The sequence below is a fragment of the Bradyrhizobium sp. MI1.10 genome, assembly GCF_055811035.1.
Genome location: NZ_JBVVPN010000007.1, coordinates 68,070 through 125,538 on the forward strand (window position 1 = coordinate 68,070; position 57,469 = coordinate 125,538).

Sequence of the window (57,469 nt, forward strand, 5' to 3'; positions counted from 1 at the left end):
GGGGGGGGGGGGCGGGGGGGGCATGGGGGGGGTGGCGCGCCACACTCCGGGCCCCACCCCCGCCCCTGGGGGGCACCTTCGGGTTCCGGGCCGGCCCACGGGCGGCCCCCACGGCGGGGGCGCCCACGACATGGGGGATTCTGTTCCAGCAGGGCGCGCTGTTCTCCTCGCTGACGGTCCGGCAGAACATCCAATTTCCGCTTCGTGAAAATCTCGTCCTGTCGCAGGAGCTGATGGACGAGATCGCGATCGCCAAGCTCGAAATGGTCGGGCTGCGGGCGCAGGATGCCGATAAATATCCGGCGGAGCTATCCGGCGGCATGACCAAGCGCGTCGCGCTGGCGCGCGCGCTCGCGCTCGATCCGCCTATCCTGTTCCTGGACGAGCCGACCTCGGGCCTCGATCCGATCGCGGCGGGTGATTTCGATGCGCTGATCGCGACCCTGCAAAAGACCCTCGGCTTCACCGTCTTCATGGTTACCCATGATCTGGCGAGCCTGACAACGGTCTGCGATCGGGTCGCTGCTCTTGCCGACGGCAAGATCGTGGCGATCGGTCCGATGCGCGACCTGCTGCAATCCGAGCATCCCTGGGTGCGCGCCTATTTCCATGGCAAGCGCTCGCAGATGCTGCAACACGAGATGAGATGAGACATGGAAACCCGCGCTCCCTACGTGCTGATCGGCAGTTTCGTCCTGGCGGCGATCCTCGCGGTGTTCGGCTTCGTCTATTGGCTGAACAACACCGGCGGCATCGGGCCGCGCACGAGCTATCACGTGCAATTCCAGGGCCCGGTGCCCGGTCTTCTGGTCGGAGCCGGCGTGCTGTTCAACGGCATCCGCGTCGGCGAGGTCACCCAGCTCGGGCTTGCGCCGGACAATCCACGCTTCGTCAATGCGACGATATCGGTTGCTTCAACCACGCCGGTGCGCGCCGACAGCAGGGTCGGGCTCGATTTCCAGGGGCTGACCGGCGTGCCGGTGGTGACGCTGGAGGGAGGCGTCATCGTCAACAAATCCGGCGAGGCCCCGACCTTGATTGCCGAGGCGGGTGCGGGCCAGAGCATGACGCAGGCCGCGCGCGATGCACTGCGGCGGGTCGACACCGTGCTGGAGGACAATTCGGGCCCGCTGAAGGACACCATCGCCAATCTCAAGACATTCTCCGACGGGCTTGCGCGCAACACCGGCAAGATCGACGGCATTTTGGCGGGCCTGGAGAAGATGACCGGCGGCGGAACGCCGGCGCAGAAAGTCACCTATGACCTGCGCACGCCGCAGAACCTCGGTCCGGCCGGCAAGACGCTCTCGGCGTCACTGGCTATTCCCGAGCCGACAGCGGTCGCCATGCTCCAGACCCAGCGCATGCTGTTCGCTCCCGGCGGCGACAATCCGGCCTTTGCAGACTTCCTCTGGGCAGACAGCATTCCCAAGCTGGTGCAGGCGCGGCTGATCGACAGTTTCGAGAACTACGACATCGCGCACGCGCCGTTGCGCACGGCCGATCTCGGGCAGGCGGACTATCAGCTGCTGATCGACATCAGGCGCTTCCGCATTGCCACGGAGGGGGAGACACGGGTCGAGATCGGACTGTCGGCGCGGATCGTCGACAAGAACGGTAAGGTGATCGCCTCGCGTCTCCTCGACACCAGCGAAAAGCTCGACAAGGTCGAACCGGCCGCGGCGGTCGCAGCATTCGATACGGCCTTCACGCGCATCGCGAAGGAGCTGATCGGCTGGACGGTGCAGGCGGTGTGACGCCGGCTATTCCAGGGTCTTGAGGTAGGACAGGAGATCGTGGATCTGGTCCGGACTGAGCTCGAAGGCCGGCATGTCGGCGTGGCCGGTGTTGATGCCCTCGGCCAGCGCCTCCCCAAGGCTCTCGATGGGATAGCGTTGGTGCAGGGCCCGCAGCGGCGGTGCGATTTTGAGCGGACTGTTCGACGCACGATCGATCGCGTGGCAGCGCGCGCAATTGGCTCGCGCAAAGGCCTTGCCGCGTTGTTCGGCCGTCGGGGCCGCCAGGGCAGGCGTCATCACAAACAACCCGATCAACCCGTGACGCAGCATTCCTTGCAGCATGTAAAGTGGCCCCGGTTAAGTCTGGGGGAAGAATAGGGCGGGGATTCCCTCCAAAATTGATCTGGGTCAACCGGCCTTGGCGCAGTGCAGTAAAATGCAGCCGCGCGACGGAATGGGCCTGATGGGCACCCGGCGCTTGGAGCGGTCGATGAAGCCCGTAGTCACGATTGAGCCGAACTGGCAGCTTTGCAGCGATTGCGCCGTCCGCGCATCAGCGGTTTGTTCGTCGCTGGATGCGGTCGAGCTTCGGGAATTCGAGCATCTCGGCCGGCGCGTGCATTTTGCCTCAGGCGAGACTGTGTTCTCCGAAGAGGACATCACGACCTCGTTCTACAATCTCCTCGAGGGCGTCATGCGGCTGTACAAGCTGCTGCCCGACGGCCGCCGGCAGATCGTGGGCTTTGCCTTGCCCGGCGATTTCCTGGGGATGAATATTTCGGGCAGGCACAATTTTTCGGCCGATGCCATCGGCGCGGTGACGGTATGCCAGTTCGCGAAGGCACCCTTCGGCCGTTTCATCGAGCACCGGCTGCACCTCCTCAGGCGGATCAACGAGCTGGCGATTCGCGAACTGAACCAGGCCCGGGACCACATGGTCCTGCTCGGCCGCCGTTCGGCGGACGAAAAGGTTGCGGCCTTTCTGCTCGGCTGGCGCGAGCGGCTGGTCTCGCTGAAGGGGGCATCGGACACGGTCCCGCTTCCGATGAGCCGCCAGGACATCGCCGACTACCTCGGCCTGACCATCGAGACCGTCAGCCGCACGTTCACCAAGCTGGAGCGCCACGGCGTGATCGAGATCATTCATGGCGGGATCAGCCTGCTCGATCCGGCGAAGGTCGAGGCGTTGGCCGCAGCCTGATTCCGACGCAGCGCGGCTCGATTTTGATCGGGATCAATGCATTCGGCCGCGTGCCCCGAATAATGCCTGAAACCACAGGGGAGGGCATCATGCCGGCTGACGCGTTGCTTATGAGCATCATTGTCGTGGCAATCTTTGTCACATTCGCCGGGGCTCTGGCCTGGGCAGACCGGCAAACCAGCGCGGGCCCGCTCAAGTCAGACGTCAAGCGTCGAAGCTCCTGAGATTAGGGTCGCATTTTGTGGCGCCCGCGGCGCGGGCTATGCCGTGCGAACTCGGGACGATTGGCAGCGCCTCAACGCAAGGCGGCGTGCGGCGCTTGCAACTCTGCATCGACCGGAACGCATTGGCTCATCCTTCGGCTGCCGGCTTGGGCCCTGACCGCGGCATTTTCGCCGCGTTTGCCTCAAATCGAGAGCATGCTTTCCGGTTGAAAAACTGGGCTACACTGACTACGCAGGGACCCCAGTGCCTCGCAGTCTTAGGAGCCCAGTGGCGTGCCTCAGGACAAGACCGGCGACGACCCCCGACAAGCGGCGGGGAATAAATTATCGGTCCTGCGCAAGCACCCGATCTTTGCGGATCTGGAGCCGGAGGCGCTGGATCAGCTCTGCCGTTACGCCAAGCACACCACGGTGAAGCGCGGCGCGACGATTGCTGCCAAGGGCGATCCCGGCAACAATCTGTTCGCGGTGATCACAGGGACGGTGAAGATTTCCTCCTCGTCGCCCGACGGCCGCAATGCCATTCTCAATCTGATTGGTCCCGGAGAGATCTTCGGCGAAATCGCGGTGCTCGACGGTGCCCCCAGGTCGGCCGATGCGACCGCCAACACCAATTGCGAGCTCTACATCATCGATCGCCGGGATTTCCTGCCGTTCGTGAAGAGCCAGCCGGCGCTCGCAATGAAGTTCATCGAGCTGCTCTGCGCGCGCCTGCGCTGGACCAGCCAGCAGGTCGAGCAGGTGATCCTGCAAAATCTGCCGGGCCGGCTTGCGAGCGCGCTGCTCGGCCTCACCGAAGAGCGCAAGTTCGACTCCGGCAGCGGCACGCTCGCCATCACGCAGCAGGAGATCAGCGAGATGGTGGGGATGACGCGCGAGAGCATCAACAAGCAATTGCGCGCCTGGGCGGGCCGCAACTGGGTTCGCCTCGAGCACGGGGCCATCGTTGTGCTAGATATGGATGCCTTGCGCGAACTCGCCGAGAGCAGGCTCGACAGCTAGCTGTCGATGATCGCGACCGCGCGGGTCCAGCCTGCGGTCCCGCTCGATCTTCACCGGAAAGCACGAGACGGTGAACCCGGTCGAAGGCAGCTGGTCGAGATTGTGCAGCTTCTCGAGATGGCAATAGCCGATGTGCCGCCCCGCCTTGTGGCCCTCCCAGATCAGGCCGGCGTCTTTCGTTTCGGCATATTTCTTCGCGGTGTGGACGAACGGCGCGTCCCAGCTCCAGCCGTCGGTGCCGGTCAGCCGCACGCCGCGTTCGAGCAGATACATGGTGGCCTCATAGCCCATGCCACAGCCTGAGCTGACATAGTCGGCTTGGCCGAACTTGGCGCCGGCGCCGGTGTTGACGACGACGATCTCCAGCGGCGACAGCGCATGCCGGATCCGCCTCAACTCCTTCTCGACGTCGTCGGCGCTCGCCACGTAGCCGTCGGGCAGATGTCGGAAGTCGAGCTTCACGCCGGGCTGAAAGCACCATTCCAGCGGCACCTCGTCGATCGTCCATGACCGCTCGCCGCGATTCATGGTTGGATGGAAGTGCCAGGGCGCATCGAGATGCGTGCCGTTATGGGTCGACAGCGAGACCTGCTCGACGGCCCAGCCCTGGCCGTCCGGCAGGTCCTGCGCCGTGAGGCCGTCGAAGAACTGCAGCATCCGCGGCAGGCCCTGCTGGTGATCGATGTACTGGATCGTCGGGTGATTGCCCGGCGGATCCGCCGTCACGTCGTTTCTGAGCGGCACGGAGATGTCGATCAGCTTCCGCGGCATGGGCATTCCTCGGGATGGTCCGTCTTGTTTCGCAGCATCTTGAGGGGGCCGCACCGGCGTCGTCAAGCAACGCCTATCAACGCTTCCCGCGCCCGACGGACAGATGATTTCGGAAAAACAGGACGGTGGGCCGGTTGTCCGCCCAAAGCCAGTCTGATCCATCGATGCAACTCTAGCATTGATCGATGCCGGATTTGGCTTGGACAGAGAATGCCGCGCGCCCTAGGGACGACAATGGCGCTTGACTTCACACCGGAAGTGGAGCGACCCAAGGCGGCCCGCAGCATCTGCCCAACGACATAATCAACTCAGGAGGAAGCCCAGATGAAGATACTTACCGGCGTCATCGCAGCCGCTCTGCTGGCGGTCTCAGCCCCCTTGGCGACCGCACGCGATTTCCGTTCCGCCGACATCCATCCCGCCGATTATCCGACCGTCGAGGCCGTCAAGTTCATGGGCAAGCAGCTCGCTGCGGCGAGCGGCGGTAAGCTCGGCGTGAAGGTGTTCCCCAACGGTGCGCTCGGCTCCGAGAAGGACACCATCGAGCAGCTCAAGATCGGCGCACTCGACATGATGCGGATCAACGCATCGCCCTTGAACAACTTCGTGCCGGAAACCATCGCGTTGTGCCTGCCCTTCATCTTCCGGGACACGCAGCACATGCGTACCGTCCTTGACGGGCCGATCGGCGACGAGATCCTGGCGGCCATGGCGCCCGCAGGCCTGATCGGCCTCGCCTATTACGACAGCGGCGCCCGGTCCATTTACACCGTCAAGGCACCGATCAAGTCGCTCGCGGATGTCAAGGGTCTGAAAATTCGCGTCCAGCAATCCGATCTGTGGGTCGGCATGATCCAGAGCCTTGGGGCCAATCCGACCCCGATGCCGTATGGCGAGGTCTATACCGCGCTCAAGACCGGTCTGGTGGACGCTGCCGAGAACAACTGGCCGTCTTACGAGTCCTCGCGCCATTTCGAGGCCGCCAAGTTCTATAACGTCACCGAGCACTCTCTGGCGCCCGAAGTTCTCGTGATGTCCAAGACGGTCTGGGACACGCTGAGCAAGGAAGACCAGGCGATGGTCCGCAAGGCGGCCAAGGAATCGGTGCCCGTCATGCGCAAGCTCTGGGACGAGCGCGAGCAGGCGTCCCGCAAGACCGTTGAGGCGGCTGGCGTTCAGGTCGTGACGATCGCCAACAAGGCGGAGTTCGTCGACGCGATGAAGCCCGTGTACGACAAGTTCGCGGGTGACGAGAAGCTGAAGAGCCTCGTCAAGCGTATCCAGGACACGAAGTAAGGCCATAGCGTCGGCCCGGCGTGGCCGATTGGCGACGCCGGACCGACGCAGTGGAGGCGCGCAAGGAGACTTGCAAGGAGACTTGGATGACAGACCCTCACGTCGCAGACCACGAACTGGACGTAGCCGGACGCCCGTCCACCGGCCTGCTGTCGCGGATCAATGCACCCGTCGCTCGGCTGGGCATGTATCTGTCGGTGACCGGGCTGCTCGTCATCGTCACCATCGTCTTCTACCAGGTGTTCGGACGCTACGTGCTCAATTCCAGCCCGACCTGGACGGAGAACCTTGCGTTGGTTCTGATCCTGTATGTCACGTTGATCGGCGCCGCCGTCGGCGTGCGCGATGCCGGGCATATCGGGATGGACAGTTTGCTGGTGATGCTGCCGGACAACGCGCGAGAGAAGATCGAGCTTGTCATCCACGTCCTGGTCGCCGGCTTCGGCGTCGCGATGGCCTATAACGGCTGGATCCTCGGAGCCTCGGTCGGAACGGTCAAGATCCCCAATCTCGGCCTGCCCGAGGTCATCCGCTACGTGCCGCTGATCGCCTCCGGCGTCCTGATCGTTTCCTTTTCAATCGAGCACATTATCGCTCTCCTGCGCGGCGAAGAGGTCGTCCCCTCATGGAACTGATCATCCTCGGCGCCACTTTTTTCGGTTTCCTGGTCCTCGGCGTCCCCGTCGCCTTCGCGATCGGCCTCTCGGCGATTTGCACGATCCTCTACGAAGGCCTGCCGGTCGCGGTCATCTTCCAGCAGATGATGTCGGGGATGAACATCTTCTCCTTCCTCGCCATCCCGTTCTTCGTCTTCAGCGGTGAGCTGATGCTGCATGGCGGCGTCGCCGACAAGATCGTGCAGCTCGCCAAGAATCTCGTCGGACACATCCGCGGCGGGCTCGGTATGTCGAACGTGGTCGCCTGCACATTGTTCGGCGGCGTGTCCGGCTCGCCTGTTGCCGACGTGTCGGCGATGGGGGCCGTGATGATCCCCATGATGAAGAAGGAAGGTTTCGACACCGACTACGCCGTCAACGTCACCACCCATGCGTCGCTGGTCGGAGCACTGATGCCGACCAGTCACAACATGATCATCTATGCGCTCGCCGCCGGCGGCAAGGTCTCGATCGGCGCGCTGATCGCCGCCGGTCTGCTACCGGCGCTGGTGCTGATGGTGTGCATGCTGGTCGCCGCTTACGCGGTCGCGGTGAAGCGCGGCTATCCGGCCGGCAAGTTCCCGGGCTGGCCCGCGGTTTTTCGCTCGTTCGCCGCCGCTCTGCCCGGCCTTCTGATCGTCGGCATCATCCTGGCGGGCATCCTGTCCGGCGTGTTCACGGCAACCGAATCCGCGGCCGTCGCGGTCACCTATACGATCCTGCTGACGTTCTTCATCTACCGCACCATGACCTTGCCGAACTTCCTGCGCGCTGCGGCCAAGGCGGTGAAGACCACGGGCGTGGTGCTGCTGCTGATCGGCGTCTCCACCATGTTCCAGTACCTGATGGGGCTTTACGAGGTCGCCGACTTCGCCGGCGAGATGATGGGCAAGGTCTCGACGCAGCCCTGGGTCATCTTCCTGCTCATCAACGTCATCCTGTTCGTGCTGGGCACGTTCATGGACATGGCCGCGACCATCCTGATCTGCACGCCCATCTTCCTGCCGATCGCGATGAAGGCGGGCATGGATCCGGTGCAGTTCGGCATGCTGATGCTGATCAACTGCGCGCTCGGGCTGAACACCCCGCCGGTCGGAACCACTCAGTTCGTGGGCTGCGCCATCGGCGGCATCTCGGTGGGCGCGGTGATGCGCACCATCCTGCCGTTCTACGCCGCGCTGATCGCAGCTCTGATGTTCGTGACCTACGTCCCCGCGTTCTCGCTGTGGCTGCCCCGCTTGCTGATGGGCTACAAGGGCTAGCCGCAAGACACAGGGAGAATCTATCCGTGACGGACTATCGCAAGCTCTTCGATCTCACCGGCAAGACGGCCGTGGTGCTGGGCGCTGCCTCGGGCATCGGCAAGTCGTCGGCCGAGGCGCTGGCCGGGCTTGGCGCCCGCGTGATCTGCGCCGATCGTGCGCTTGACGCCGCCGAAACAACCGCCGCCGGCATTCGTGAGAAGGGCGGCTGGGCCGAGGCGGCTGCGTGCGACGCCGCGAGCGCTGCTGATGTCAATGCGCTGGCCAAGACCGTGATGCAGAAATTTGCGCGGCTCGACATCGCGGTGACGACGCCCGGGCTCAACATCCGCAAGACCATCCTCGACTACACCGAGGAGGATCTCGACCGCGTCCTCAACCTCAACATCAAGGGCACGGTGTGGTTCTTCCAGGCTTTCGGCCGCATCATGGTCGAGCAGAAGGGCGGCAGCATCATTGCCTGCTCCTCGGTGCGGGCGGTGACCATCGAGCCGGGCCTCGGCGTCTACGGCTCGACCAAGGCGGCCATTGGCCTGCTGGTGAAGGGCTTTGCCTCCGAGGTCGGACGCTCCGGCGTGCGGGTCAACGCGATCGCGCCAAGCATCGCCGAGACCGCGCTGACCGGCCCGTTCAAGCAGCGTCCCGACATCTACAATCTCTACGCCGGCCACACCGTGTTCAACCGCTGGAGCAGCGCCGACGAGGTCGCGACAGCCGTCGCTTATCTCGCCTCGGACGCCGCGAGCTATGTCAGCGGCAGCACGCTGTTCGTCGATGGCGGCTGGACCGCCGTCGACGGTCCGCCGACCGGTCTCACCCAGTTGCACAAATAAAGCGGCTATCTAGCCGGTAAAGCCGGCGCGCTGGCGCAGATCCCTGCGGTCTGCGCCGGTCAGCAACGCGATCAGCGCGGCCGCCTCTTGCGGATGGGCGGCCCGCGTGGTCACGCCGGCCGTGTACATCGTCACGAGCTCGCAGCCCGGCGGCAGCGCTCCCGACAGCGCGATGCCGTCGGTTGCGATGATCTCGGTGGCCTGCGTGCAGCCGATCGGATGCGCAGCGGCGGACGCCGCAAGCTCCCGCATCGCGGTCGCGCCGTTGGGAAAGATCTTGAGGCGCGACGCGACCTCATAGGCGATGCCGAGCTGATCCAGCACCTTCGCGACGTGCTGTCCCGCCGTCGAGGCTTTCGTATCAGGGACGTAGATCGCGTCGGCGCTGCGCAGCACCTCGCGCAAATCAGCCTCAGTCTTCACGGTCACCTTGGGATCGCGGCTGCGGACCGCCAGCGCGGTCTCGACCCGCCCGACATCAGAGATCGAGGAGGGGATGACGAGCGTCTCTTCGGCAAGCCTTGCAAGCAGCGCCTGCGTCAGGATCACCAGATCGGCCGCCGTCCCCGCGCGCAGCTTGTCCGCCATGATGCCGACGGCGCCGAACTCACCGTCAATGCCGAAGCCGGTCTGCGTCTTGAAGGGATCGCTGAGGCCGCGCACCAGGCCTTGCGCCGCGCCTCCGCTCAAAATGCTCACTGTCGTCACGATGCCAGCTCCATGGCTGCAATGATCTTGTCGCGGGTGATCGGCAGGTCGCGCACGCGCACGCCGAGGCAATCGTAGACGGCGTTGGCGATCGCTGCCGTCACCGGGCCGTGGGCGGCCTCGCCGGCGCCGACCGGCTCGATCTCCGCCCGCTGGACGATCTCGACATCCACCATTGGCACCTCGCTGAAGGTGAGGATCGGATAGTCGGTCCAGGACGTCGATGTGATGCGCGTGCGGTCGAAGCGGACGCGTTCCTTCAACACCCAGCTCGTCGCCTGGATCGCGCCGCCCTCGATCTGGTTGATGACGCCGTCGGGATTGATGGCCTCGCCCACATCGACCGCCAGCGTTAGCCGCTTGACGCGGATGTCTTCAGTGCCTTCGATCTCCGCAATCGCGGCGCAATAGGCCCCCGTGTTCTTGTAGCGGGCGAAGCCGACGCCATGACCGATGCCGGACTGCTTCTGCGGTTTCCATTGCGCACGTCGTGCCGCCGCGCGAATCACCTCCTTAGCCCGTTCCTCGCGCAGATGACGCAGGCGGAACGCGATCGGGTCTTCGCCGCGAAGGGCTGCGATCTCGTCGAGCAGGGACTCGATCGCGAAGACATTGCCTTGTCCACCAAGGGTCCGCAGCGCCGAGGTGCGCACCGGCATGGTCAGCAGCCGGTGGCTCGTGACCGTCCAGGCCTTGAGGTCGTAGAGCGGAACGGAGTTGCGGTCGCCGCCGCCGCCATTGGCCGCGGGCGGATTGGTCGAGATCATGCGCGGGTAGGGGGACGCAATCTCGGTTGCGGCGAGCAGCGCGGGCTGTGCCGCGCGCCCCGGCCGCGCCGCGTGGCCGTTGCTCCAGATCGCATGGCGCCAACCGACGATCTCGTTGTCCGCATCGAGATCGGCCTCGATCTCGATCGCCATCGCCGCGCCGAACGGCGCGTGAGACATCTCGTCGTGGCGCGACCATTGCACCCGCACCGGACGGCCGCCGGCCCCTTTCGCCAGCAGCACGGCATCGAGCGCGACGTCGTCGGCCGCGTTGTGTCCGTAGCAGCCCGCGCCTTCCATGTGCTCGACGACGATGTTTTCTGCTGGCAGCTTGAGCACGATCGCGAGGTCGGCGCGCAGCAGATAGACGCCCTGGCTGTGGGTCCAGACATGGACACGATCGCCGTCCCATCGCGCCATGGCGCAGGATGGAGCGATCGAGGCATGCGCAATGTAGGGACGGATGTATTGCCGGCGGAGGGTGCGAGCAGCCTTCTTTATCGTTGTCGCCGTGGTCCTGACGTCGATCACGGTGGTCTCGACCGGCTGGCTCTTCAGGAATCCGGCGAGATCATCTTCATCCGGCAGCGGCTCGCCGGCCGACCATGTCGCGCCACTGCGCAAGGCTTTCAGCGCGGTTTCCGCCGTTGCCTCGCTGTCGGCAACCACGCCGGAAAAGCCGCCATCGCGGACGATCGCGACGAGGCCGGGAACGGCTCGCGTAGCGGTCTCGTCGAGCCCGATCAGCCTGGCGCTCGAGATGTCCGGCCGCAGCACGCGTCCGTGCAGCAAGTCCGGCAGCGGACAGTCATGAATAAAGCGAGGCCGTGCGAACACCTTGTCGTTAATGTCGACGCGCTGGACCGAATGTCCGGCCAGAGCCCGCTTGGCGGCAATTTTCGCTGTCGCACCCACTTTGGCGTCGTGGTCGAGCGAGACGTCACCGGCCAGCTCCCAATAGCTGGTCCTGACATTGCCGGGGCCCGAGATCGTGCCGTCATCGATCTCGAGCAGCGATGCATCGACACCGAGACGTTCGGATGCCGCGGTGAGGAAGCGCTGGCGCACCTCGGCACAGGCGTGGCGCAGCGCGCGGCCCGAGTGCTGGATCGAAAGGCTGCCCGAGGTGACGCCTTCGTTCGGGCTTGCCGCCGTGGAGGCGCGGATCATCTCGATGCGGCCAATATCGACGTCGAGCTCGTCGGCTGCGATCTGGGCCAGGGCCGTGACGATGCCCTGGCCGATCTCGACCTTGCCGGGCGAGATCGCCACGCGGCCTTCGCCGACGAGCTTCACCCAGGATGACAGCTTGGGATTGGCCGCGAGGCTGACCGGCAGTGTCAGGGCAGGGGACGGTGCACTCATGATCCTGCCATCTCCGCGGCCGCCCGCAACACGGCCCGGACCATGCGGTTGTGCGATCCGCAGCGGCACAGATTGCGATCAAGCGCGGTTCTCACCTCCGCCTCCGTCGGCGTCGGATTGCGCTTCAGCAGCGCCGCCGCGCTGATCAGGATTCCCGAGACGCAATAGCCGCATTGCATCGCCTGCTCGGAGATAAAGGCGCGTTGCAGTGGATGAGGTTGCTCCGCCGTGCCGAGGCCTTCCACCGTGACGACCTCCTTGTCCGCGACCGACCACATTGGCATGTCGCAGGAGGCCATCGCGCGATCACCGACCATGACATAGCAGGCGCCGCACTCGCCGGCGCCGCAGCCGAAATGCGGACTTGTGACGCCGAGCCGGCCGCGCAGCACATCGAGCAGCGTCTGATCCGGATCGGTATCCACGGCCGCCGCGGCGCCGTTGAGCTGGAATTGAATGGTCGGCATTGTCGCTCTACGGTCTCAGGACTTGTCGAACTTCTTGACGACGTCAGCCCATTTTTCGATGTCACCGCGCAGGAACTTGTCGAATTCCTCCGGCGTCATCGACATCGGCACCGCGCCCTGCGCAGTCCAGAGCTTGACGATGTCAGGCCGCTTCACCATTGCGTTCACAGCGGCATTGAGCTTGTCGATCACAGGTTTCGGCGTGCCCGCCGGCGCCATCAGGCCGAGCCAGATCGTGGCTTCATAGCCTGCGACGCCCGCCTCGATCGCTGTCGGCACGTTCGGCAGCACCGCTGAGCGCTGCTTGCCGGTGGTCGCGAGCGCGCGGACCTGGTTCTCGCCGATGTTCGGCGCCATCGCCGGCACGGCGTCGATCATCACCTGCACCTGCCCGCCGATCACACCGCTGCGTGCCTCGCCACTGTTGCGGTAGGGGACGTGGACGAGATCGATGCCGGCCATGGCTTTGAACAGCTCGCCGGCCATGTGATAGGGCGTGCCCTGGCCGGAGGAGGCGTAGTTCAGTTTGCCCGGCTGCGACTTGGCGAGCGCGACGAACTCCTGCAGCGTTTTCGCTGCGACTTGCGGGTTCACAACGATGACGAGATCGGAAGCGTTCACCGGTGCGATCGGCGCGAGGTCGCGCATCAGCTCGTATTTGCGCTTGTCCGGCGTCAGCAGGGATTCGTTCGCGGTCTGGGTGTTGGACATCATCAACAGCGTGTAGCCGTCGGCGGGCGACTTCGCCGCTTCGACCGTGCCGATGACGCCGCCCGCGCCGGTGCGGTTCTCGATCACGAAGGGCTGGCCAAAACTCTCCTGGAGCGCATTGCCGATCTGCCGGGCCGCGACATCGGCCGGCCCGCCGGCGCCGAAGGGCACGACGATCCGGACCGAATGGTTGGGATAGTCCTGCGCCAGGGACGGGGCCGCGGAGAAGGCGCTGAGCAGGCCGGCGGCCAGCGCCTGCATGAATTGTCGGGCCGTCACACCCACCTCCGTGATGTCGTTCTTGTTGTTGGGCACTGTAGCGGCAGGGGAGGCGGACTGTCGACGCCTCACAAGGCGGATGGTGCCTGGAATATCGGGCGGTTTTCGGTGTGGCGGCGCCGCTCTTCGCGGTCGCGGCAGGAACCGGCGGCGCACGCGGTCTGAGCAAATCGCATGGGCGTTGCCGGATAAATGCCCTCGGCTGAGGGGTATTTTGGTGTTACCAAATTGGACATGAACCAGCACGCCAAGATCGAAATCCGCCATTCGACCTGTCCGCATGATTGCCCGTCGGCCTGTGCTCTCGATGTCGAGGTGGTCGAGGGACGCAGCATCGGCCGCGTCCGCGGTTCGAAGAAGCAGACCTATACGGCCGGCGTGGTTTGCGCCAAGGTCGCCCGTTATGCTGAGCGCATCCATCATCCTGAAAGGCTGATGTATCCGCTGCGCCGAACGGGTGCGAAGGGCTCCGGCCAATTCGCGCGGATCAGCTGGGACGAGGCGCTGGACGAGATTGCGGATCGCTTCAACCAAGCCGAGCGCGAATTCGGCGCGGAGTCAATCTGGCCCTATTATTACGCCGGCACGATGGGGCTGGTGATGCGCGACGGCCTCAACCGCCTCACGCATGTGAAGAGATATTCGCGGTTCTATCAGACCATCTGCGCCAATGTCGGGCGCATCGGGTTCGCGATCGGCACCGGCAAGATCGCCGGCGTCGATCCGCGCGAGATGGCGCTCTCCGATCTCGTGGTGATCTGGGGCACGAATCCCGTCAACACGCAGGTCAACGTGATGACGCACGCCGCCCGTGCGCGCAAGGAGCGTGGCGCCAAGATCGCGGTCGTCGACATCTACGACAACGAGACCATGAAGCAGGCGGATATCAAGATCATCCTGCGGCCCGGCACCGACGGCGCGTTCGCCTGCGGTGTGATGCATGTCCTGTTCCGCGACGGCTATGCCGACCGCGCCTATATGGACAAGTACACCGATTGCCCTGATGAGCTCGAGGCGCATCTGAAGACGCGCACGCCCGAATGGGCATCCATGATCTCAGGCGTGCCGGTAGCGGAGATCGAGGCCTTTGCCAAATTGGTCGGCGAGACCAAGCGGACCTTCTTCCGGCTCGGCTACGGCTTCACGCGCTCGCGCAACGGCGCGGCGCAGATGCATGCCGCGAACTGCATTCCCGCGGTAACAGGCGCCTGGCAATATGAAGGCGGCGGCGCCTTCTTCAACAATTACGCGCTGTGGCACTTCAACGAATCCATCATCGAAGGCCACGACGCCATCGACCCAACGATCCGCGCGCTCGACCAGTCGCAGATCGGCCGCATCCTCACCGGTGATGCCAAGGCCCTGCACGGCAAGGGTCCAGTCAAGGCGCTGCTGATCCAGAACACAAACCCGATGACCGTTGCGCCGGAACAGGCTCTCGTGCGCCAGGGTTTTGCGCGCGAGGATCTGTTCGTCGCGGTGCACGAGCAGTTCATGACCGAGACCGCCGAGATGGCCGACATCGTGCTGCCGGCGACGATGTTCATGGAGCATGACGATCTCTATTACGGCGGCGGCCACCAGCACATCTCGGTCGGCCCGAAGCTGATCGACCCGCCCGGCGAATGCCGCTCCAACCACGAGGTCCTGCAGGCGCTGGCGCCGCGGCTTGGCGCCACGCATCCGGGGTTCGAGCTGACGCCGCGTGAATTGATCGACGCGACGCTGAAGCTCAGCGACCACGGCGACCTTGCCGGTCTCGAAGCCGACCTCTGGCGCGACCTGCAGCCGGACTTCCGCACGTCGCATTATCTCGACGGCTTCGCCCATGCCGACAGGAAATTCCATTTCAAGGCCGATTGGGCGCATCCGCCGTTCGGCCAGACGATGGGTGACTTCGACAAGATGCCGTCGCTACCCGACCATTGGGCGGTGATCGAGCATTCCGACCAGGCCCATCCGTTCCGGCTTGCCACGAGCCCGTCGCGCAGCTTCCTCAACACCACGTTCAACGAGACGCCGTCCTCCCAAGCGCGTGAGGGCAAGGCGAGCGTGATGATCCATCCCCTGGATGCGGCCGCGCTCGACATCGCCCATGGCGATGCCGTGACGCTCGGCAACACCCGCGGCGAGACCACGCTGATCGCCACGCTGTTCGAGGGCGTGCGGCGCGGCGTGCTGATCGCGGAGTCCGTTCATCCCAACAAGAACCATATCGGTGACCGCGGCATCAACATGCTGACGGGCGCGGACACCATTGCGCCGATTGGCGGCGCCGCATTCCACGACAACAAGGTCTGGATCAGGAAAGCGGTCGCGGCCTGAGGCCTGCGCTTCGATCGCCTTCAAGTTTGTGTCGAGGCGTTAAAGCGGCGCCGTACCGCAGATTGCCCTTGCACCTTCGACCCGAGCTGCCGCAAATGGGCCGCTAAACGGGAGCCCAAGGAAGCGAGCGTACCATGACCGACACCACAGCCGTGATCACCGAGAAGCGCGGCCAGGCGCTCTGGATCACCATCAACCGTCCCGAGAAACGAAACGCGCTGAATGGCGAGGTCATCGCCGGCATCGCGCGCGGCTATCGCGACGCGCATGACGACAAGGATGTCCGTGTCATCGTGCTGACGGGCGCGGGCGACAAGGCGTTCTGCGCCGGTGCGGACCTGCAGAACTCCGGCGCGGCTTTCGCGATGGATCATTCGAAGCCGAATGTCGACTATGCCGATCTGTTGCGCTTGTCGCAGAACGCGACCAAGCCCGCGATTGCGCGCGTTGGCGGGGTTTGCATGGCCGGCGGCATGGGCCTGCTCTGCATGACCGACATGGCCGTCGCCGCCGATCACGTCATCTTCGGTCTGCCGGAAGTCAAGGTCGGCGTGTTCCCGATGCAGGTGTTGAGCCTGTTGCAGTCCATCGCCCCGCCGCGCCTCGTCAACGAATGGGCGCTGACCGGCGAGCCGTTCGACGCGAAAGCGGCGCTGGCAGCGGGCTTGCTCAATTACATCGTGCCCGCGGCCGAACTGGATGCCAAGGTCGACTGGCTGATCGGTCGAATCGTCGATAAATCCCCGACCGCGATCCGGCGCGGCAAATACGCGATGCGTGCGATCGCCTCGATGTCGTTCGACGAGAGCATCGCCTACACCGAAAGCCAGATCGCGCTGCTCGCGATGACCGAGGACGCCAAGGAAGGGCTGAAAGCGTTCAGCGAGAAGCGCAAGCCGGTGTGGACGGGAAAATAGGCGATCCTTTCAGCGCATTCGTGGGCGCTGCCGTCGATCGACGCGCCTTTATTCCGAGGAGAGATTGGCGTTTAGCCGAATAAGAAGAGATCTTGTCCGCTCCTCGCGACGCTTTTTTGTGGCAATGATCAACTGCCTGCCAGTACGCTTGGCGTAGGTTGGCAGTTGGCGACTTGATCTATGACGGCCAGCCGCGCGCAACTCTGCATCCGTGAGATCGCTGTCGGCGCCTTCAGTAAATCCTCCGTGTCGGAAGGACCGAAAAGAAAGCTCCTGACGTAGGCCAGCCTCTGTGATAATTGTTTTTACCACGCTACGTAGATAGCGGAGATCCTTGCGCGGGGTAATCCATGGTAGCGGGATTGCCGACTGACGATGTGCATGGTCACGCCGGAATACCAGGCCGGAGAGGGTGGTCCTTTTGATCTCGTCAAGCTCCTCCATAAGTTCAGGGAAGAGAGGGGCGCCAGTTTCGTCCGTTAGGGGCCACCAGGCCTCCTCTCCATTCTTCGGATGCACGATTCTGACGCTATTTGGCCGCTCGCTGGGGCGATAATGCGAAATGTCGAAGGCGCCAATCACGGCGCAAGTGACGGAGAATTTATACGACACTCCGACCGGACGCTTTTTGCTCGTGCCCCAAGGAGCGAAGCTGATCGGCAATTATGATAGCCAGGTTTCGTTCGGCCAGTCGCGAGTGCTGCTGGTCTGGACCCGGCTTATCATGCCGAACGGCCGCTCGATCGTTCTGGAGCGGCAGTCCGGTGCTGACAGCGCAGGCTACGCGGGGCTCGAAGACCAGGTCGACAATCATTGGGGTGAGCTATTCAAGGCTGCGGCACTATCGACGGTTCTTGCTGTAGGGACGGAATTGGGAGCTAGTTCGGACACCAATAGCAACGACAGTGCCATCATTCAGGCATTGCGGCACGGCGCCTCCGACTCACTAAACCAAACTGGACAGCAGGTGGTTCGGCGCAGCCTCAATATTCAACCAACGTTGACCATCCGCCCGGGCTTTCCGATCCGCGTCCTTGTCAATCGCGATCTCGTTCTCGAGCGATACAGAGAGTAAAGGCACCTATGGCTAAGCTTAGGATTGGAGCGCTACCTGACGACAAGCCCGTTAGGGTCAGCGTTGAGTTGCCGGCTTCTGTACATCGGGATCTGCTCGCCTATGCGAAAGCCGTTGCAAGCGAATCCGGTCAACCCATCAGCGAACCGGGTAAGCTTATCGCACCGATGCTGGCGCGGTTCATGGCTACGGATCGTGGCTTTGCAAAATTTCGACGCGCGGTTCACTCGCCGGAGGACAGCAAAGGGTAACGTTCAGCGAGGAGTTTGAGAAAACTATCCAAGGCTGGATTGTCGTTATCGGCTCGCCAATGTGCCGAAAAGTCAACCCGGGTCGGCCCCGTCCCATCTCGTAACTCGCGATAGACCAAACCAGCTAGGCTCGCGCCAACATCTGATTCCAGGACCAGGCTGATCCCGAGCTTCATGCTGACGAGACTCTTGATGATACCGCGGCTGACGTCGTGGCGTTCGATCTTCGGTCGATCCGCAGGAGAAACAAGCTTTGATATCAAGAGATCCTCAAGCTCGCGTCCGGGATCGTGCTGGCTCAGCAGGACGGTCTCATTTCGGAGATCGGTCCAATGGACTACAGTTTCTGCTGCCAATGCGTGATTGTCCGGCAAAGAAACCAGGATACGCTCACTCCAAAGTGGGTGAACGCTATTGTCCGGCAGTCGCGCGCCCCCAGCCACGATGAGAACGTCCGCTGTGCCATTTCGCAGCGCTGTCCCGAGATGCGTCCGCGACCGCTCGACCGTCGCGAGTTCGACCCGAGGATGCCGGTTCTTGAATTCGCTAAGTGTTGCTCGCAGATTGCCTGCTGAAATGGAGGTGCAAAAGCCGATCGAAAGGCGGCCAACTTCGCCTCGGCTATTCGACTTTGCTGTTGCTACCAGCACATCGACCTGCTCCAAAATTAACCCAGCCATCCTCAGAACGCTTCGTCCAGCCGGCGTCGGCTTTACGCCCCCGCCCGAGCGCTCGAATATGGCAACGCCGATCAGATGTTCAAGCTGACGAATGGATCGGCTCAGGATTGAGTGTCGAACGGACAGCAACTCGGCGGCTTGCCGAATACTCCCATAGTCTGCGGCTGCTACCGCAAATCGAAGCTGCTGCAGGTCGACCGCGTGCCCCCGGGACGTCCGTGACTGATCCATTTTCTCGTTTTCGTAATTCGCGAAACTGACTGATTTCGTCGTGCTGCAGGCAGCAATTTCGTTTGAGAACTAACAGAACTCCTTGTCTCGCGATTGCAGGAAATCAGCATCGAGCTTCAGCGTGCGCCTGACGGCCGGCAATCAACCGGATGGTGGAGGCTTGCGACTGTTTGCTTGGCTGATACTGCATCAGGCTTGCGTCCGATGATTGCTCGGCACGTAATTTGCTTGACTATGCGGCGCGCCTGTCACAGCGTTGTTGGCCATGCGACGCGCAGACGTCCGCCATCGGAGAAACATTCGGGGAGGTAGGTCATGATTGCGCTGTTGGGCCGGTCGGATCCGGCAACCACGCAGGCCGTCCAGTTCGCAAGAGGGATTCTCGAGGGGGCTGCGACCGTGTTTTACGAGGTCGACAGTAACCTCAATCTCAACCGCTTCGTGCTCTCAAGCGGCGTCCCGTCGGGCTTTCACGACCAGTATCTGGCCGGGATGAACCGGCTCGATCCACTGCATCCGCGTTCCGCAACCAATCAGCCAATTGCGCGGCTCAGTGTCGTCATCGGTCGATGTGCCACAAAGGAAGCGCTGACCTTCCGCACCTTCGCCGGACAGTGTGGTATCGCCGACATAATCGAATTCTTCTTCCGCCGTAACGATCGGATCGTGGCGGGGATGAGCGTGCTTTGGGGATCCGGTTGCAGGATCCCCGACGGCGCGATGAACATCGCCGAGAAGATCCACGATTATCTCGAGTTCAATTTGACGCGTTGCCTGGCGCCTTCGCCAGACGAGCCCGCGCGCTATGGCCTGACCTCACGTGAGCTCGAGGTCATCGACCTGCTCTGCTGCGGCCGGACCAATCGCGAGATTGGCGAGTGCCTGAATATCGGCCTCGCCACCGTGAAGACGCACCTGATCCATATCTTCGAGAAGCTCGGTGTCGAGACCCGCTCGGCCGTCGTCGCCCTGATGTCGCGACCTCGCTGAGTCTTACCTCGCTGAGCCTTGCCTCACTGAGTCCTGCCTCCACGACCCCATCCACCATCCGGTTGATTGCTGCCTCATGCGCGGCGGGTTTAGATTTTCGAGATTGGCGTCGCTATTGAGGCCGATGCGGCCGCCGACATGACTTGTTTCCGGTGGTACGCAAGCTGTCCACCCAAGGGTTGATTGTTACCGTTCGGCACGTTCGCCAAGCTCGGTCTCAGGGAGCGCTTCATGGCGGACGTACCCGTTTGCAAGACGGAGCCTGGCAGCGTCATCGGTGTGACGGTGGTGGAGTCCGTCGATGCGGTGGACCATGCCGGCCGCTTCCACGGCTGGGACCTGCGGATAGACCAGGTGTCGTCCGGGCGTTTTGCCGGGCGGCTCGTGATGATCCGACTCGGCAGTCTCGAGATCATCAGGGAAACCATCTCGCAGGCGCTGATCAAGCAGGGCTCGGCTTGGCCGGATTCACTCGTCTTCAGCCTGCCGCTGGCGGCCTCCAACGAGGCGCATTTCAACGGTCGGCCCTTGGCCTTTCCGAATGTATTGCTCAGCGACGGAGCGGACCTGCCGCCCTTGCTGACGCCGACGCAGCTCGATGTGGTGTCGATAGCTATTGTCCGCAGCCGCCTGACGTCGTTGCTCGAAACGCTCGGCGAGAGGCGGGCCGCCGACTTCGTCGCCAGTCGTCGCCAGCAGAATCATTGCTTCAGCGGATCGCCCGGCGGACTATCGACACTCCAGCATGGTTTTCGTGAGATCTGCGACCAGGGGGATCGACTTCAACGTGCGATCGGATTTGCCCGCGCGCAAGAGTCCCTCGAAGACACCGTCGTTGATGCTCTCGCTGACATCCTGTCGGAAAATGCCTGGCGCGATGTCAACGGCGTGACCGCGCAAAAGCGGATTGTGGATCGAATCAAGGAGTACGTGATCGCTCATGCCGATGATCCTCCGAGCATCGCCGACCTGTGCCGCCATGTCGGTGTCAGCCGCCGGACGCTGCAGGGCTGCTTTCGGGATGCGCTCGGGCTGACGCCGTTACAGTATCTGCGCATGCTGCGGCTGAACGCGGTGTGTCGCGAGCTGCGTGCGCTCGCCGCGGCGGGGCAACCGGTGTCGATCGGCGATGTTGCGGCGCGGTGGGGCTTTTGGCACTGGAGCCGCTTTACCGAAAACTATCGGCAGCTGTTTGGCGAGCTGCCCTCGCACACGGTGCGGCGTGTTCTGTCTGCATCAGTTTAGGAATTTCGCATCACTGCCTCCGCGTTTGCCGAATCCGGATAACGCCGGTCAGGGGCCCGTTCCAAGTTTCGCCCGCAACTGCTGCGCCGCGCACGATCGGTCGTCGATCGGAACGTGACCGACGCAGCGATAACGGGGATGGGGGCTACATGACGATCAACGGTCGAATTGCTGCGGCGGCACTTGTCGCGATCAGCGCGGGCGCAACCAGCGCCAATGCATTCGAGTTTGGTTCCCCGGGCTTTGCGCAAAAGCCCGGGATCACTCTTGGTGGCGGGACGGCCGGCGCACCGCCGCCCGGTCTTTACAGCTTCAATCAGGTTTTCACCTATCACTCGAACCTTGTCGGTCCCGGCGCGCCGAATGTCGGTGGCGCGGCGACGCCGGCGCATTCCGCAGTCGAAGCATCGGGTCTGTTGTGGGTGCCGGGTTGGACCTTATTCGGCGCGACCTATAATGCGGTCATCGTGCAGCCCTGGATCATGGCGGACGTCGGCTCACCCATCAACGTCCAACTGGCCGGTATGCATAACACCTTCATCGTGCCGGCGGAGTTGAGCTGGAAGCTCGGCGACAGCGGTTTCTTCGTCAAGACCGGCCTCGGCATCCATGTGCCGAACGGGTCGATCAGCGGGCCAGCCGGACTGAACAGCGTCGGCAATCCCTGGTGGACCTTTCAGCCCGAACTGGTGGTGTCCTATCTGAAAGACGGCTGGAATCTGACGGCCAATCTGTTCCAGGAGATCAACACCGCGAACTCGATTACCGGCTATCGTTCCGGCGACATTTTCCACGCCGAATTCGCGGCCACCAAGACGATTGGCAACTGGACGTTCGGGCCGGTGGCCTATTATGCCGGCCAGGTTACCGACGACAAGTCGAGCGCGTTCTATGGCAACGCGATCAACGTCAACCGGTACAACAACTGGGCCGGCGGCGGTTTGGTCGGCTACAATTTCGGGCCGGCTGCGTTGACGGTCTGGGCCACGCATGAATTCTCCTCGACAGCGTCCGGCGGCACCGCCGGCCCGCCCGGCATCGACACCGCCGCGATCACCAAGGGTTATTCGGTGTTCGCCAATCTGAGCTTCCGACTGTGGGGACCCGATGCGCCCCCGCCGGCCAAGCGGCCGACGTTCACGAAGTAAAGATGCTCACCCAGTAAAGTGGGCAGCAACGCCGCCCATTCTGCAGCGTGCAATGGGTAGCCAGAAGGGAATCGCGTTGATCGCGGTTCCCTAACGGCTGCCTTTTGCTGTTCAAAACGTGCTCGGCCGAGAGCATCCACCGAATGGTGGATTGTCCGTAACCGCGACTTGCCGAACTTTCCGCTGAATCATGTTGGCCGGTGCTTCACCGCCCTGCGCGACGCGGCGAGAACGTTTCCCAACCGAGACTTTGATGCGCATGGACAGGACATTCGCCGACACGGTCTTCTGCAACGGCCGGATCTACACGTCCAACCGGCAGCAGCCCTGGGTGAGCTGCGCCGCGGTCAAGGCCGGCCGGTTCATTGCCGTTGGCAGCAACGCTGAAGTCGCATCGCTCCTAGGCGAGGCGACCGCGACCGTTGATCTCGGCGGGCGGATGGCGATGCCGGGCATCGTCGACATCCACAACCACATCATGATGGGCGGCCAAGCCGATCTCTACGAGCTGCGTTTCTCCTCTAGCGACACCATCGCGAAGATCGCCGATGCCGTGCGCAAGACGGCGTCCGAGACGGCGCCCGGCGCCTGGATCGTCGGCGGCCAGTTCGGCAACAATTTGTTGACGTCCCTGAACACGGCGGAGGCGTGCGCGATGCTTGATGCGGCAAGCCTCGGCCATCCCGTGATCCTGCGTGACGACAGCTATCACAACCGTTGGGCCAACTCGGCGGCGCTGCGGTTGGCCGGCATCACCGCCGACACGCCCAATCCAACCAATGGCGAGATCGGCCGCGACCTCAAGACTGGTACGCTGACCGGGTTAATGATCGAGGCAGCGTCTGGGCTCGTGGAACGCGCGCTGGCCGCTTCCGGCCACTACACCGCGGAAATGGATCGCGTGGCGGTGGCACGTTCGATCTCGTTGCTGAACACCTATGGTGTCACCGCATTCATCGATTCTGCCAGCATGCAGCCAATCATGGCTGCGCTGAAGGGGCTCGACGACCGCGGCGAGCTCACCGCCTGGGCAGTCTGCGCCATGCCAGTGGTCGAGCCCGGTTTCATGTTTGGAAAATCGGGCGAGGAACTGTTTGCGATCCGCGAGCAGTATCGCGGCGCACATGTGAAGCCCGATTATGTGAAGATGTTCCTTGACGGCGTTCCCGGCGCCAAGACGGCGGCCTTCCACGAGCCTTATGTCGCCGACTCCGTGCGCGGCTGTTGCTTCCGCGGCACCACCATGATGACGGTGCCTGATTTGATCCGCTGGCTCGGCCGCTGCGAGAAGCTTGGGCTGGCGGCCAAGATCCACTGCGCCGGTGATGCCTCGGTGACGCAGGCGCTCGATGCGATCGATGTGGTGCGCAGCTTCAACGGGCCGACTCACCTGATCCATCACATCGCGCACGCCAGCTACATTGCGCCCGACGACATTGCTCGCTTCGCTGAGCTCAATGTCGCCGCCGACCTGTCGCCGATCATCTGGTATCCGACCCTATTCCTGGAATCGCACAAGGCCGCGATGGGCGACGAGCGCGCGGAACGCTTCTGGCCGAACAAGGATTTGAAGAATGCCGGCGCGCTGATGGCCGGCGGCTCAGACTGGCCCGTGATCCCGATCCCGGATCCCTGGCAGGGCATCGAGGGCATGGTGACGCGGCAAAATCCGACCGGCGATTTTCCCGGCAAATCGCTGTGGGCCGACCAGGCGCTCGATCTCGCGACGGTGATCGATATCTACACCATCGATGCGGCGCGCGCGGCCGGTCTCTCCCAGATCATCGGATCGATCGAGGTCGGCAAGTCGGCCGATCTGATCGTGCTTGATCAGATGATCTTCGATATCCCGACCGACCAGCTTGCGGATACGCGGGTCAAGATGACGTTCTTCGAAGGACGCAAGGTGTTCGAACGGAGATGAGGGTGATGGCGGATCACATCCCGGTCACGGTTCTCACCGGTTTTCTCGGCAGCGGGAAGACCACGGTGCTCAATCATTTGCTGCGTCAGGCCGCGCTTAACGGCGTGGTCGCGATCATCAACGAATTCGGCGAGGTCGCGCTCGATCATTTATTGGTTGAGAGCAGTGAGGACCGCTTGGCGCTGCTCGACAATGGCTGCATCTGCTGCTCGGTGCGAGAGGATTTGATCGAGACGCTAAGGGATCTCGCTGCCCGTCGCGCCGTTGGGACGATCCCGCCGTTCCATCGCGTGCTGCTGGAGACCACTGGTCTCGCCGATCCCGTACCGGTGCTGCACACCTTGATGACGGCGCCCGATCTATTCGGCTGCTACCGGATCGACGGTGTGGTGACGACAGTGGACGCGGTCAACGGTGGGCACACGCTAGCCGCCCATCCCGAGGCGGTGCGCCAGATCGCGGTCGCCGACCGGCTGCTGCTCACCAAGACCGATCTCGTGTCTGATGATGCCTACGCGGCGCTCGAACGGCGGCTCGCGTCCATCAATCCGATTGCGATCCGCACGCCCGTGCGCGATGGGATCGTCGATCCTGGCCAAGTGCTCGATGCCGGTCTGTTCGATCCGGCGGCGAAATCATGCGACGTCCTGCGTTGGTTCGAAACGGCGTCGCAGGCTGCGGACCAGCCGCACGGCGATGCCCATCATCGTTGCGAAGATGAGGCCTGTCAGCACCACAGCCATCATGCGCACGGCACAGACATCTCGTCTTACAGCCTGATCATCGACGAGCCGATCCGCCACGACGCCTTCATGTGCTGGCTCGACTACGTCGCGGCGCTGAAGGGCGAGGATCTGCTGCGCTTCAAGGCTATCGTCCATATCAGCGAGCGACCCGAAGCGCCCGTCGTGGTGCATGGAGTCCAGCATGTTTTCCACCCGCCAATCGCGCTCGATGGCTGGCTCTCGGCGGACCGGCGCTCGCGTCTTGTCTTTATTGTGCGCGGGATCCCGCGCGAGATTATCGAAAGCACATTGTGCAAATTTGCTTCGGTGAGCCGCGGTGCGATTCAGAGATCGGCGGCGTGACGCAGAGGTTTTTCATTTGCGAGGGGAGAGGGACATGACTGATACGACGAATTTGAAATCGCTCGCGACCGGCCGGTTAAACCGGCGCGCCCTGCTCAAGGCGGCCGGCGCCACAGGGCTCGTCACGGCATTCAACGTGCCGATGCCAAACATCGCGCGGGCGGCCGGCAACACCATCAAGATCGGCTGGGTCGGTTGCCTCTCGGGCGTCCGCGCTCCGTTCGCCGAGCCCGACACCTGGATCCACGAGCGCATCAAGGCGCACGTCAAGGACGGCCTGAAGATCGGCGGAAAGACCTATCAGGTCGAGTTCGTGTTCAAGGACAATCAGTCCGATCCGAACCGGTCCTCGGTGGTCGCCAGCGAACTGGTGCTGCGCGAAAAATGCGACCTGATCCTAGTCGAGGACGGCGATGCCCAGGCGCCGGTGCAGGAGCTCTCGGACGCCCGCGGCATCCCCTCGATCTCGACCATGACGCCCTGGCAGGCTTGGATGTTCCCGCGCAAATCGACGCCGGACAAGGGCTTTCCCTACAGCTTCCATTTCTTCTGGGGCGCCGACGACGTCGTCAAGAATTTCATGGGCATGTGGCAGTCGGTCGACACCAACAAGAAGGTCGGCACGCTCTACATCGATAGCCCGCCCGGACAGGCCTTCTCGGAACCCAAGGTCGGCTTGCCCGCCGGCATCGCGCAGGGCGGCTATCAGGAATTCTCGGCCGGCAAATTCCAGATCGGGACAGACGATTTTACCAACCAGGTGTCTGCGTTCAAGAACAACGGCGTCGATATCGTCTCTGGATTCACCTATAGCAATCATTGGGTGACGCTGTGGAACCAGGCGGCGCAGGCCGGCTTCCGGCCGCAGATATGCACTGTCGCGGCAGCCTTCCTGTTCCCCAGCGCGGTGAATGCGCTCGGTGATCGCGGCGACGGCATGTCGACCGAGGTGTGGTGGACGCCGGCCTACCCCTTCAAATCGTCGCTGAACGGTCAGAGCGCCGGCCAACTTTCCGCGGAGTGGGAGAAGACCACCGGCAAGCAATGGACCCAGCCAATCGGCTACGCCCACGCGTTATGGGAAGTTGCACTGGCGGCGCTGCAGAACAGCGATCCCAAGGACAAGAACTCGCTGCGCGACGCCATCGCCGGCCTCGACATGGAGACGATCGTCGGGCCGGTGAAGTTCAAGGGCAGCCCGATCAAGAGCGTCGCGGTGACCTCGTTGTCGGGTGGCCAGTGGCGCAAGACCAAGGGCGGAAAATCGAAGTATGAGCTCCTGATCGTGCACAACGGGACAGCGCCGTTCATTCCGAAACAGGCCGATCTCGCGCTGCTGTCCAAGCTCGCCTGAGATGGAACCACTTCTGCGCGTCAGCCGCCTCTGCAAACGCTTTGGCGCGATCGTCGTCGCCGACGACGTCGATTTCGACTTGGCGCGCGGAGAGTGCCTTGGCGTGATCGGCCCGAACGGTGCCGGCAAGAGCTCGCTGCTGAACCTGATCGTCGGCCTCGTCACGGCCGACGATGGATCGATCGCGCTCGGCGGCGTCGAGATCAGCGATCTGGCGCCGCATCAGCGCGCCCGGATGGGCGTCGGGCGGGCCTTCCAGATCCCGCAACCGTTCTCGCATCTGTCGGTTTATGAGAATGCCTTGGTCGCGGCGTCTTTCGGCGCGGGCCTACGCGGCGAGGCGGCTTCGGGCTGGACCATGGAGGTGCTTCGGCGCACGGGCCTGGAGGCCAAGGCCAACAAGCTTGCAGGCGGCTTGCCGTTGATCGACCGCAAGCGGCTCGAGTTCGCCAAGGCGCTGGCCTCGAAACCGCGACTGATCCTCCTCGACGAGATTGCGGCCGGGCTGACCGAGCCGGAGGTCGAGCGCCTGGTCGCCATCATCGACACGGTCAAGGCCGAGCACGCGATCATCTGGATCGAGCATATCCCGCACGCGCTGCGCGCGGTGTCCGACCGCATCCTCGTGCTCAATTTCGGGCGGAAGGTGTTGGAGGGGCCGCCAGCGGAGGTGATGGACAGCGCCGTGGTGCGTGAAATCTATATGGGGCTGAAGGCCGATGGCGTTGCTTGAGGTGAGCGGGCTGCAGGTCTTCTACGGTGACCTGCAGGCCGTGTTCGACATGGACTTCACGGTGGGGGACGGCGAGGCGGTGGCACTGGTCGGCGCCAACGGCGCCGGGAAATCGACCTTCCTGAAGGCGCTGGTCGGGTTGACCGAGGAACGCAAGGGGACGGTGAATTTCGACGGCATCGACATCTCCCGCATGCCCGCGGAGCAGGTGTCGCGGCTCGGCCTGATCATGGTGCCGGAGGGACGGCTGCTGTTCGACTCGCTGACCATCGAGGAGAACCTCTTGATGGGCACGGTCAATCGTCGCTCCGGCACATGGACGCTACGGCGCGTGTTCGACCTGTTTCCGATTCTGGAAGAACGGCGGCGAATGTATCCGAGCCAATTGTCCGGTGGCCAACAGCAGATGGCCGCGATCGGGCGTGCGCTGATGTCGAACCCGCGGCTGTTGCTCTGCGATGAGATATCGCTCGGGCTCGCGCCCGTAATGGTCGAGCGGATTTATCGCTCCTTCGCCGACATCCGTCGCGAAGGGATCGCGGTCGTGCTGGTGGAGCAGGATGTCAAGCGCGCGCTGGGTGCTTCCGAGCGGGTCTATTGCCTGCTGAAGGGCCGGGTCTCGCTGACGGGAAGCGCACGTGAAAACAACGCCGAGCGGCTGACGCAGGCTTATTTCGGCAGTTAGCATTTGAAAGACGAATTGGTGGGACATGATCTGGGTTGAGACATTGATCAACGGAGCTTTGCTGGGCGGGCTCTACGGCCTGCTCGGGATCGGGCTGGCGCTGGTGTTCGGCGTGATGCGGGTGGTCAATATCGCGCATGGCGAGTTCATGGTGCTGAGCGCGTTCTTTGCAGTCCTGCTCGCGAGCCTGTTTCCAACGGTTTCGCCGCTCGTGATGCTGATCCCGGTGATCGCCGTGTCCTTTGTCGTCGGCTGGATCTATCAGTCGGTGATCGTCAACCGTGTCATCAAGTCGCCCGATCCGCTGGCGCCGCTGCTGCTGACCTTTGGCGTGTCGGTGATCTTGCGCAATGTGATGCTCGAGATCTTCGGCGCCGACGTGCGCAGCCTGCAGGTTGGCGAATTGTCCCGCGCCAGCCTCGAGTTCGCGGGCCTGAGCATCGGCATCATGCCGCTGCTCACGCTGGGGCTGGCTGCGCTGCTGTTCATGGCGCTCCAGTTGATCCTGCAAAGGACCGAATTCGGCCGGATCGTGCGCGCAACCGCTGATCGCAGCGATATCGTTCGGCTGTCCGGCGTCAGGCCCGACCGCATCTATAATTACGTCATGGGCCTGTCGCTCGCGCTCGGCGCGGTCGGCGGCGTGCTGCTGGCGGTGCGGTCGAGCTTTACGCCGTTCTCGGGCGCCGAGCGGTTGCTGATCGCCTTCGAGGTGATCGTGCTCGGTGGCCTCGGCTCGTTCTGGGGCGCACTGCTCGGCGGCATCGCGCTCGGCATGGCGCAATTGATCGGGCTGAAGATCGATCCCAATGCAGGATTGCTCTATGCGCATCTGCTGTTCTTCTGCATGTTGCTGATCCGGCCGTCCGGTTTCGTCTCGAGCAAGGCATGAAGACGATGTCGACACGGACGATCCTTGTTCTCTTTGTCGCTGTTATGATCGCCGCGATGGCGGGCGCGCCCTTTGTGCTGAACGAAGGATTTCTGCGGCTTGCGACTGAATGCCTGCTACTGCTGACTATGGCGCAGATGTGGAATCTGCTGGCCGGTTACGCCGGGCTGGTTTCACTCGGCCACCAGGTGTTCGTCGCATTCGGCGCCTATTCCCTGTTCATGACCGCGGGTTGGCTCGAGCTCACCCCGATGTGGGTGCTGCCGGTGGCGCCACTTGTCAGTGCGATGGTGGCCGCTATCATCGCCGTGCCGCTGTTCCGGCTGCGTGAGGCGTATTTCTCGATCGCGATGTGGGTGTTCGCGGAGATCATCGGCGCGCTGACGATGAAATCGTCATTTGCAGGTGGCACCGCAGGGTTACCCTTGGCCACCAGCAAGCTGATCGATTTCGACTGGTTCGAGTCGATCATGTTCTGGCTCGCTGCCGCACTGTCGCTCGCTACGATCGCCGCGCTCTACCGGCTGATGAGGTCGAGCTTCGGCCTCGGCCTGATGAGCGTGCGGGACAACGACCTCGCTGCGATGAGCGTCGGGGTCGACGTGCGGCACAATCGCTTCGTCGCATTCGTTCTCTCCGCCGCCGGTTGCGGCCTCGCTGGCGCGCTGAATTTCATGGGCAACCTCTATATTGCGCCGCTGGCGGCATTCGATGTCAACTGGTCGGTCTATATGATGTTCATTGTGATCATCGGCGGCATCGGCACTCTGGAGGGCCCGATCCTCGGCGTCATCATCTTCTTCGGCCTGCGCGAGCTCATGACGGGACCGCTGGGGTTGTCCGGTGGCTGGTATCTGGTCGGGCTCGGGGTGTTGGCAGTGGTCGTGATGATGCTGTTTCCGAGCGGCATCTGGCCGGTGCTACGCGATCGCTTCGGTGTGCGCCTGCTCGACGTGCACCGCACGCCGCCATGCCTGCGGCGGGCCTGGCGCTAAACGACGTATTGGAAGGGACACCGCGATGAAAAAGATCACTTACGCCACGGCTGCCGATCTCGCTAAGATGCTCGCGACAGGTCGGATCAGCGCCTGCGAGTTGTTGGATGAGAATCTTGCGCGAGTGCGGCAGCTCAATCCACAGATGAACGCCGTGGTGGCGCTGGACGAGGAGGGTGCGCGCAGATCGGCCAAGGAGGCGGACGCGGCGCGGGCCCGTGGCGCGTCCCTCGGTCCGCTGCATGGCGTGTCGATGACGATCAAGGACACGTTCGCCGTCACCGGCATGACCGCGACCTGCGGGCTCGAACCGTTGCGCGACTATCGCCCGGCGATCGACGCGGCCGCGGTCGCGAAGCTGCGCGCGGCTGGCGCGATCATCTTCGGCAAGACCAATCTGCCCCCGGCGGCGGCCGACCACCAGTCCTGCAACTCCCTGTTCGGGCTGACGCGCAATCCCTGGAATGGCGACCGCACGGTTGGTGGCTCCTCCGGCGGTTCGGCGGCGGCGCTGGCGGCCGGCTTCACGCCGCTGGAGCTCGGCAGCGACATCGGCGGCTCGATCCGCGTGCCCTCGCATTTTTGCGGCGTCTATGGTCACAAGCCGAGCTACGGCATCGTGCCGGTCGACGGACATATCCCGCCGCCGCCCGGCCATTTGTCGGAGCCCGAGCTCGCTGTCGTCGGTCCGTTAGCACGCTCTGCGTTCGATCTCGAACTAATGCTCGATTTGCTCACCGACGCGCCGGAGCTGAAGCGGACGGCGTATCGCCTCGCCTTACCGCCGGCGCGGCACACGGACTTGCGCGAATTCCGGGTTGCTGTCTGGAATGACGCGAAGGCTTATGCACTGGATGGAGCCTATGCCGCCGCGATCGACGGGCTGGTCGAGGATGTCGCGCGACTTGGGGTGAAAGTCGACACCACCGCGCGGCCGGCGATTGATCCGACGGAGAGCTTCCGCGTCTACATGCAGACGTTATTCGGTATCATCGGCGTGGGTGTGCCGCCGCCGGCGCGCGATGAGATCATCGCAGGTGGCAAGGCGGCGCCGGAGGGCAGCTATCCGCGCATGGTGGCGGAGGCGATGGGCCAGAGCCTTGCGCAATTCGCCGATGCAGCTGAAGCGCGCGAAAGACTGTTCCGCGCCTGGCGCGAGTTTTTCACGCGCTATGACGTGCTGTTGTGCCCAATCACGCCGACGGTCGCGTTTCCGCATGATGTCGCGCGGATGGATCTGGCTGCGCAGTTCGACCGTCGAATCGTCGTGAACGGCCGGCCGTCGCCCTACATGGACAATCTGATGTGGCCCGGCCTGGTGACGGTGGCGAACTTGCCGGCCACCGCGATCCCGACCAGGCGACTGGTAGAGGGGCTGCCGGCCGGCGTCCAGATCGTCGGTCCTTATCTCGAAGACCGCACGCCGCTGAAGTTCGCCCAGTTGCTCGAACGGGCGCTCGGGGGCTTCATCCCGCCGCCTTTGTGAGTATGCTTGCGACGGACGGTTGGATCGGGGATCGCGGACGTCGTGGCTCCGGAGCGGTGCTTGGCGCAGCGATCGTCATCATGCCGGCGTTGCATGCGGAGACCAGGGCGTCTCAACCGGCATCGGCGTCCCATCCGATGGACGGCGTGACCGCACGCGCGATTGTTGCTGCCGTCGACCTGCTGCGCAGCGCGGATCTTCTGCACCGACCAGACCATGGCGCCGGCTTCGCTTGCCGTTTGCCTCGACAAGGACGGGACGACGGTCCGCTGTTCGAGCGGGCCATCGCCTGCGTCGCCTCAGGTGGCCACTGATAGGCCGGCGTCGATGCCTTGAACGATTGTCACCACGTCGACCGCCGAGAGGATTAGGGGCGGCGACAGGATGATATTGTTCCCGGAGACGCGGATCATCACCCCGGACTCGTAGGTGCCGTCGGCGATCTTGTCGATCAGCCTCTTGTCGATCAGCTTCTTGCTGTCGCGATCGGCGACCAGCTCGATCGCGGCCATCAATCCCTTGCAGCGGACGTCGCCGACCAGCGCATGCTTCGATTTCAGCCCTTCGAGGGCGGTGGCCAACTCCTTGCCTCGCGCGGCGGCATTCTCGTCGAGTCTGAGGCGCTTCGTTTCGGCCAGCGCCGCAACGCCCGCCGCACAGCCGACCGGATGGCCCGAATAAGTGTAGCCGTGCCCGATCGAGCCGAAGCTGGTGGTGTCGGCCTCGAACGCTTCAGCCACCTTGTCGCCGATCAAGGTCGCACCGAGCGGGAAATAGCCCGAGGTGATGGCCTTGGCGATCGTCATCATATCCGGCTTCACGCCCCACAGCCGCGAGCCCGACCAGGCGCCGGTCCGGCCAAATCCGGTGACGACCTCGTCCGCGATCATCAGGATGCCGTGACGGTCGCAGATCTCGCGCACGAGCGTCATGAAGCCATCGGGCGGCACGATGACGCCGCCGGCGCCGAGCACGGGCTCCATGATGAAAGCAGCGATTGTGTCGGCACCCTGGAAGGCGATTTCATCCTCCATGTCCGCGGCGCAAAGCTGCGCGAGCTTTACCGGATCGGTTTCATTGAAGGGATTGCGGTAAGTCCAGGGCGCGGGGACGTGGAACACGCCGGGTAGCAGCGGCTCATAGTTACGGCGGAAATTGGCATTGCCATTGACCGAGGCGCCGCCGAAATGGGTGCCGTGATAGCCCTTCTTCAGCGCCAGGAATTTGGTGCGATCGCTTTGCCCCTTGATCTTCCAGTACTGCCGCGCCAGCCGTAGCGCGGTCTCCACCGAATCCGACCCGCCTGACGTCAGGAAGGCGCGGACCATACCTTCCGGTTTGAACCATTCGGTGAGCTCGTAGGCGAGCTCGATCGACGGGCCGGTCGAGGTGCCGCGAAAGCCGGAATAATAGGGCAGGGTATCGAGTTGGTCCGCGATCGCCTGCTTGATCGGATCGCAGCTGTAGCCGAGATTGACGTTCCAGAGGCCACCGACGGCGTCGATCACCCTGCGACCGTCGATGTCGGTGACATGCACGCCGTCGCCCTTCATGATGATGCGGGGCGGCTGCGCGCGCATCTCGGCGGGATGCGCCATCGGATGCCAGATCGGCTTGGCGTTGTTCTCGATCAGGAAGTTCTGGTCGCGCATGGTCCCTCTCGGCTCAGTCGAAGGTCAGTCCAAAATGCCGCAAGGCTTCGCTGTATGACGCGCGGGGATTCCTGACGTCGAACAGCACGGTTCGCATGTTGCAGGCGGCGGCGCCTGCGATGTTGCGGCGTTGGTCGTCGACGAAGACGCAATCCTCCGCGGCGAGCCCAAGCCGGCCGAGCACGTCGTGATAGGCGCGCGGATCGGGCTTCAGGATGCCGGTATGGGTCGCATCGACGATCACGGCGAAACGCGACAGGACCGGCAGCCGGAGCCGGAAGCTTGCGCCATAGAACAAGTCGAGCTCGTTCGAGAGGATGGCGAGCTTAAAGCCGGCGTCATCGACCATGCGGATGGCACGGTCCGCCTCGGGACGAATGACGGTTACGGGATCGGCGCCGCGAGCGCGCTGCACGAACGTCTCCATGGCCTGCCAGTCCTCGCCGAGCATGTGACCGACCTCGCGGCTGCGCGTTAGCCAGTAGTCGCGCTCGGAAATATCTCCGCGCTGCATGGAGGCCCAGAGAGGATCAGTGTCAGGCGCAAAGGGCCCGCGCCATTTCAGCGTGCAGGGCGGCAGGCCCAGTGCCTGCTCGGTCAAATCATGAGTCTCGAACAGGGTCCTTGAGATGACCCCGCCGAAATCCAGCACCAGCGCGCGGGCGAGCGGCGGTTTCACGCGGCGGCCGTGGCCTGGCCGGCCGGCACGATGCCGGCCGCCACCCATCGATCGAAAATCTGCAGCACGCGCTCGGCGAAGGCGGGGTGGTTGATATGCTCCTTCAACTCGTGAAGTTCCACAGGGGAAGTGATGGCCGAGCGCATCTCGGAGACGAACGCCGTCAACCCTTCAGGATCGTGCAGGGACTCGCCCTCGCGGTCCCATTGCTGGATGCCGCCTGCCGGCAGCACGAACGCCACCGGCGCCTTGGCTTGCGCGAGCCTTTCGGCAATCGCGCGTGCGATCCGGCGGCGGTCGTCCGGACCCGACGTTGCCGAGGCGAGCAGGCGGTTGTGGGCGTGGAACGGACGATCGGCCAATTCCTTCGGCGTCGGCAGCCAGGCCGGAAAGTCCACCATGTCGATGGCGCCGGGCGCGACGATCTGCGGGATGCCGGCCTTGCCCGCATTCTCCAACCTATCAGGGCCGGAATTCACCACCGAGCCGGTGAGCTGGTTGGCGAGTTCCTGCAGGCTCAAATCCAGCACCGCGGCAAAGCCGCCATGCGCGGCGATCGATTCCATGGCGCGGCCGCCCATGCCCGTGGTGTGGAAGATCACGACCTCATAGCCGCGCCGTTCAAGCTGCGGCTTCAACTCCACCATGTAATTGAGACAGCTCTTGCCGAGCGAGGTGATGGCGACGACGGGTCGGTCCTTCTTCGGTCGGATCGCGCTGCGCGCTGCGCCGACGATGGCACCGCAGGCCTGCACCAGCACCGATGTGCAGGTGCTGTTGAGGCCATAGAGGCCGCCGGCCCACAAGATCATCATCAGGTCGGCTGCGATCCGCTCCGGCGGGATCAAGTGCGAGAATGCGACCGTCGAGACCACGAGCTTAGGCATGCCGAGCGGTAACGCCAGCGCTACGTCGAGCGCGAGATCGGTCCCCATGGTGCCGCCGATGGCGATGACCGCATCGATTGCGTCGACCTCAGTGAGCTCTCGGGCAAGGATCGCGGCACCGCGTGCCATCGCTGACATCGCGGAGTTCTCGTCACCGCTGGCGAGGATCGCGGAGATGGTCGTCTGCGCGGCCGCGGCGACGGCATGCTTGTCGTGCTGCGGGCGGTAGGGCGGATCGCCGAGCACGCTGATGTCCATCATCACGGTCTCTCCGCCGGCCCGCGTGATGCGGTCGCGCATGAAGAGTAGCTCGTCGGCCTTGGTGTCGCCGGTGCCGATCAGCAGGATTCGGGGTTTCATGGTTTCGGGCATGACCTGGCAGCTCTCACCGACGGCTGTGGGTAGAATGGAACGACGTGCCTGCATCAGAAGGCAGGACATCAAGGCTTGGCCGCACGCTATAGGCGGCGGCCGCGGGACGACATCCACCCATCGGTTGATTGCCGCTCGGCCGTCGTTTTGGCGAGGATCAGACCATGCGAGCGGCGCACCTGACGCTGCTCATGCCAGTGGACAATTCACCCGACATGCAGCAAGTCCAGATCAATCAATTGAGGTCGGCGGTCATTCCGCCCCAGCAACTCTTTCTCGGGGGCCGGCCGACGAATGCGCTCGGTGACGCGCGGCTCGACGTGCTCTCGCCGATCGATGGCCGGTGCCTGACCACCATTGCCGACGGTGACACCCGCGATGTCGATCTGGCCGTGAAACTAGCGCGACAGGCGTTCAGCCATGGCGGCTGGTCGCGGTCGGCGCCGGCGCATCGGAAGAAAGTGTTGCTGCGCCTTGCTGAGCTGATCGAGCAACATGCGCTCGAGATCGCTGTGCTCGGCGTCCGCGACAACGGCACCGAGATCGGCATGGCCTATAAGGCGGAGCCGCTGTCCGCTGCCGGCACCTTCCGCTACTATGCCGAGGCGATCGACAAGCTCTACGGCGAGATCGCGCCGACCGGCCGCGACGTGCTCGGCCTCGTCCATCGCGAGCCGCTCGGTGTCGTCGGCGTGATCGTGCCCTGGAATTTTCCGCTGATGATCGGCGCCTGGAAGATCGCGCCGGCGCTGGCGGCCGGCAATTCGGTCGTGGTGAAACCGCCGGAGATCGCCTCGCTCAGTTTGCTGTATCTCGCGCGGCTCGCCAGCGAGGCCGGTTTGCCCGACGGCGTGTTCAACGTCGTTACCGGCCGTGGCGCCTCGGCCGGGGAGGCGCTGGCCTTGCATATGGATGTCGATGAGCTGGCGTTCACCGGCTCGGGTGCGGTCGGGCGACGGCTGCTGGAGTCCTCGGCACGCTCCAACCTGAAGCGCGTCCATCTTGAGCTGGGCGGCAAGTCCCCGAACATCATCTTCGCCGATGCGCCCGATATCAGTCACGCGGCAAAAGTGTCGGCGAATGGCATCTTCCGGGATTCAGGACAGGTTTGTGTCGCCGGATCGCGGCTGCTGGTGCAATCATCGATCTATGACCGGTTCATGGATGAGCTGCTGAGCGCGACCGCGCGCCTTAGGGTCGGCGATCCCCTCGATCTGACCTCGGACATCGGCGCAATCTCCAGCACCTCGCAATTGCGCCGCAATCTCGATGCCGTCGCGCTGGCGCAGGAGCAGGGCGCCAAGCTACTGACCGGTGGCGAGCAGATCCTGGCGGATAGCGGCGGCCACTTCATGTCGCCGGCGATCTTGGCCGATGTCGCGCCACGGATGAATCTCTGGCGCGAGGAGGTGTTCGGTCCGGTTGTCGCCGTGACACAATTCGAATCCGAGGAGAATGCCGTGGCACTTGCAAACGAGTCCGCTTACGGACTCGCGTCCGCCGTGTGGACCGGCAGCCTCTCGCGCGCGCACCGCATGGTTCGCGCCATCCATGCCGGGGTCGTGCACGTGAACACCTATGGCGGGGCAGATATCACCGTGCCGCTGGGCGGGTTCAAACAATCCGGCTTCGGGCGCGACAAGTCGCTGCACGCGCTCGATGCCTATACCGACCTCAAGACCGCCTGGATCGCGCTATGAACATCACAACCGAAGACCGTGCCGGAGTCATCGATCGCCTGATCGATGCCGAGCAGGAACGCTTCCGCAAGATGCACCCGCGCTCCGCGGGCGCCTGGCAGGAAGGCAAGCGGCACTTCCTTTACGGCGGCCCTTCGCACTGGATGCGGCGTTGGGCCGGCGGTTTCCCCGTTTATGTCGACGAGGCCAGCGGCGCACATATTCGTGACATCGACGGCCATGACTACATCGACTTCTGTCTCGGCGACTCCGGCGGCATGTGCGGCCACGCGCCTGAAGCGGTGACCGATGCGGCATTGCGTCAGCTCAAGCGCGGCGCGACGATGATGATGCCGACCGAGGACAGCCTGTGGGTCGGTGCCGAGCTGTCGCGCCGGTTTGGGCGGCGGCATTGGACGCTGACGACCTCGGCGACGGATGCCAATCGTGCGGCGATCCGGATCGCGCGGATGATCACCGACCGTCCCAAAGTGCTGGTGTTCTCGGGTTGCTATCACGGCGGCGTCGAGGAGGCGCATGTCGAAATCCGCGATGGCCGCGTCGGCTTGCGGAACATGATTCATCCGAACGGAGTCGATCACGACACCGTCACACGCGTGGTGGAATTTAATGATGTCGCGGCGCTCGAGGCGGCGCTTGCGCACGGCGACGTCGCCTGCGTGCTGGCCGAGCCGCTGATGACCAATTTCGGCATGATCCCGGTCGATCCGGGCTTTCATCGTGCACTGCGCGAACTGACGCGGCGGAGCGGCACGGTGCTCGTGATCGACGAGACCCACACGCTGTCCTGCGGCCCTCGCGGCTACACTGGCATCCACGCCCTGCAGCCCGACATCTTCGTCGCAGGCAAGGCGATCGCGGGCGGCATTCCGGCCGGCGTGTTCGGGCTGAACCAGGAAATCTCCGAACGTCTCTGGGCCATCGTGCCCCATGTCAATCCGCGCGAACGCCAATCCGCCCATTTCGGTTTCGGCGGAACGCTCGCCGGCAACGCACTGACGGTCGCAACCATGCGCGCCGTGCTGGAAAAGGTGCTGACCGACGAGAACTATGGCCGCATGATCGCGACCGCGACCCGGCTTGCCGACGAGATCCGTGGCTTGATCGAGGCCAATCGTTTGCCCTGGCATGTCACCCAGATCGGCGCGCGTGCGGAAATCATGTTCATGGCGCAGCAGCCGCGCAGCGGCGCCGATGTTATCGCCGGCCGGCAGGCCGGCCTCGAGACGCTGCTGCACGCGTTCTACATGAACGAGGGCATTTTGGTCACGCCGTTCCACACCATGCTGCTGATGTGTCCAGCGACGTCGGATGCGGACATTGCGCGGCACACCGCGGTCTTCGTCCGTTTCATCGATCTCCTGCGCAAGTCCGGAGTGATCTGACCATGCCGCGTCCCTTCGACCTCTCAGGCAGGATCGCCATCGTGACCGGCGGAGGCAGAGGCATTGGCGCGGCCATTGTCTCGCGCCTGGCGGAGGCCGGCGCCACCGTCGTGATCGCCAACCGCACGCGGGAGGTTGCGGAAGCCCTCGCGGCGGAGCTCGCGATCGATGGATTGACGGTGCATTGTGTGCCGTTCGATGCCCTCGACCGTGCCAGTCTGCACGCCATGGTCGACCGCGTCGCAGGACGATATGGCCGTCTCGACATCGTCGTTCACAATGCCGGCGGCTGTCCGTGGTCGTCGCTGGAGGAACTGGACGAAGCCAAGCTGGAGGAAGCGCTGGCGCTGAACCTCAATGCCAGTTTCTGGCTGGCGCAGGCCGCGATCTCGCACATGCGCGCCAATCGCTTTGGGCGCATTCTCGTGACGTCCTCGGTGTCCGCGCGTGTTGCGATGGGTGGTGGCGCGCATTACTCGGCAGCGAAAGCCGGCGTCAACGCCTTCATCCGCGGCGCGGCGTTCGAACTGGCGCGCGACGGCATCACCGTCAATGGCGTCGAGGCAGGGTTCATTGCCAAGCCGGGCCGCGGCACGATGAGTGCGCCAGAGACGCGGGCGAAACTCGAGCGTTTCGTCCCGGTCGGTCGGATGGGGAGTGCCGACGATATCGGTTACGCGATGCTCTATCTGGCTTCCGTCGAAGCGGGATACATGACCGGGCAGACCATCGTCGTCGATGGCGGCAGCACGCTGCCCGAGACCGGCTTTGCGGTGGAGCGGCAATGGGGGCTTGGATGACGGCGTGGCTCGCGGGAAAAAACTGCATTGATCACAGGAGCGGCGACCGGCATCGGTTGCGCGACCGCGCTGATCTTTGTGCGGAACGGTGCACTCGTCGTGTTGTTCGGCCTCGGTGATGCCGAACTTGACGCGGCCGCTGCAGAGGCGGGTGGAGAAGCGGTCCCGAGCGACGTTACGGAGAGCGCCGATATCGTGCGGGCCACACGGCTCCGATTCTACGCGCTAATGCTGTAGCGCCGGGCTGGGTGCGGACGCCGATGAGCACTTACGAGATGCAATTGCTGGCGGAGCAGAATGCCGCGGCGGCCGATGCCGAAGTCCGGTCTGTCGAACGGCGGATCGCGCTGGGGCGTACGGCCGCGCCTGCCGAGATTGCTGCCAGCTGTCTGTTTTTAGCGTCGGACGAGGCTTCTTTTATCACCGGAGCTGTTCTCGTGGTGGACGGCGGTGGCCGCTCTCTCATACACAGACGCGCTATTTGATGCGGGTAATCAGGCGAGCATGGGAGAGGCGAGTTCGGCATGCGCTTGGCGGGCCGATCTCCTTCGCTATGCGCGATCGCCGACCTTGCTGACGCCTGCAAGGTGTCGCGCGGCGCTCTACCATAGATCACTTTGGGCCGGTCTCGTGAGGCGAGCTTGGTCAAGAGGAGTTCTTGGATTACGGGCCCCGGGTCGCGGGGGCTAGACTGGGCGGTAATTCCAGCCATGGTCTTGAACCCGGTGCGCGCAAGGCCTCGCAAGATACATGTATGGCTATCGATACAAACTGGTCTTCGCCTATTGCCGAAGACTGAAGCCAGTTGAGGTGACCCGACCCGAGTAGTTGTGCGAGGCCGTGCCCCGCCGACCAAAGTATGCTGGTCAGGATTTCGAGAGGCGCCGCCGGCAACAGGCCGGCTGTTTGACAGGCTACGATTGTCCTGGCGAACTGGCCGAATGATGTGTCCAATGCCGTTCTGACATTCTCTAGCTCGGTCCAACGCTCCCGCATAGTGGGGTCGAACATGACAATGTAAGCCGCCCTGTTGGTTCGGGCGAAATTCACATAGACAAGCCCCGCCGCAATGAGCCGTTCCCAAGGGTCATCGCCGGCTAGATCCATTTCCCGACCCTGAATTTGGGCGAGTTCGGCAAAACCGCGGGCCGCGATATCGGCGAGCAGGGCGTCCTTGCTGGCGAAATGCCGGTACACGGCCGAGTGCCCCACGCCCGTCATCTTCGCGATCTCGCGGAGATTGAACGACGGAGTCTGCCGTTGCCGCAGGAGCGACATCGCGGCTGCTAACACGGCCTCGCGCAAATTGCCGTGGTGGTGGGCGTCGGGCGTCTTCTTTCGGATTTTCATCGTCGGTCCCGCTGTGAATAACCGTTTCTGCGATACTTGACAGCCACTGTCAAAACGGCAAGTCTTAGAAAGTGACCAATGGTCACTTAACCTTGAACCTTGAGAGAGGCCGATGCGAACCGTAATTCATGGAGGTGAAATCCTTACACTTGATGCGGCATCGCCCATGGCCGAAGCCATGGTGATCGATGGTGAAACCATTCTCGCGACCGGAGATCTAGGCTCGATGCTCACGGTCGCGGGCAAAGGGGCAGGGCGTTTGGACTTGCGCGGCTCGACCGCCATGCCCGGTATTATCGACACACATCCTCATTTCATTCACTTTGCAGCCGTCCTTGGCATGTGTGTCGATATTCTCGACGCCAAGAATCATGACGACATCGCCCAGCGTATCCGAGAACGTGCACGGACAGTGCCGGCAGGAGAATGGATTATTACCACCCCGGTCGGCGAGCCTCATTACTTCACCAGGAGGAGCTGGCGCGACCTCGCCGAGGGTTGCCTGCCGAACCGTACGCTACTCGACGCGATCGCGCCGAACCATCCGGTCATGATTGCCGCGTGGGGTCCGCGCATTCCCAATGTCTGTGCCATGAATACCGTGGCGATGCGCCGTTTAGGGATAACCGCTTCACTACCTTCCCGCGTAAGCGATGTCTGGATCGAAAAAGAGCCGGACGGAGAGCCCAGCGGCATTTTTCGCGGCAGCGTCACCAGCTACTACAATCCTGATCCCTTCTGGCTGTCCCTGACGGTCAACTTTCCCATGCCGACTGCTGATGATTGGAACCGTGGTGCGCGGCTGGGACAGCTCATTGCCAACAGCCGTGGTGTGACAGCAGCCTATGAGGGGCACGTCATGGCCCCGGAGCACATCGACGCGTATCGGCTTATGCGCGAAGCCGGTGAAAGCACGCTGCGCGTCATGAGCTCGCTTGAAGCAGCGCAGTACGGCTTCGATTATGGGCTGGGGTTGTCGGAAGAGGACTGTCGCTCCAACTTTGCTTTAGCGCTTCGCTCGAGGTCTGTGGAGGACGATCTCTTTCGCATCAACGGTCTTACGCTTTCGCGCGGAGGTCCGTGCTGGCCAGGGTTTCTTCGCGCGGACCAAACGATTCGAGATCCCTACGGTCGTGCAACGCGGGGACACACCTTCGTGCCTCAGAACATCGAGCGCGAGGCGATCGAGTTCTGCCTGAAGAACGATCTACGGCTGAACATGGTTCAAGGAGCATACCAGGACCATCGCGAGTTTCTGGAATCGCTCCAGCCCTTCCTGAGTTCTTACGACATTTCATCCAAAGGGTGGATCATGCAGCACAACATCCTCATCAGCCCGGAGACGATTCGGCGCTATGCGGAGCTTGGCTTCCATCTGTCGACGAGCATGAGTTTCACTTGGGGGAAGGGCGACCTCTTCGCTGAGCGAATTGGAAGAGACTGCTTGAGCGACCTCATCCCACTGGGTCGGATGATGGACTCAGGAGCGAACGTAACGCTCGGCAGTGATTGGGGGCCGGCAAGGCCTTTCGAGCATATCGCTTTCGCTGAGACGCACGAGTTTGCAGGTTCAGGCCATCGGAACCTTCAGCCTGGCATGGCGGTGTCGCGGCTCCAGGCTCTGAAAGCCTGGACCAGCTCGGGCGCGACGCTGATGAATTGGAGCGGGATCGGCGCATTGCGCGCAGGCTATAAGGCCGACATTGCGGTCGTCGATCGCAACCCGCTGACTTGTGACAACGATGCGCTTCCCAAAATCCGGGTGCTGAAGACGATGCTCGACGGCCGCGAAGTCTACGATACAGGCGATTTGTCCCTTGTCGCAAAGGTCGACCTTCCAGAAGAGAGGCGTTCGCCGCAGGTCGACACCTTCGCTCGCGCGGCAGGTCCGGCTGCCTGGAAACATATCTGCGGTCCGGCTTGTTCCCACAGCGCGCGAGCATCGGCGGGATCGATGTCAAGTCAAGAAGTGCAGTGAGGGTGAGGGGCGACATGAAGACAATTGAACGCGTGAACGGCGTCGGCATAGTTCTGCTGTTCGGCAGCTGCATGACCATCTTGGCATCCATCCTGGTGGTCCCTATCCTGGTCAAGTTCCAGGCGGCCTACGCCTCGGTCAAACACGTCGAATTGTTGGTGGCGTTGGCGCTGATGGCGCCTGCATTCGTCACGGCGATCGCTTCACCCCTCATCGGCACAGTCATTGACCGTTGGGGGAGCCGCAAATTGTTGGTGTGGGGCACAGCGCTATACGCCGTCTCCGGCGTCGCTCCGCTCTGGCTCGATGGTATAACTGAAATCGTCGTCTCTCGGTTCATTTTCGGTGCCGCTGAAGCCATCGTGATGACGTGCTGCACGTCCATCATCGGTACTCACTTCAGAGGACAGGAGCGCGAACGTTATCTTAATCTGCAAATGCGCTTTATCGGCGTTGCCGGCACAGTTCTCTTTTTTATCAGTGGTGCTCTCGGCGAAATGAACTGGCGGCTGCCGTTCGCGCTCTATGGTCTCGCGCTGCTCCTGATTCCCTTCCAACTGCGACTGCCCCCCCACAATACGCGCCGCGCACCGATACGCTGGGGTTCGCAGCTACACGGCCGCCAAAGTCCGCGCTGCTTCCCCAGATTACAGTCATGCTGGTTGGCATGATCGCCGTCTACTTACCGCCGGTCCAGTACCCGTTTCTGCTCGCAGATCTGGGTATCACGTCGACACAAGCCATCGGAATGGGGGCCGCTTTCGGAATTCTTTCGGCTACCGCGGGAACGTTGCTGTGGCCCGTCTTACGCAGGCGGTTCAATACGCAATCGATCAACGTCTTGGTCTTTGCGCTGCTGGCAGTGGGGATTTGGTGGCTGTCGCGCATCACCAGCTATGCCGAGAGTTTCGTCGTCCTCGCAGTACATGGACTTGGTGCCGGGATGCTGGTTCCTAATGTCATGGCCTGGACGATGGCCGCCGCAAAACCCTGGCACATGGGCAAGGCAACCGGCCAGGTATACTTCGGTCTGTATTTCGGTCAGTTCTTGAGCCCACTGCTCGTTGCGCCGCTGGCCGCGTCGGTCGGCGGTCTTCGCCCCGCATTGGTCGTCGTCGCCGCCGCGATGGCATTGTTTGCCTTAATCGCCCTCGCCATCGCGCGCGAGTCGACCTTACGCGAGCGGCGAGATACCGCAGCCTCACTCAAATGGTAACTCGACTGCATAGCCATGAAGCATCATTGGCGTCGCGTCGGCGCGATGGACGGGCGTGGCGGTCTTCGCTCAAGGTGGCTGTCACTACGGCCGATCGGGCCGCCCCGGGAGCGCTCCGCGAACATGTGAGTGGCTGGCATCGCCCTCGAAGTCGGATCCGACAAATCCGCGTTCGGTCGGCCGCAGCGTGACAGATCGCCGTTTAGAAGCTCAGAGCCGTAGCAGGGCTTCGCAACAGGCAGGACCAGCTGTATTCGCATAAACGCCCTTCCGGCCCGGCCCATCACTAGGAAGCGGACAGGGATGTGATGATGCTTTCTACCGTTCTCGCCGCCGCGCCCCGATCACGTGTTCGGCCGCGCCGATCCGAAGCATGACACGCCCCTCTCTGAGGGGATGGCTACCTAGGTTTGATTCGTCGGCTGCATCTAGTTGGTTACGCTGGAAAAGCAGTGGCGGCGGCATGATGATGATGCAGAATTCTCGGAACGGACCGTATTTTGCTGATCTCAAACTTCTGTTCGTCACCTGTGCATGGGACAGACGCGAATCAAGTCCACTAGTAGTTTGGCTCTGAGGCGGTCGCCGTTCGAAACTAACTGCCAAATTAGAAAGGCGGGCGTTAATGGATAATCATCTGTCGCTTGATCAGATCCGCGAACTCATCAAGCCGATTTCGGGACCCGACGGGCGAGGAACCAAAGATGCCGATGTCTTGGTCGTTGGTGCGGGTCCGATCGGCCTGACGGTCGCTAACATTCTCGGCTCGCTCGGGATTTCCACAATCTTGCTGGAGCGGAATGAACTGACGTCGGACTTGCCCAAAGCACTCGTGATCGACGACGAATATCTCCGTCTTCTTGATAGCCTGGATTTGCTCGACGACATGGAAGAGCACCTCTCGCCGCCTTTTGGAATTTTCTTTTATTCTATGCGGGGCAAGCCGGTGGTGAAGGTCAACCCCTTCTTGACGTCGAATGGATTTGGCAACCGCGCGGGATTGATGCAGCCAGTCTTCGAGAAGAAGCTGCTGCATGGCGCACGGCGCTATCCCTGCCTCGATCTGCAGTACCGGTCTACTGTCGCAGGCCTAGATCAGGATGAGAATGGCGTCAGGTTGAAGGTCGTTCGTGCCGGGCGAGAACATCTAGTGACTGGACGATTTGTACTCGCCTGTGATGGCGCGCGAAGTTTCATCCGCTCGGCTGTCAATATTTCTTTCGCCGGAAATCGCATTGATCAACCCCATTTAGTGGTCGACCTCGCCGAGTTTCCCGACCGGTCCCCCTTCTCGCGTTTTTTTTGCAATCCTAAGCGGCCGTTCAACAGCGTGCCTGCGCCATATGGCGGGCGAAGACTGGAGTTCATGCTCAACCCCGGCGAAGATCATCACAAGATTGCCACGGCGGACAGCATCCGTGATCTCGTGGACAGACATACTCCGTACAAAGGAACACCCCTCAAAATCATCCGGTCGGTGGTCTATGGATTTTCGGAGCGCATCGCCGAGCGAATGGGATCGAAACGGGTCTTCTTGCTCGGCGACGCAGCGCACGTCATGCCGCCGTTCGGCGCGCAGGCCATGAACACGGGCGCTCGCGATGCCAACAACATTTGCTGGAAGATTGCGGCGGTACTGCAAGGGAGGCTCAACCCCACGATCCTTGAGACCTACGAGACAGAAAGGAGGCCGCAGGTTGAGGCGATTATTCGATATTCAGTGATGATCGGAAGAATGGCAAACATTCGCAACCGCATTATTGCTGCGGCGAGGGACGCCTTCTTCCAGACATTGAACCTTATCCCCGCGATGCAGCGTTTCTTTGCCGAGATGCGCTATATGCCTCGACCATGGATTAAGGCCGGCTTCATGGTGCGGTCCAGGCGGCAGGAACTCGTTGTTGGACGGACATGTCCGCGTGTTTCGCTTTTCCTGGATGGTGGTAGCACGAAGTCAATTGATGCGATTTCGGACGGTTGGTTCCTGGTGGTAGGGATCGCTGTACCCCCCAACGATTTGCTCTTGCTTGCCGATTCGCGAGTGTTGAGCCCGCGGTTTTTGTCTATTTGCTTCAATGAAATGCAGCGTGTGAAAGTTAGTGGTGTGCACCACGCTAGACCGGCCTCGCCGGAGGCGGAAGCGTTTTTGAGACCGCTCACCGGTCGGGTGCTGCTTGTGCGGCCTGATCGATATGTCGCGGCTGTGTCGACGCTAGATGGGATTGGTGCGGTCTTGGCAGAGCTTGAGAAATCGTTTGGCCCGCTGCGGGAAGACGTCAGTTCGTCACCTATTCGCTCGAGCTAACGGAGACGCAAGTCGCTTGCGGGACTTCGCAAGCGGCGGAGCGGCGAGCGCGGCGCCTCTGGATCGCAAAACTTTGGCCGCGCCATAGCGACAGTCGGGTTTGCCGCCACTGCCGCTACGCGGATCACCGCCTGCTTCTCGCGGTTGATTACCAGCCGCACTGCGTCGGTGCGCGAATAGCGGCCGGCTGGATCCGCAGTGGATTTTGCGACCGCAAGCGCTCCGGGATGGAGATCGGCGTTGAGGATGCCTCTTGGTGGTCAGGAATACGCTCACAGAGTTTGCGGGCGTCCGGTCCATTAATCATTGAAAATCCCGCGCCTGGTTTGGACGTGCGAGGATTGAGCTAAAAGGCTTTCTGCGGCGTATCCACGACCATGCCGAGCATTTCCTGGCTCACGACGGCGCAGGCGGCGAGGACATAGCGTGACCCTTCGACCGCGTAGCGAGGCTTGAGGGAGGGACCCCGCCGGCATCACCTGACCGGAGCCGATGTAGGATCGAATTTCTTTGCAAGGTCGGTCCAGCACTCGGCGTAGTCGTCGTCTCTTTCCGCCAAGTCGGCCGCATATTGCGTCAGCTTTTGCGGAAAGCGCGACTCGAACATGAAGGCGAGTGTATTGGCGATCTTGTGCGGTTTCAGTTCGACGGTGCTCGCCTTCTCGAAGGCGACGGCGTCCGGTCCATGCGGAATCATCATGTTGTGGAGGCTCATGCCGCCGGGCACGAAGCCCTCGGGCTTCGCGTCGTATACGCCGTAAACAAGGCCCATGAATTCGGACATAATGTTGCGGTGATACCAAGGCGGCCGAAACGTGTTCTCGGCGACCGCCCAGCGCTCCGGGAAGATGACGAAGTCGATATTGGCGGTGCCCGCACTTTCCGACGGCGAGGTCAGGACGGTGTAGATTGATGGGTCCGGGTGGTCGAAGGCGATTGCGCCGACCGGCGAGAAGTGCCGTAGGTCGTACTTGTAGGGCGCGTAGTTGCCGTGCCAGGCGACGACGTCAAGCGGCGAATGCCCGATCTTGGTCGCGAACAGTTCGCCGCACCATTTGAAGGTCACGACGCTCGATGAATCAACGTCATCATAGGCTGCGACCGGCGTAAGGAAATCGCGGGAATTGGCCAGGCAGTTCGCGCCGATCGGCCCCCTTTCCGGGAGGGTGAACGACCCTGCGTAGTTTTCACATACATAGGCGCGAGCGGGCCCGTCCATAAGCTCCACGCGGAAGATGATTCCGCGCCGGATCACGCAGATCTCGCCGGGTGCGATTTCAATGATGCCGAACTCCGTACAGAAGCGCAACGCGCCATGCTGCGCCACGACGAGCAGTTCTCCGTCGCAGTCGCAGAAATACTCGTCCTTCATCGAGTGGGTGATGAAGGACAGATGGGCGGCCATGCCGCCTTGTGCTTCGGCATCGCCGGCAGTCGTCACCGTTCGCAGTCCGCTGACGAAGGTCAGTTCGTCGGCGGGGATGGCGACCGGCTGCCAGCGGTATTGCCCGATCGGCAGCTTCGATTGTCCCGTGTTGGGAGCGGTGCGGAGGAAGCCCGGCTCGACCGGCGTGAAGCGGCTGGTGTGCTTGACGCTGGGGCGGATACGGTAAAGCCACGATCGTTCGTTGGTGCCGCGCGGTGCCGTGAACGCCGAGCCACTCAACTGTTCGGCATATAGCCCGTAGGGGGCCCGCTGCGGCGAATTCCGCCCGACCGGCAGCGCGCCGGGGAGCGCCTCTGTTTCGAAGCTGTTGCCGAATCCAGACATGTATTGCGGTGTGTTCATGTTCGAGGAACCTTGCTCGTTGCCTGGCGCGTGGCGCTGCCCATGGCATGAGCATAAGCCGCCCTGTCCGCGATCCCCGTCCCATCGGCGTGTGACATGGCCTCTCTTCCGGACGGCGGTGCCGTTCTGTCAATTCAACGCAACCCACGACGGCTCACGCCGCAGTTTGATGGAGTCCGCCAATTCCGGCAGCGCCTTCCAGTACAGAACCTGCCGTTCGGCGTGTTCCGGCGCACCGACCCGGCCGAAGCTCCGCGAGGTGGCATCGCGATCGGCGACATGATCCTCGATGTAAGCACATGCGCCGCCAATTACACTGGCCTCGCGGCCTGGGGCGGTCGCCTTAGGCGGATCGAGCCTGAATGGTTCATGGTGTTGGGACCGGACAAGGTCTGAAGTTCGGCTGCAGATTTTCCGGCTACAGTATACGCAGAACGTCGCCGCCCGCGAGGGACCGTCGCCGCACTTGGTCGCGATGGCTGATGCGGAACTTCTACTAACTGTGCGGATTGCGGTCTCCATCGATGAGGCGTGGCAGCACATCTTCGGCTTCTGCGTTCTCAACGACCGAATGTCTCGCCGTGGATCGTCACGGCGGAAGTGCTGCTTCCGTTCCGCGTGACTGCATTCCCGTGTGACGAACAAGACCCGCGTCCTTTGCCGCATCTGCACGCCCAGGCCGATAAGCAGTTCGGCACGATCGACATCGACGTGCGTTGCGCTCTACGTGCGGCAGGCATGACCGCGGATCTGACGGTCAGCCCCGCATGCACTCGCGGCCTGTATTGGAGGCCTGCCCAGTTCGTCACGCACCAGACCAGCAACAAATGCAACCTAGAGACCGGCGATCTGCTTGGATCCGGCACCGTCTCCGGAACGACGCCGGGTAGTCTCGGCAGCCCGCTCGAGATCACCGCGTGCGGCCACCAAGCCGTTTGATCTCGGCGGCGAGCCCCGATCGTTCCTGGCGGACGGCGACGAAGTTCGATGACGGGATAGTGCAATCGCGACGGCTTCGCCACGATCGGCTTTGGTGAATGCACGGGGAGGGTGACACCTGCGGTCTGACGCTTCCCTGCGCGCAGGTTTAATCCATGACAAGGCGGAGCAATTCGTTCTGCGACGAGATGCCGAGGCGGGCATAGGCGCGCTTGCGATAGGTCAGCACCGTGTTGATGCCGATGTCGAGTCGCAGCGCAATGCCTTCCGAGGTCAACCCCTCCATGATGCCGGCACAGACGTCGGCTTCCCGCGTGGACAACACGGGCGCAACCCGCAGCAATCGCGCGCGAACGTCTTGGGCGGGGCCGCGCTGGGCCGCTCGGGCATCGCGGGCATGGCGCCCGATCAACGCCAAGAGCATGTCGGCGCCACGCGCGATCAAGGCCTCGTCGGAATCCGAAAACGCGTTCCCACCGGAACGGTACAGATTGATGCGGATGGTCCGGTTCGCCGGCGCGCCGGCGATGCAGATGCGGTCGCCCAGTCCGACCGACGTGTAGCAGGCGCTGCGATAGTCGGAATGCTTAATCTCGGAGGCGCGCGTGCGGATGCACCAGGTCGCGCTCCCCGATGTTGGCGTACCGGCCATCACCTGATTGGCCAGATCGTGACGCCAGTAGGTCCTGCGGTAATGGTTCGCAACGTCTCTGGCCACCGGTCGTTGCCCGGCGTTCTCTGCGATCAGCACAAGTGGATCAGCATCGCGGTCGAATGCGAACGCCGTAAGGTGGCCGCAGCCGGTCATCGCATGAGCCATCTTGAACAACGTGCCGGGAAACGTTTCCGCGCCTGCGAGATCGATCAGTCCAATCAGCGCCGGCGTCATGTCGTAGACGCCGGTCGGATGGTCCACCTTGTAAGCCTTCATCCCGGAACCTCGGCCAGCGGCTCTCTGTCCGCTCGCCTGCCACTTAAAGGCAAATTCGGGGTGCAGGCAATCGGCGCTTCGGCTTGGATAGTGTCCCCTATTCATGTGACTGGGCGACCGGTGGCAGCGTGTTAGCCTCCCCCCGGATCAGCGCGTGACAAGCGCCTTGCGGCTTTGTCACAAATTCAGGGTGGAACCATCGATGAACGACGCCAAACCGCTGCGCGACCGGGTCGCTGTGATCACGGGCGGCAGCAACGGTATCGGCGCCGCCGCCGTGCGTGAAATCGCCATGCTCGGCGCCAACGTCGTGATCGGCTACCACAGCAGCGAAGAGCGGGCGCGAAAGCTACTGGAAACACTCCCGCCGGCCGACCACGCGGTAGCGCGCCTGGAACTGAAGGACGAGACCTCGTTCGCAGCCTTGGCGGATGAACTCGGAATCCGCTATGGAAAACTCGACATCCTGGTCAATTCCGCAGGCTTCACCCGTGCGATACCGCATGGCGATCTCGACACGCTGACGGACCAGCTGTTCGAGGACATCCTGATCGCGAACGTGTGCGGTCCGTACTCCGCTGTCCGGGCGCTCCGCCCCTTGCTACGCGCATCGGGTGACGCCGTCGTCATCAACGTCTCGTCCATCTCGGGCTTCACCGCGTCCGGCAGTAACGTCGCCTACTGCGCATCGAAGGCCGCCCTGGACAACATGACCGCCTCTTTGGCACGCGTGCTCGGCCCGGAAATAAGGTTACTGGCGGTTTCGCCCGGCGCCGTTGCAACCGACTTCGTTCCGGGTCGCGATCGCAGCGCTCTCGAGGCGGGCGCCAAGGCGACGCCGCTCAAGCGCGTCATCGAACCGGATGACGTGGCCGCCGCCATCGTTGCCTGCATCACCCATCTCAAGGCCAGCACCGGCACGCGCATCGTCGTCGATGGAGGGCGTCACCTGTGATCGCCGCCCGATTGCAATCTCGTTCGCGTTGGCCTGTGCGTCGTCCCAGGACGCCCAGCAGACCAAGATCGTCGGTGGCTTCGCGGCGGGCGCCGTCGCGGACGTTCTGGCGCCCATCTATGCGGATCCAAAGAGGTGTCTCAACAGCGTCACCATGTCGAGAACCGGCCGGGCGGTGTCCGGCATGGTCGCGGTCGCCGCGGTGTCCCTCTCGCGATTGCGGACAGCGCGTACTTGCTTGCCGCGCGCCAACCGGTGTTTTGCCGTTGCTCCGCCCACTTTTCCCGTAATTTCCAGTACCCATACATGCGTTTTTTCCTGATCCTGAGGGACAATACGATGCCCCGGTTGGTTCAGTGGATGAGTGGCATAATGGCGCGGATACCACAAAGATATCCAACACGTGGCCGAGCACTCGTGGGGAAAGACCAAGTCTCCGACCAATTCATTTAGGGCAAAGTAAATTGGAATATAGATGAGGTTAGCCGATCGATACGTCTCAATTACGGAACGGGGCATTCCAGTCGCGGAACTGGACGAGCAATATCGAAACGCTGTTGAGTAGGCCGCAAGCGACCTTCGGCGCCGGAGGCAAAGTTGGCAATGCCGGGCGACGCAGACGTGGCACCCGAGACACGCAGGAGGTGCAGAGATTCGAATGTATGAGTTTGATCCGGGGCTGGCTTCGGCGTTAATTTGTTGGAGACGAGAAATGGTCGGAGTTGAGCGCAGCGTGGCACATCTCGAGCTGGAAACACCTTTCGGCTGCCTGCGAGGCATCACGGTGGACGGTGTTACCGCATTTCATCGAGTGCCATACGCAGAGGTTCCGATCGGGCCACGGCGTTTCGAGTTGGCGGGACCGGCTCCCCGATGGCGAGATACTCGCGACGCGACCGTACCTGGACCCGTCCCCCCACAGCTACCCTCGCGCCTGGACAGCGTTATGGGTACCTACGAGGTCGAGCAAAGTGAAGACTGTCTTCATCTCGACATATGGACGACGCACCGGGCCGGCGACAATGCGCCGGTTCTGGTCTTCCTCCACGGAGGCGCCTTCATGACCGGTGGCGGGTCGCTCCCCTGCTACAATGGAAGCGTTCTTGCAGGGGAAAATGGCCTTGTGGTCGTGAACATTACCTCTCGCCTTGGTCTTCTTGGCTTTTGGCCTGGACCTGATTTCGGCGAATTGAATCTGGGCCTCCACGATCAAGTTGCAGCTCTGCGTTGGATCAGGGAGACGATCAGTTGCTTTGGAGGCGATCCCGCGCGCATCACAGTTATTGGACAGTCGGCTGGCGCCTTCAGCATCGCTGCATTTCTTGGGACTGATCTTGGGCGCGATCTCTTCAGCCGAGCGATCATCATGAGCGCGCCTGTCGGCGTAGAGCTTCGCACAGTCGAAACGGTGAGGCCGCTGGCCAAGACACTTCTAGACGTTCTTGGATTGGCCGACCAAGATGCCAACAGACTGCGGACGATGCCCGTTGACCAAATTCTTGGATTGCTACGTGGATTGCAAAACAGACCTCCGGCGATACCGGGGGACATCAGCCCGCCGTTCATGCCCGTTCTGGATGGCAGCCTTATCCCGAGAGATCCTGTCGCATCCATTCAAAACGGTAGCGCGCGGTGGTGCGACATCATGATTGGTGTAACGCGCGAAGAATACGCTGCGTTTTCGCTATCTAATCCGACCTTGAACGACCTGTCTGAAAGCGAAGTGAATGACATATTCAAGTTACAACTAGGAAGCGGCGCAGCGGATGCGATCATGAAGATCCGATCAGCGCGCGTTCCCGCGATTCCTCGGACGATAGTGGGAGATCTCTACACAGACACGATCTTCACGGACGCGAGCTTGGCTGTCGCAACTGCCCAGGCGAAGGCCGGCCGGAATGTGTTTTCCTATCGTTTCGATTGGCAGTCGCCAGTCCCAGGACTAGGCGCCTGCCACTGCATCGATCTTCCGTTTCTTTTCGGAAATATCGACGTCTGGCGGAACGCTCCGATGCTCAAGGGAGCAGACTGGCGAGAGGTGGAAGGGCTGAGCCGACGATTTAGAGGTGCGATTGCGGCATTTGCGAAGAGCGGCGAACCAAACGGGACCGATCTGTCGCATTGGCCCGCCTACACACACAACCGTGCGGTGCTCCACTTTGATAGGCGCATTCAGGCCTTTGCCTGGGTCGCCTGATACTCTCCAGCCCGTTGAGCCGCGCGGCCGAAGAAAGTCTGTTGCGCGCCGCTTGCCCAGTCACTTAAAGCGGGCTGTTGAAGGATGTTGCATTGCTTGAGCTTACAAGTTGTAGGTCTGGAGCGTTCCTGGGACAGAGCTTTGATCGTGTTCAGCTCGGCCCTGATCTTGCACGTTGGTAGATCAACGAGTTCATTTCAGTCGCCGCGAAGTTGGGTGGTCCACGTCGCAAACGTAGGCGCCGAGCCGATGCTTGAACTCGCCAATCCGGCCACTCAATCTTGATTTCTCTCGTCGTTCGGCTTGCGGCTGAAAGGCTGTCCCGCTCGTCTGCGCCGTTACCCGAACGTCGTCCATGAAACGCGCGAAATAGAATTATCGTCCCATTCTTGGAACGCGACCGTGCCAACTGCGGTGCTTTTGCTTACCCGCCCGCCGCTTATGCTGCCAACCGTTGGATTGTGGGGAATGGCCTGGGTACAGCGCTCTTCGGCTGGCTAGGCAAAACATTGGCGGGGGAAAATGAAGCGTCAAATTCAGATAATGCTAACAGTACTGCCCTTGGTTTCTTTTGGTAGCGCGGCAGGTCTGGCGGGAGATCTGCCGGTCAAGGCCCAGCCAGCGCCGCCCGATCTGCCATTCTTCCTGGTGATCGATGACCGTGTCACCTTTTCGTATATACCAAAAGCAGCAGACCCGGGTGTGTACTCTGTAAATCCGAACGGTTCGCTCAACAGCAACACCGCGGTGCAGGTCTATTCGTTCACGCATTTCGACGCCTGGCGATACGGTACGAATTTCCTGAACCTATCAATGTACAAGGCCGATCAAAACGATCCAGCCAGCCCCTGCACCAACGCCGGCAGTATCTTCAATCCTGGCACGCGTGTTACCACTCCTGCAAATTGCGCAGGTGCTATTTCTGGCGTGGGCCAGCTTCGCTCGACATTTGGCTGGAACGAAATCTTCGGGGCCAAGACTTTCACTGTCGGGCCGCTGCGCAACATCTCGTTCGAGATCGGCCTTGATGCGGCGGCCGCGAACTATTATCGGGCGTCCGCAGGGCAGGCCGTCTCGGCGGGCTTGCAGTTCCAGTTCGATCTTCCCTACAAGGGCTACGTAAATATTGCCCCTCTGGCGACCTGGGTCTACAGCTCCCACATGGGCTTCCTGCAGTGTGGCGGAGGGTTCGCTCCCAATACACCAGGCGTCGGCTGCCTTACCGACGGCAACAGACAATATCAGCCGACGTGGGCAATCGAAACCAACTACTACATGGATCTCGATTTCTTGCCCGAGAGCGTGCGCTACTTTTCTATCAGCGGTCGAGCGGCTTGGACTGGGACGATGGGGGCCGAGAATAGTCCACTTCCTTACAACCCTTTGCCACTAGCTAGCCCTGCCAACTCGATGACAGCGGTTCAGCTAAATTCCGAGCCGATCCGTCTGACCTTCGATGCATCGAAAGCGATGTGGGGGCCAAAGTATTCGCATTACGTCGACGTGTGGGTCGCCTATCGCTATTGGCAAAACAAATACGGACTGGATCACAACGTCAGTCGGCTTTGCAACCTCTCGCCGGGTGTGAGCAACAATACCTGTACCGAATCAAGTCTCTACAGCGGCGTCACGATGAAGTTCTAGCTTCATTTACCTCCCGAAGGTCAATTCTGGCCGCATGCCCCGCGGCACAGTTTTCGGATGCTTCCATGGCGGACAGTGCGCAAGCTTCCTCGAGGCTGCGTTGCTGGCCGCCTCTTCGTGGGCCATGAACTGAGAAGGAGAGGTTGCGATGAAGTTTGTGAAGCGGCTGGCGTACACGTGGATCATTGTGGGTCTGCTTGGAAGCTCAACATGGTCCGCTGCAGAGGCCCAGCCGGCGATAGCCGATAGCATTTATGTTAATGGCAAAGTCTACACCGCTGATGTGAAGAACACCGTGGTGGAGGCGTTCGCGTTATCAGGCGATCGCTTTCTCGCCGTTGGCAGCAACGAGGAGATCAGGAAGCTCGCGTCCACCGGCACCCGTGTGTTCGACTTGAAGGGACATTTCGTTAGCCCTGGCCTTGCCGACGCGCATTTCCACAATGAAGGCGGCGGTACCGGTATTGATCTGTCTCACACCCGTAGTCTCGCCGAACTCATGTTGCAGGTAGCCAACGCCGCCGCGGGGGCCGCGTCGGGCGCGCTGCTCGTTTCGAACGGAGATTGGCACGAAGCGCAGTTGAGAGAACAGCGCCTGCCAACGGCGCGACAGTTGGACGAGGCGGCGCCGAACAATCCTGTGGTGCTAGTGCGAGGCGGTCATTCCTACATCCTCAATGGGCGAGCGCTGGCGCAGTTCAATATCACTAGCCAGACGCCGGTGCCGGCCGGGGGACAGATCAGTCGTGACGCAAATGGTGAACTGACCGGAGAGCTGTTTGACGCGGCCAAGGCGCTTGTGCCGCTACCCGCTCCAAAGCCGCTCGCGATGGAGGACATCCTCGCGACGCAGAGAGCGATCAATCCTTTCGGCCTCACGGCAGTTCGAATTCCGGGTGCCTACCGGGGCAACCTGGTGGAGGCGCTGAAGCTGATGCGGCAGGCCGACGCCGAGCACGCGCTCACCGTGCGCTATACCGTCTATATGCCAGGGTTCGGGTTCAGAACCCCGCAGCAGGTCGACGATGCGGTCGCCCAATGGGGTGTGACGCAGGACGAAGGCAGTGATTTCGTCCGCGTAGGCGGCATCAAGCTCGTGGTGGACGGTGGTTTCGAGGGGGCTCATCTCACGCGCGCATATCAAGAGCCATTCGGGAAGGGCGGGACCTATTCGGGTCTTACCCTTTCACCTCCCGACGCCTACAATTCTGTCGTGCGCGAGATCAATCGCCTGGGTTGGCGCGCCGCGACGCATGCCGTAGGGGATGCGGCCGTGGACGAGGTTCTCACCGCCTACGAGATCGCCCACAATGACAAGCCGTTGACCGGGAAGCGATGGGCCATCGAACATGCTTTCATCGCGCGGCCCGATCTCGTCAAACGCATGCAGAACCTGAAACTGATGGTGTCAGCGCAGGATCACCTTTATCTCGCCGCGCCAGTCTTGAAAGGATATTGGGGTTGGGATATCGCCAGCGAAGCGACGCCGCTCAAGAGCTATCTCGACGCCGGATTGCTGGTCGCCGGCGGCACCGACTCGCCGGTCGTTCCGTTCAACCCATTTTGGGAACTCTACCATTTTGCGAGCCGCGATACGATGTCCGACGGTGTTTACGGGGCCGACCAGAAGGTTACCTCGCGAGCACAACTGCTGCGATTGGTCACGATTAACTTTGCCGTGTTGATCGGAGAAGAGGATCGTCGCGGCTCGATCGAGCCAGGCAAGCTCGCCGACTTCGCGGTACTGACAGACGACTTCTTGACCGTGCCGCTCGACGCCATTCCCAAGATGAAGGCTTTATTGACCGTAGTTGGCGGGAAAGAAGTCTATCGCGATCCCAAAATGCCTTGACGATTGGAGCGGTCCTCCGCCCCATCGTCGGTAAGCATTCAATAACGGCGCACACCCACTTCTGGATCGATCCCAAGGCCAAGCTGGCTGCTCTCTTCATGACACAGCTAGCGCCCCTGGGCGATCCGCGCGTTATGCCGGGATTCGTCGAATTCGAGCGAGCTGTTCATGCCCATGGATGATCTCTAGCCACCCCACGTGAGTGGGTCGGCTTGCCCATCAGGGCTTCGAGCACGTGCTGGTTGGGCCGATTGACCGGTGAGGCATCAGGGCAACCTTGCTCCCACTCCTCATCAAGAAGTCAGCTACGCGGCAATTCCTTTTGCCAAAGTGGCTGTTGTCTTCGGAGCCAATGCGCGGAAGTGTTGGGGACCATTCGAATGCAAAGCAACATTCAAATTACCCCTTAGCCAGGAGCAGCGTATGAATCGCGGTGGAAACCGGCCTTTCACGGGCGCCGAATATCTTCAGTCTCTACGGGACGGCCGCGAGGTGTGGATCTATGGCGAGCGTGTCAAGGACGTTACAACTCATCCAGCGTTTCGCAACGCGGCGGTCTCAATCGCCAAGCTATATGATGCTCTGCACGACAAGTCCCTCAAGCAGGTTTTGACGACCGAGACCGACACGGGAAGCGGCGGCTTTACACATCGGTTTTTCCGCTACGCGCGGTCGCGCGAAGATCTGATTGCGCAGCGCGATGCGATCGCAGCCTGGGCGCGCCTGACATATGGGTGGATGGGACGAACGCCCGACTACAAGGCGAGCTTCACGAACACACTGGGCGCAAACGCAGACTTCTACGGCAAGTTCGCCGACAATGCGCGTGGCTGGTACAAGCATGCGCAGGAAACGGTGCCATTTATCAATCACACGCTCGTCAACCCGCCGATCGACCGGAACAAGGCCGCAGACGACGTTAAGGATATCTACGTCCGCATCGAAAAGGAGACGGACGCAGGCATATTCGTCTCGGGTGCGAAAGTCGTCGCAACCTCGTCGGCGCTGACCCATTACAATTTTCTCGGCCAAAATATGGCTGCGGAAATCACGGATGACAGTATGGCGGTGATGTTCATGGTCGACATGAACAGCCCCGGGATCAAGCTGATCTGCCGGAATTCCTATGAACTTGCGGCCGCAGCGACCGGCTCGCCGTTCGATTACCCGTTGACCACTCGATTCGACGAAAACGACGCGATGTTCATTTTCGACAACGTGTTCGTCCCCTGGGAGAACGTCTTCGTTCACCGCGACATCAACATGTTGCGTACCTTCTATCCGAAGTCGGGCTTCCTCAACGGCTTCACCTTTCAGAGTTGCACCCGTCTGGCCGTGAAGCTCGACTTCATTATCGGCCTGCTGCAGAAGGCCCTGTGTGCCTGCGGCACCGATGAGTTTCGTGGCGTTCAGGTGCAACTCGGCGAAATCGTAGGTTGGCGAAACCTGTTCTGGTCGCTGACTGACGCGATGGCTGCCGCGCCAGATCGCTGGGTCAACGATGGCTTCCTGCCGAATATTCGCGCCTGTACTTCCTT

Annotated in this window: 49 protein-coding genes and 3 pseudogenes (1 of these 52 running past the window's edge); 39 read left to right on the forward strand and 13 right to left on the reverse strand. The window is 62.4% G+C overall.

Translation table 11 applies throughout. From position 1 onward, the window contains the following. Nucleotides 1-650, forward strand: a pseudogene (locus tag AC0L3K_RS09700) (ABC transporter ATP-binding protein); the annotation flags it as partial. Between the two features lie 3 nt (nt 651-653). Continuing rightward, nucleotides 654-1,757, forward strand: a complete 1,104-nt coding sequence (locus AC0L3K_RS09705) for an ABC-type transport auxiliary lipoprotein family protein (protein ID WP_473365830.1) — start codon at nt 654-656, stop codon at nt 1,755-1,757. 6 nt (nt 1,758-1,763) lie between these two features. Here AC0L3K_RS09705 and AC0L3K_RS09710 read toward each other — a convergent pair whose 3' ends face one another. Then, nucleotides 1,764-2,081 (reverse strand): c-type cytochrome, encoded by a 318-nt coding sequence (locus AC0L3K_RS09710; protein WP_473365831.1) that lies wholly within the window; start codon nt 2,079-2,081, stop codon nt 1,764-1,766. A 148-nt stretch (nt 2,082-2,229) separates the two neighbouring features. Between AC0L3K_RS09710 and AC0L3K_RS09715 the strand changes: the two genes are divergently transcribed. Further along, entirely contained in the window at nt 2,230-2,940 is a 711-nt protein-coding gene (locus AC0L3K_RS09715) for a helix-turn-helix domain-containing protein (RefSeq protein WP_473365832.1), read from the forward strand. Between the two features lie 497 nt (nt 2,941-3,437). Further along, a complete protein-coding gene (locus tag AC0L3K_RS09720) occupies nt 3,438-4,166 on the forward strand; it encodes a Crp/Fnr family transcriptional regulator (protein ID WP_354201757.1) in 729 nt (242 codons plus the stop codon). Here AC0L3K_RS09720 and AC0L3K_RS09725 read toward each other — a convergent pair. Beyond that, nucleotides 4,163-4,937: pseudogene (locus AC0L3K_RS09725) on the reverse strand (cyclase family protein). The gene AC0L3K_RS09720 and the pseudogene AC0L3K_RS09725 overlap by 4 nt on opposite strands. Nucleotides 4,938-5,261: 324 nt before the next feature. Here AC0L3K_RS09725 and AC0L3K_RS09730 point away from each other — a divergent pair. From AC0L3K_RS09730 to AC0L3K_RS09745, 4 genes are all read left to right on the forward strand, one after another. Beyond that, nucleotides 5,262-6,233 (forward strand): TRAP transporter substrate-binding protein, encoded by a 972-nt coding sequence (locus AC0L3K_RS09730; RefSeq protein WP_085349491.1) that lies wholly within the window; start codon nt 5,262-5,264, stop codon nt 6,231-6,233. A gap of 86 nt (nt 6,234-6,319) precedes the next feature. Continuing rightward, entirely contained in the window at nt 6,320-6,868 is a 549-nt protein-coding gene (locus AC0L3K_RS09735) for a TRAP transporter small permease (RefSeq protein ID WP_007601610.1), read from the forward strand. Beyond that, complete coding sequence (locus AC0L3K_RS09740) at nt 6,859-8,151, forward strand: TRAP transporter large permease (RefSeq protein ID WP_007601611.1); 1,293 nt, start codon at nt 6,859-6,861, stop codon at nt 8,149-8,151. Before AC0L3K_RS09735 ends, AC0L3K_RS09740 begins: the two co-directional genes overlap by 10 nt. A gap of 26 nt (nt 8,152-8,177) precedes the next feature. After that, entirely contained in the window at nt 8,178-8,984 is an 807-nt protein-coding gene (locus AC0L3K_RS09745; RefSeq protein WP_473365833.1) for an SDR family NAD(P)-dependent oxidoreductase, read from the forward strand. 9 nt (nt 8,985-8,993) lie between these two features. Here the strand turns inward: AC0L3K_RS09745 and AC0L3K_RS09750 are convergent, their stop codons facing one another. Genes AC0L3K_RS09750 through AC0L3K_RS09765 form a run of 4 tightly spaced genes read right to left on the reverse strand, consistent with a single transcriptional unit; the run spans nt 8,994 to nt 13,263 of the window. Then, the gene (locus tag AC0L3K_RS09750) at nt 8,994-9,692 is read right to left on the reverse strand and encodes a molybdate ABC transporter substrate-binding protein (protein ID WP_219682426.1); all 699 of its coding nucleotides are present in this window, start codon (nt 9,690-9,692) and stop codon (nt 8,994-8,996) included. After that, nucleotides 9,689-11,824, reverse strand: coding sequence for a xanthine dehydrogenase family protein molybdopterin-binding subunit (locus AC0L3K_RS09755; protein WP_473365834.1), 2,136 nt, complete (start codon nt 11,822-11,824; stop codon nt 9,689-9,691). The genes AC0L3K_RS09750 and AC0L3K_RS09755 overlap by 4 nt, the downstream gene beginning before the upstream one ends. Beyond that, a complete protein-coding gene (locus AC0L3K_RS09760) occupies nt 11,821-12,291 on the reverse strand; it encodes a (2Fe-2S)-binding protein (RefSeq protein ID WP_473365835.1) in 471 nt (156 codons plus the stop codon). Before AC0L3K_RS09760 ends, AC0L3K_RS09755 begins: the two co-directional genes overlap by 4 nt. Nucleotides 12,292-12,306: 15 nt before the next feature. After that, a complete protein-coding gene (locus tag AC0L3K_RS09765) occupies nt 12,307-13,263 on the reverse strand; it encodes a Bug family tripartite tricarboxylate transporter substrate binding protein (RefSeq protein ID WP_473365916.1) in 957 nt (318 codons plus the stop codon). 252 nt (nt 13,264-13,515) lie between these two features. Between AC0L3K_RS09765 and AC0L3K_RS09770 the strand changes: the two genes are divergently transcribed. The 4 genes and pseudogenes from AC0L3K_RS09770 to AC0L3K_RS09785 all read left to right on the forward strand — a co-directional run bounded on the left by AC0L3K_RS09770 (nt 13,516) and on the right by AC0L3K_RS09785 (nt 17,849). Further along, nucleotides 13,516-15,606, forward strand: a complete 2,091-nt coding sequence (locus tag AC0L3K_RS09770; protein ID WP_473365836.1) for a molybdopterin-dependent oxidoreductase — start codon at nt 13,516-13,518, stop codon at nt 15,604-15,606. 134 nt (nt 15,607-15,740) lie between these two features. Next, nucleotides 15,741-16,523, forward strand: a complete 783-nt coding sequence (locus tag AC0L3K_RS09775) for an enoyl-CoA hydratase/isomerase family protein (RefSeq protein WP_473254956.1) — start codon at nt 15,741-15,743, stop codon at nt 16,521-16,523. Between the two features lie 577 nt (nt 16,524-17,100). Further along, nucleotides 17,101-17,598, forward strand: a pseudogene (locus tag AC0L3K_RS09780) (TraB/TrbI/VirB10 family type IV secretion system protein); the annotation flags it as partial. 8 nt (nt 17,599-17,606) lie between these two features. Further along, on the forward strand, nt 17,607-17,849 hold the full coding sequence (locus tag AC0L3K_RS09785; protein WP_007601619.1) for a DUF2274 domain-containing protein: 243 nt from the start codon (nt 17,607-17,609) through the stop codon (nt 17,847-17,849). Here AC0L3K_RS09785 and AC0L3K_RS09790 read toward each other — a convergent pair. Then, on the reverse strand, nt 17,822-18,760 hold the full coding sequence (locus AC0L3K_RS09790; protein ID WP_007601620.1) for a LysR family transcriptional regulator: 939 nt from the start codon (nt 18,758-18,760) through the stop codon (nt 17,822-17,824). The genes AC0L3K_RS09785 and AC0L3K_RS09790 overlap by 28 nt on opposite strands. Nucleotides 18,761-19,075: 315 nt before the next feature. On the opposite strand from AC0L3K_RS09790, the gene AC0L3K_RS09795 reads away from it, so the two are divergent. From AC0L3K_RS09795 to AC0L3K_RS09845, 11 genes are all read left to right on the forward strand, one after another. Beyond that, the gene (locus tag AC0L3K_RS09795) at nt 19,076-19,750 is read left to right on the forward strand and encodes a helix-turn-helix transcriptional regulator (RefSeq protein ID WP_007601621.1); all 675 of its coding nucleotides are present in this window, start codon (nt 19,076-19,078) and stop codon (nt 19,748-19,750) included. A 231-nt stretch (nt 19,751-19,981) separates the two neighbouring features. Further along, on the forward strand, nt 19,982-20,995 hold the full coding sequence (locus AC0L3K_RS09800; RefSeq protein ID WP_007601622.1) for a helix-turn-helix domain-containing protein: 1,014 nt from the start codon (nt 19,982-19,984) through the stop codon (nt 20,993-20,995). A 149-nt stretch (nt 20,996-21,144) separates the two neighbouring features. After that, on the forward strand, nt 21,145-22,143 hold the full coding sequence (locus AC0L3K_RS09805; protein ID WP_473365837.1) for a SphA family protein: 999 nt from the start codon (nt 21,145-21,147) through the stop codon (nt 22,141-22,143). A 259-nt stretch (nt 22,144-22,402) separates the two neighbouring features. After that, on the forward strand, nt 22,403-24,067 hold the full coding sequence (locus AC0L3K_RS09810) for an amidohydrolase (RefSeq protein ID WP_473365838.1): 1,665 nt from the start codon (nt 22,403-22,405) through the stop codon (nt 24,065-24,067). Nucleotides 24,068-24,072: 5 nt separating this feature from the next. Beyond that, nucleotides 24,073-25,155 (forward strand): CobW family GTP-binding protein, encoded by a 1,083-nt coding sequence (locus tag AC0L3K_RS09815; RefSeq protein WP_473365839.1) that lies wholly within the window; start codon nt 24,073-24,075, stop codon nt 25,153-25,155. 34 nt (nt 25,156-25,189) lie between these two features. Next, entirely contained in the window at nt 25,190-26,509 is a 1,320-nt protein-coding gene (locus AC0L3K_RS09820; RefSeq protein WP_473365840.1) for an ABC transporter substrate-binding protein, read from the forward strand. Between the two features lies 1 nt (nt 26,510). After that, entirely contained in the window at nt 26,511-27,242 is a 732-nt protein-coding gene (locus AC0L3K_RS09825) for an ABC transporter ATP-binding protein (RefSeq protein ID WP_473365841.1), read from the forward strand. Further along, nucleotides 27,229-27,927 (forward strand): ABC transporter ATP-binding protein, encoded by a 699-nt coding sequence (locus tag AC0L3K_RS09830; RefSeq protein WP_473365842.1) that lies wholly within the window; start codon nt 27,229-27,231, stop codon nt 27,925-27,927. Before AC0L3K_RS09825 ends, AC0L3K_RS09830 begins: the two co-directional genes overlap by 14 nt. A 25-nt stretch (nt 27,928-27,952) precedes the next feature. Next, a complete protein-coding gene (locus AC0L3K_RS09835; protein WP_473365843.1) occupies nt 27,953-28,819 on the forward strand; it encodes a branched-chain amino acid ABC transporter permease in 867 nt (288 codons plus the stop codon). Then, a complete protein-coding gene (locus AC0L3K_RS09840; protein ID WP_473365844.1) occupies nt 28,816-29,814 on the forward strand; it encodes a branched-chain amino acid ABC transporter permease in 999 nt (332 codons plus the stop codon). The genes AC0L3K_RS09835 and AC0L3K_RS09840 overlap by 4 nt, the downstream gene beginning before the upstream one ends. Nucleotides 29,815-29,839: 25 nt before the next feature. Next, nucleotides 29,840-31,300 (forward strand): amidase, encoded by a 1,461-nt coding sequence (locus tag AC0L3K_RS09845; RefSeq protein WP_473365845.1) that lies wholly within the window; start codon nt 29,840-29,842, stop codon nt 31,298-31,300. 299 nt (nt 31,301-31,599) lie between these two features. Here the strand turns inward: AC0L3K_RS09845 and AC0L3K_RS09850 are convergent, their stop codons facing one another. Genes AC0L3K_RS09850 through AC0L3K_RS09860 form a run of 3 tightly spaced genes read right to left on the reverse strand, consistent with a single transcriptional unit; the run spans nt 31,600 to nt 34,890 of the window. Then, nucleotides 31,600-32,952 carry an aminotransferase class III-fold pyridoxal phosphate-dependent enzyme gene (locus AC0L3K_RS09850; RefSeq protein WP_473365846.1) on the reverse strand — a complete coding sequence of 451 codons (1,353 nt, stop codon included), beginning with the start codon at nt 32,950-32,952 and terminating at the stop codon, nt 31,600-31,602. Nucleotides 32,953-32,965: 13 nt separating this feature from the next. After that, on the reverse strand, nt 32,966-33,631 hold the full coding sequence (locus AC0L3K_RS09855; RefSeq protein WP_473365847.1) for an HAD family hydrolase: 666 nt from the start codon (nt 33,629-33,631) through the stop codon (nt 32,966-32,968). After that, complete coding sequence (locus tag AC0L3K_RS09860) at nt 33,628-34,890, reverse strand: Tm-1-like ATP-binding domain-containing protein (protein ID WP_473365848.1); 1,263 nt, start codon at nt 34,888-34,890, stop codon at nt 33,628-33,630. Before AC0L3K_RS09860 ends, AC0L3K_RS09855 begins: the two co-directional genes overlap by 4 nt. A 215-nt stretch (nt 34,891-35,105) precedes the next feature. On the opposite strand from AC0L3K_RS09860, the gene AC0L3K_RS09865 reads away from it, so the two are divergent. The 5 genes from AC0L3K_RS09865 to AC0L3K_RS09885 are packed head-to-tail and all read left to right on the forward strand — an operon-like array spanning nt 35,106 to nt 39,260. Further along, the gene (locus tag AC0L3K_RS09865; RefSeq protein WP_473365917.1) at nt 35,106-36,590 is read left to right on the forward strand and encodes an aldehyde dehydrogenase; all 1,485 of its coding nucleotides are present in this window, start codon (nt 35,106-35,108) and stop codon (nt 36,588-36,590) included. After that, the gene (locus AC0L3K_RS09870) at nt 36,587-37,975 is read left to right on the forward strand and encodes a transaminase (RefSeq protein ID WP_473365849.1); all 1,389 of its coding nucleotides are present in this window, start codon (nt 36,587-36,589) and stop codon (nt 37,973-37,975) included. The genes AC0L3K_RS09865 and AC0L3K_RS09870 overlap by 4 nt, the downstream gene beginning before the upstream one ends. 2 nt (nt 37,976-37,977) lie before the next feature. Then, nucleotides 37,978-38,775 carry an SDR family oxidoreductase gene (locus AC0L3K_RS09875; protein ID WP_473365850.1) on the forward strand — a complete coding sequence of 266 codons (798 nt, stop codon included), beginning with the start codon at nt 37,978-37,980 and terminating at the stop codon, nt 38,773-38,775. Between the two features lie 27 nt (nt 38,776-38,802). Then, nucleotides 38,803-39,012: an SDR family NAD(P)-dependent oxidoreductase gene (locus AC0L3K_RS09880; protein WP_473365851.1), complete on the forward strand. Its 210-nt coding sequence runs from the start codon at nt 38,803-38,805 to the stop codon at nt 39,010-39,012. 11 nt (nt 39,013-39,023) lie between these two features. Then, nucleotides 39,024-39,260 (forward strand): SDR family oxidoreductase, encoded by a 237-nt coding sequence (locus tag AC0L3K_RS09885; protein ID WP_354128429.1) that lies wholly within the window; start codon nt 39,024-39,026, stop codon nt 39,258-39,260. Nucleotides 39,261-39,438: 178 nt separating this feature from the next. On the opposite strand, the gene AC0L3K_RS09890 is transcribed toward AC0L3K_RS09885, so the two are convergent. Further along, nucleotides 39,439-40,125, reverse strand: a complete 687-nt coding sequence (locus tag AC0L3K_RS09890; RefSeq protein ID WP_007601637.1) for a TetR/AcrR family transcriptional regulator — start codon at nt 40,123-40,125, stop codon at nt 39,439-39,441. A gap of 166 nt (nt 40,126-40,291) precedes the next feature. Between AC0L3K_RS09890 and AC0L3K_RS09895 the strand changes: the two genes are divergently transcribed. From AC0L3K_RS09895 to AC0L3K_RS09910, 4 genes are all read left to right on the forward strand, one after another. Beyond that, nucleotides 40,292-42,103, forward strand: a complete 1,812-nt coding sequence (locus tag AC0L3K_RS09895; RefSeq protein ID WP_473365852.1) for an amidohydrolase — start codon at nt 40,292-40,294, stop codon at nt 42,101-42,103. A 14-nt stretch (nt 42,104-42,117) separates the two neighbouring features. Continuing rightward, nucleotides 42,118-42,774 (forward strand): MFS transporter, encoded by a 657-nt coding sequence (locus AC0L3K_RS09900; RefSeq protein WP_473365853.1) that lies wholly within the window; start codon nt 42,118-42,120, stop codon nt 42,772-42,774. Further along, on the forward strand, nt 42,759-43,319 hold the full coding sequence (locus AC0L3K_RS09905) for an MFS transporter (RefSeq protein ID WP_473365854.1): 561 nt from the start codon (nt 42,759-42,761) through the stop codon (nt 43,317-43,319). Before AC0L3K_RS09900 ends, AC0L3K_RS09905 begins: the two co-directional genes overlap by 16 nt. Nucleotides 43,320-43,944: 625 nt before the next feature. After that, on the forward strand, nt 43,945-45,624 hold the full coding sequence (locus tag AC0L3K_RS09910; RefSeq protein ID WP_473365855.1) for an FAD-dependent monooxygenase: 1,680 nt from the start codon (nt 43,945-43,947) through the stop codon (nt 45,622-45,624). A 475-nt stretch (nt 45,625-46,099) separates the two neighbouring features. Here AC0L3K_RS09910 and hmgA read toward each other — a convergent pair whose 3' ends face one another. Further along, nucleotides 46,100-47,413 carry a homogentisate 1,2-dioxygenase gene (gene hmgA, locus AC0L3K_RS09915; RefSeq protein WP_473365856.1) on the reverse strand — a complete coding sequence of 438 codons (1,314 nt, stop codon included), beginning with the start codon at nt 47,411-47,413 and terminating at the stop codon, nt 46,100-46,102. 96 nt (nt 47,414-47,509) lie between these two features. On the opposite strand from hmgA, the gene AC0L3K_RS09920 reads away from it, so the two are divergent. Both AC0L3K_RS09920 and AC0L3K_RS09925 read left to right on the forward strand, forming a co-directional pair. Beyond that, entirely contained in the window at nt 47,510-47,809 is a 300-nt protein-coding gene (locus AC0L3K_RS09920) for a hypothetical protein (RefSeq protein WP_473365857.1), read from the forward strand. A gap of 135 nt (nt 47,810-47,944) precedes the next feature. Next, nucleotides 47,945-48,352: a fumarylacetoacetate hydrolase family protein gene (locus tag AC0L3K_RS09925; RefSeq protein WP_473365858.1), complete on the forward strand. Its 408-nt coding sequence runs from the start codon at nt 47,945-47,947 to the stop codon at nt 48,350-48,352. 148 nt (nt 48,353-48,500) lie between these two features. Here the strand turns inward: AC0L3K_RS09925 and AC0L3K_RS09930 are convergent, their stop codons facing one another. Beyond that, nucleotides 48,501-49,283: a helix-turn-helix transcriptional regulator gene (locus tag AC0L3K_RS09930; RefSeq protein WP_473365859.1), complete on the reverse strand. Its 783-nt coding sequence runs from the start codon at nt 49,281-49,283 to the stop codon at nt 48,501-48,503. Nucleotides 49,284-49,485: 202 nt separating this feature from the next. Between AC0L3K_RS09930 and AC0L3K_RS09935 the strand changes: the two genes are divergently transcribed. From AC0L3K_RS09935 to AC0L3K_RS09955, 5 genes are all read left to right on the forward strand, one after another. Beyond that, nucleotides 49,486-50,238: an SDR family NAD(P)-dependent oxidoreductase gene (locus AC0L3K_RS09935; protein WP_354128423.1), complete on the forward strand. Its 753-nt coding sequence runs from the start codon at nt 49,486-49,488 to the stop codon at nt 50,236-50,238. 712 nt (nt 50,239-50,950) lie between these two features. After that, nucleotides 50,951-52,435, forward strand: coding sequence for a carboxylesterase/lipase family protein (locus tag AC0L3K_RS09940; protein ID WP_473365918.1), 1,485 nt, complete (start codon nt 50,951-50,953; stop codon nt 52,433-52,435). A gap of 522 nt (nt 52,436-52,957) precedes the next feature. Further along, a complete protein-coding gene (locus AC0L3K_RS09945; protein ID WP_473365860.1) occupies nt 52,958-54,079 on the forward strand; it encodes a hypothetical protein in 1,122 nt (373 codons plus the stop codon). A 148-nt stretch (nt 54,080-54,227) separates the two neighbouring features. Beyond that, the gene (locus AC0L3K_RS09950; RefSeq protein ID WP_473365861.1) at nt 54,228-55,931 is read left to right on the forward strand and encodes an amidohydrolase; all 1,704 of its coding nucleotides are present in this window, start codon (nt 54,228-54,230) and stop codon (nt 55,929-55,931) included. 423 nt (nt 55,932-56,354) lie between these two features. Continuing rightward, on the forward strand, nt 56,355-57,469 hold the 5' portion of the coding sequence (locus AC0L3K_RS09955) for a 4-hydroxyphenylacetate 3-hydroxylase N-terminal domain-containing protein (RefSeq protein WP_473365919.1). It continues 436 nt past the right edge of the window; 1,115 of the gene's 1,551 nt are visible here — the first part of the coding sequence; its start codon is at nt 56,355-56,357; the stop codon falls past the right edge of the window.

Coding starts and splice junctions, on each gene's coding strand:
- AC0L3K_RS09705 (WP_473365830.1), top strand. CDS start 654: ATGGAAACCCGCGCTCCCTACGTGCTGATCGGCAGTTTCGTCCTGGCG.
- AC0L3K_RS09710 (WP_473365831.1), bottom strand. CDS start 2,081: ATGCTGCAAGGAATGCTGCGTCACGGGTTGATCGGGTTGTTTGTGATG.
- AC0L3K_RS09715 (WP_473365832.1), top strand. CDS start 2,230: ATGAAGCCCGTAGTCACGATTGAGCCGAACTGGCAGCTTTGCAGCGAT.
- AC0L3K_RS09730 (WP_085349491.1), top strand. CDS start 5,262: ATGAAGATACTTACCGGCGTCATCGCAGCCGCTCTGCTGGCGGTCTCA.
- AC0L3K_RS09735 (WP_007601610.1), top strand. CDS start 6,320: ATGACAGACCCTCACGTCGCAGACCACGAACTGGACGTAGCCGGACGC.
- AC0L3K_RS09740 (WP_007601611.1), top strand. CDS start 6,859: ATGGAACTGATCATCCTCGGCGCCACTTTTTTCGGTTTCCTGGTCCTC.
- AC0L3K_RS09755 (WP_473365834.1), bottom strand. CDS start 11,824: ATGAGTGCACCGTCCCCTGCCCTGACACTGCCGGTCAGCCTCGCGGCC.
- AC0L3K_RS09760 (WP_473365835.1), bottom strand. CDS start 12,291: ATGCCGACCATTCAATTCCAGCTCAACGGCGCCGCGGCGGCCGTGGAT.
- AC0L3K_RS09765 (WP_473365916.1), bottom strand. CDS start 13,263: ATGCAGGCGCTGGCCGCCGGCCTGCTCAGCGCCTTCTCCGCGGCCCCG.
- AC0L3K_RS09770 (WP_473365836.1), top strand. CDS start 13,516: ATGAACCAGCACGCCAAGATCGAAATCCGCCATTCGACCTGTCCGCAT.
- AC0L3K_RS09775 (WP_473254956.1), top strand. CDS start 15,741: ATGACCGACACCACAGCCGTGATCACCGAGAAGCGCGGCCAGGCGCTC.
- AC0L3K_RS09785 (WP_007601619.1), top strand. CDS start 17,607: ATGGCTAAGCTTAGGATTGGAGCGCTACCTGACGACAAGCCCGTTAGG.
- AC0L3K_RS09790 (WP_007601620.1), bottom strand. CDS start 18,760: ATGGATCAGTCACGGACGTCCCGGGGGCACGCGGTCGACCTGCAGCAG.
- AC0L3K_RS09795 (WP_007601621.1), top strand. CDS start 19,076: ATGATTGCGCTGTTGGGCCGGTCGGATCCGGCAACCACGCAGGCCGTC.
- AC0L3K_RS09800 (WP_007601622.1), top strand. CDS start 19,982: ATGGCGGACGTACCCGTTTGCAAGACGGAGCCTGGCAGCGTCATCGGT.
- AC0L3K_RS09805 (WP_473365837.1), top strand. CDS start 21,145: ATGACGATCAACGGTCGAATTGCTGCGGCGGCACTTGTCGCGATCAGC.
- AC0L3K_RS09810 (WP_473365838.1), top strand. CDS start 22,403: ATGGACAGGACATTCGCCGACACGGTCTTCTGCAACGGCCGGATCTAC.
- AC0L3K_RS09815 (WP_473365839.1), top strand. CDS start 24,073: ATGGCGGATCACATCCCGGTCACGGTTCTCACCGGTTTTCTCGGCAGC.
- AC0L3K_RS09820 (WP_473365840.1), top strand. CDS start 25,190: ATGACTGATACGACGAATTTGAAATCGCTCGCGACCGGCCGGTTAAAC.
- AC0L3K_RS09825 (WP_473365841.1), top strand. CDS start 26,511: ATGGAACCACTTCTGCGCGTCAGCCGCCTCTGCAAACGCTTTGGCGCG.
- AC0L3K_RS09830 (WP_473365842.1), top strand. CDS start 27,229: ATGGCGTTGCTTGAGGTGAGCGGGCTGCAGGTCTTCTACGGTGACCTG.
- AC0L3K_RS09835 (WP_473365843.1), top strand. CDS start 27,953: ATGATCTGGGTTGAGACATTGATCAACGGAGCTTTGCTGGGCGGGCTC.
- AC0L3K_RS09840 (WP_473365844.1), top strand. CDS start 28,816: ATGAAGACGATGTCGACACGGACGATCCTTGTTCTCTTTGTCGCTGTT.
- AC0L3K_RS09845 (WP_473365845.1), top strand. CDS start 29,840: ATGAAAAAGATCACTTACGCCACGGCTGCCGATCTCGCTAAGATGCTC.
- AC0L3K_RS09850 (WP_473365846.1), bottom strand. CDS start 32,952: ATGCGCGACCAGAACTTCCTGATCGAGAACAACGCCAAGCCGATCTGG.
- AC0L3K_RS09860 (WP_473365848.1), bottom strand. CDS start 34,890: ATGCCCGAAACCATGAAACCCCGAATCCTGCTGATCGGCACCGGCGAC.
- AC0L3K_RS09865 (WP_473365917.1), top strand. CDS start 35,106: ATGCAGCAAGTCCAGATCAATCAATTGAGGTCGGCGGTCATTCCGCCC.
- AC0L3K_RS09870 (WP_473365849.1), top strand. CDS start 36,587: ATGAACATCACAACCGAAGACCGTGCCGGAGTCATCGATCGCCTGATC.
- AC0L3K_RS09875 (WP_473365850.1), top strand. CDS start 37,978: ATGCCGCGTCCCTTCGACCTCTCAGGCAGGATCGCCATCGTGACCGGC.
- AC0L3K_RS09890 (WP_007601637.1), bottom strand. CDS start 40,125: ATGAAAATCCGAAAGAAGACGCCCGACGCCCACCACCACGGCAATTTG.
- AC0L3K_RS09895 (WP_473365852.1), top strand. CDS start 40,292: ATGGCCGAAGCCATGGTGATCGATGGTGAAACCATTCTCGCGACCGGA.
- AC0L3K_RS09900 (WP_473365853.1), top strand. CDS start 42,118: ATGAAGACAATTGAACGCGTGAACGGCGTCGGCATAGTTCTGCTGTTC.
- AC0L3K_RS09905 (WP_473365854.1), top strand. CDS start 42,759: ATGCTGGTTGGCATGATCGCCGTCTACTTACCGCCGGTCCAGTACCCG.
- AC0L3K_RS09910 (WP_473365855.1), top strand. CDS start 43,945: ATGGATAATCATCTGTCGCTTGATCAGATCCGCGAACTCATCAAGCCG.
- hmgA (WP_473365856.1), bottom strand. CDS start 47,413: ATGAACACACCGCAATACATGTCTGGATTCGGCAACAGCTTCGAAACA.
- AC0L3K_RS09920 (WP_473365857.1), top strand. CDS start 47,510: ATGGCCTCTCTTCCGGACGGCGGTGCCGTTCTGTCAATTCAACGCAAC.
- AC0L3K_RS09930 (WP_473365859.1), bottom strand. CDS start 49,283: ATGAAGGCTTACAAGGTGGACCATCCGACCGGCGTCTACGACATGACG.
- AC0L3K_RS09935 (WP_354128423.1), top strand. CDS start 49,486: ATGAACGACGCCAAACCGCTGCGCGACCGGGTCGCTGTGATCACGGGC.
- AC0L3K_RS09940 (WP_473365918.1), top strand. CDS start 50,951: ATGGTCGGAGTTGAGCGCAGCGTGGCACATCTCGAGCTGGAAACACCT.
- AC0L3K_RS09945 (WP_473365860.1), top strand. CDS start 52,958: ATGAAGCGTCAAATTCAGATAATGCTAACAGTACTGCCCTTGGTTTCT.
- AC0L3K_RS09950 (WP_473365861.1), top strand. CDS start 54,228: ATGAAGTTTGTGAAGCGGCTGGCGTACACGTGGATCATTGTGGGTCTG.